Source organism: Sphingobacterium sp. (genome assembly GCF_039596235.1).
Lineage (GTDB): Bacteria > Bacteroidota > Bacteroidia > Sphingobacteriales > Sphingobacteriaceae > Sphingobacterium.
Genome location: NZ_JBCNKE010000004.1, coordinates 57,672 through 115,342, shown reverse-complemented (window position 1 = coordinate 115,342; position 57,671 = coordinate 57,672). Strand labels below are relative to the sequence as shown.

Annotated in this window: 41 protein-coding genes (2 of these 41 cut by a window edge); 19 read left to right on the top strand and 22 right to left on the bottom strand. The window is 41.6% G+C overall.

What is annotated here, in order from left to right; all coding sequences use genetic code 11:
- From ABDW32_RS10370 to ABDW32_RS10350, 5 genes are all read right to left on the bottom strand, one after another.
- Positions 1 to 525, bottom strand: partial view of an acyltransferase family protein gene (locus tag ABDW32_RS10370; protein ID WP_343562080.1) — the 5' portion only. Its footprint begins 477 nt before the window's first position; the window shows 525 of its 1,002 coding nt (coding positions 1–525); the start codon lies at positions 523 to 525; its stop codon lies beyond the left edge, outside the window.
- 15 nt (positions 526 to 540) lie between these two features.
- Entirely contained in the window at positions 541 to 1,692 is a 1,152-nt protein-coding gene (locus tag ABDW32_RS10365; RefSeq protein ID WP_343562078.1) for an MFS transporter, read from the bottom strand.
- A 232-nt stretch (positions 1,693 to 1,924) separates the two neighbouring features.
- The gene (locus ABDW32_RS10360; protein WP_343562076.1) at positions 1,925 to 2,455 is read right to left on the bottom strand and encodes a fumarate hydratase; all 531 of its coding nucleotides are present in this window, start codon (positions 2,453 to 2,455) and stop codon (positions 1,925 to 1,927) included.
- A gap of 3 nt (positions 2,456 to 2,458) precedes the next feature.
- Complete coding sequence (fumC, locus tag ABDW32_RS10355; protein ID WP_343562074.1) at positions 2,459 to 3,856, bottom strand: class II fumarate hydratase; 1,398 nt, start codon at positions 3,854 to 3,856, stop codon at positions 2,459 to 2,461.
- A gap of 184 nt (positions 3,857 to 4,040) precedes the next feature.
- Positions 4,041 to 4,610: a hypothetical protein gene (locus tag ABDW32_RS10350; protein ID WP_343562073.1), complete on the bottom strand. Its 570-nt coding sequence runs from the start codon at positions 4,608 to 4,610 to the stop codon at positions 4,041 to 4,043.
- Positions 4,611 to 4,865: 255 nt separating this feature from the next.
- On the opposite strand from ABDW32_RS10350, the gene ABDW32_RS10345 reads away from it, so the two are divergent.
- Positions 4,866 to 6,476 carry a S41 family peptidase gene (locus ABDW32_RS10345; protein ID WP_343562070.1) on the top strand — a complete coding sequence of 537 codons (1,611 nt, stop codon included), beginning with the start codon at positions 4,866 to 4,868 and terminating at the stop codon, positions 6,474 to 6,476.
- Here the strand turns inward: ABDW32_RS10345 and ABDW32_RS10340 are convergent.
- From ABDW32_RS10340 to uvrA, 5 genes are all read right to left on the bottom strand, one after another.
- On the bottom strand, positions 6,466 to 7,629 hold the full coding sequence (locus ABDW32_RS10340; protein ID WP_343562068.1) for an endonuclease/exonuclease/phosphatase family protein: 1,164 nt from the start codon (positions 7,627 to 7,629) through the stop codon (positions 6,466 to 6,468). The genes ABDW32_RS10345 and ABDW32_RS10340 overlap by 11 nt on opposite strands.
- Entirely contained in the window at positions 7,574 to 8,452 is an 879-nt protein-coding gene (locus ABDW32_RS10335; protein WP_343562066.1) for a rhomboid family intramembrane serine protease, read from the bottom strand. The genes ABDW32_RS10340 and ABDW32_RS10335 overlap by 56 nt, the downstream gene beginning before the upstream one ends.
- Positions 8,453 to 8,463: 11 nt before the next feature.
- On the bottom strand, positions 8,464 to 9,150 hold the full coding sequence (locus ABDW32_RS10330) for a rhomboid family intramembrane serine protease (protein WP_343562064.1): 687 nt from the start codon (positions 9,148 to 9,150) through the stop codon (positions 8,464 to 8,466).
- A 13-nt stretch (positions 9,151 to 9,163) separates the two neighbouring features.
- Complete coding sequence (mutL, locus tag ABDW32_RS10325; RefSeq protein WP_343562062.1) at positions 9,164 to 11,044, bottom strand: DNA mismatch repair endonuclease MutL; 1,881 nt, start codon at positions 11,042 to 11,044, stop codon at positions 9,164 to 9,166.
- 202 nt (positions 11,045 to 11,246) lie between these two features.
- Positions 11,247 to 14,087 carry an excinuclease ABC subunit UvrA gene (gene uvrA, locus ABDW32_RS10320; protein ID WP_343562060.1) on the bottom strand — a complete coding sequence of 947 codons (2,841 nt, stop codon included), beginning with the start codon at positions 14,085 to 14,087 and terminating at the stop codon, positions 11,247 to 11,249.
- A gap of 343 nt (positions 14,088 to 14,430) precedes the next feature.
- Here uvrA and ABDW32_RS10315 point away from each other — a divergent pair, with 343 nt between their 5' ends.
- Entirely contained in the window at positions 14,431 to 15,486 is a 1,056-nt protein-coding gene (locus ABDW32_RS10315; protein ID WP_343562058.1) for a DUF2157 domain-containing protein, read from the top strand.
- A 9-nt stretch (positions 15,487 to 15,495) separates the two neighbouring features.
- Here ABDW32_RS10315 and ABDW32_RS10310 read toward each other — a convergent pair whose 3' ends face one another.
- Both ABDW32_RS10310 and ABDW32_RS10305 read right to left on the bottom strand, forming a co-directional pair.
- The gene (locus tag ABDW32_RS10310) at positions 15,496 to 16,173 is read right to left on the bottom strand and encodes a response regulator transcription factor (RefSeq protein ID WP_343562056.1); all 678 of its coding nucleotides are present in this window, start codon (positions 16,171 to 16,173) and stop codon (positions 15,496 to 15,498) included.
- A 168-nt stretch (positions 16,174 to 16,341) separates the two neighbouring features.
- Positions 16,342 to 17,661 carry a HAMP domain-containing sensor histidine kinase gene (locus ABDW32_RS10305; RefSeq protein ID WP_343562054.1) on the bottom strand — a complete coding sequence of 440 codons (1,320 nt, stop codon included), beginning with the start codon at positions 17,659 to 17,661 and terminating at the stop codon, positions 16,342 to 16,344.
- A 113-nt stretch (positions 17,662 to 17,774) separates the two neighbouring features.
- Here ABDW32_RS10305 and ABDW32_RS10300 point away from each other — a divergent pair, with 113 nt between their 5' ends.
- Entirely contained in the window at positions 17,775 to 20,147 is a 2,373-nt protein-coding gene (locus ABDW32_RS10300) for an outer membrane beta-barrel family protein (protein ID WP_343562052.1), read from the top strand.
- A gap of 79 nt (positions 20,148 to 20,226) precedes the next feature.
- Here ABDW32_RS10300 and ABDW32_RS10295 read toward each other — a convergent pair whose 3' ends face one another.
- From ABDW32_RS10295 to ABDW32_RS10285, 3 genes are all read right to left on the bottom strand, one after another.
- Entirely contained in the window at positions 20,227 to 20,643 is a 417-nt protein-coding gene (locus ABDW32_RS10295) for an OsmC family protein (RefSeq protein ID WP_343562051.1), read from the bottom strand.
- Positions 20,644 to 20,758: 115 nt separating this feature from the next.
- The gene (locus tag ABDW32_RS10290) at positions 20,759 to 22,069 is read right to left on the bottom strand and encodes an SGNH/GDSL hydrolase family protein (RefSeq protein ID WP_343562049.1); all 1,311 of its coding nucleotides are present in this window, start codon (positions 22,067 to 22,069) and stop codon (positions 20,759 to 20,761) included.
- A 25-nt stretch (positions 22,070 to 22,094) separates the two neighbouring features.
- Positions 22,095 to 23,321, bottom strand: a complete 1,227-nt coding sequence (locus ABDW32_RS10285; protein ID WP_343562047.1) for an outer membrane protein transport protein — start codon at positions 23,319 to 23,321, stop codon at positions 22,095 to 22,097.
- A gap of 152 nt (positions 23,322 to 23,473) precedes the next feature.
- On the opposite strand from ABDW32_RS10285, the gene tpx reads away from it, so the two are divergent.
- On the top strand, positions 23,474 to 23,974 hold the full coding sequence (gene tpx, locus ABDW32_RS10280) for a thiol peroxidase (protein WP_343562045.1): 501 nt from the start codon (positions 23,474 to 23,476) through the stop codon (positions 23,972 to 23,974).
- Between the two features lie 89 nt (positions 23,975 to 24,063).
- Here tpx and ABDW32_RS10275 read toward each other — a convergent pair whose 3' ends face one another.
- Positions 24,064 to 25,236, bottom strand: coding sequence for an aminotransferase class I/II-fold pyridoxal phosphate-dependent enzyme (locus tag ABDW32_RS10275; protein WP_343562043.1), 1,173 nt, complete (start codon positions 25,234 to 25,236; stop codon positions 24,064 to 24,066).
- 333 nt (positions 25,237 to 25,569) lie between these two features.
- Positions 25,570 to 26,025: an META domain-containing protein gene (locus ABDW32_RS10270; protein WP_343562041.1), complete on the bottom strand. Its 456-nt coding sequence runs from the start codon at positions 26,023 to 26,025 to the stop codon at positions 25,570 to 25,572.
- A gap of 451 nt (positions 26,026 to 26,476) precedes the next feature.
- On the opposite strand from ABDW32_RS10270, the gene ABDW32_RS10265 reads away from it, so the two are divergent.
- The 6 genes from ABDW32_RS10265 to ABDW32_RS10240 all read left to right on the top strand — a co-directional run bounded on the left by ABDW32_RS10265 (position 26,477) and on the right by ABDW32_RS10240 (position 36,195).
- Positions 26,477 to 28,360 carry an alpha-L-fucosidase gene (locus ABDW32_RS10265; RefSeq protein WP_343562039.1) on the top strand — a complete coding sequence of 628 codons (1,884 nt, stop codon included), beginning with the start codon at positions 26,477 to 26,479 and terminating at the stop codon, positions 28,358 to 28,360.
- Complete coding sequence (locus ABDW32_RS10260) at positions 28,350 to 30,689, top strand: glycoside hydrolase N-terminal domain-containing protein (RefSeq protein WP_343562037.1); 2,340 nt, start codon at positions 28,350 to 28,352, stop codon at positions 30,687 to 30,689. The genes ABDW32_RS10265 and ABDW32_RS10260 overlap by 11 nt, the downstream gene beginning before the upstream one ends.
- Before the next feature lie 19 nt (positions 30,690 to 30,708).
- Entirely contained in the window at positions 30,709 to 31,875 is a 1,167-nt protein-coding gene (locus tag ABDW32_RS10255; RefSeq protein ID WP_343562035.1) for a thioredoxin-like domain-containing protein, read from the top strand.
- Positions 31,876 to 31,939: 64 nt separating this feature from the next.
- Positions 31,940 to 32,800 carry an AraC family transcriptional regulator gene (locus ABDW32_RS10250; protein WP_343562033.1) on the top strand — a complete coding sequence of 287 codons (861 nt, stop codon included), beginning with the start codon at positions 31,940 to 31,942 and terminating at the stop codon, positions 32,798 to 32,800.
- A gap of 157 nt (positions 32,801 to 32,957) precedes the next feature.
- The gene (locus ABDW32_RS10245; RefSeq protein WP_343562031.1) at positions 32,958 to 34,676 is read left to right on the top strand and encodes a M64 family metallopeptidase; all 1,719 of its coding nucleotides are present in this window, start codon (positions 32,958 to 32,960) and stop codon (positions 34,674 to 34,676) included.
- A gap of 76 nt (positions 34,677 to 34,752) precedes the next feature.
- Positions 34,753 to 36,195 (top strand): hypothetical protein, encoded by a 1,443-nt coding sequence (locus tag ABDW32_RS10240; RefSeq protein ID WP_343562029.1) that lies wholly within the window; start codon positions 34,753 to 34,755, stop codon positions 36,193 to 36,195.
- A gap of 189 nt (positions 36,196 to 36,384) precedes the next feature.
- Here the strand turns inward: ABDW32_RS10240 and ABDW32_RS10235 are convergent, their stop codons facing one another.
- The 4 genes from ABDW32_RS10235 to ABDW32_RS10220 form a co-directional block, all read right to left on the bottom strand.
- On the bottom strand, positions 36,385 to 37,854 hold the full coding sequence (locus tag ABDW32_RS10235) for a glycine--tRNA ligase (protein ID WP_077437073.1): 1,470 nt from the start codon (positions 37,852 to 37,854) through the stop codon (positions 36,385 to 36,387).
- Between the two features lie 142 nt (positions 37,855 to 37,996).
- Positions 37,997 to 38,464: a thioredoxin-dependent thiol peroxidase gene (gene bcp, locus ABDW32_RS10230; RefSeq protein ID WP_343562026.1), complete on the bottom strand. Its 468-nt coding sequence runs from the start codon at positions 38,462 to 38,464 to the stop codon at positions 37,997 to 37,999.
- 126 nt (positions 38,465 to 38,590) lie between these two features.
- Complete coding sequence (locus ABDW32_RS10225; protein ID WP_343562024.1) at positions 38,591 to 40,315, bottom strand: M23 family metallopeptidase; 1,725 nt, start codon at positions 40,313 to 40,315, stop codon at positions 38,591 to 38,593.
- Between the two features lie 9 nt (positions 40,316 to 40,324).
- Positions 40,325 to 40,936: a fumarylacetoacetate hydrolase family protein gene (locus tag ABDW32_RS10220; protein ID WP_343562022.1), complete on the bottom strand. Its 612-nt coding sequence runs from the start codon at positions 40,934 to 40,936 to the stop codon at positions 40,325 to 40,327.
- Positions 40,937 to 41,411: 475 nt separating this feature from the next.
- Between ABDW32_RS10220 and ABDW32_RS10215 the strand changes: the two genes are divergently transcribed.
- The 9 genes from ABDW32_RS10215 (at position 41,412) to ABDW32_RS10175 (ending at position 56,732) form a co-directional block, all read left to right on the top strand.
- Positions 41,412 to 42,047, top strand: coding sequence for a hypothetical protein (locus ABDW32_RS10215; protein WP_343562021.1), 636 nt, complete (start codon positions 41,412 to 41,414; stop codon positions 42,045 to 42,047).
- A gap of 36 nt (positions 42,048 to 42,083) precedes the next feature.
- Entirely contained in the window at positions 42,084 to 42,743 is a 660-nt protein-coding gene (locus ABDW32_RS10210; protein ID WP_343562019.1) for an HAD family phosphatase, read from the top strand.
- A gap of 87 nt (positions 42,744 to 42,830) precedes the next feature.
- Complete coding sequence (locus ABDW32_RS10205) at positions 42,831 to 43,319, top strand: gluconate 2-dehydrogenase subunit 3 family protein (RefSeq protein ID WP_343562017.1); 489 nt, start codon at positions 42,831 to 42,833, stop codon at positions 43,317 to 43,319.
- A gap of 7 nt (positions 43,320 to 43,326) precedes the next feature.
- The gene (locus tag ABDW32_RS10200) at positions 43,327 to 45,042 is read left to right on the top strand and encodes a GMC family oxidoreductase (RefSeq protein ID WP_343562015.1); all 1,716 of its coding nucleotides are present in this window, start codon (positions 43,327 to 43,329) and stop codon (positions 45,040 to 45,042) included.
- Positions 45,043 to 45,438: 396 nt separating this feature from the next.
- On the top strand, positions 45,439 to 48,615 hold the full coding sequence (locus ABDW32_RS10195) for a TonB-dependent receptor (protein WP_343562013.1): 3,177 nt from the start codon (positions 45,439 to 45,441) through the stop codon (positions 48,613 to 48,615).
- Positions 48,616 to 48,632: 17 nt separating this feature from the next.
- Positions 48,633 to 50,195, top strand: a complete 1,563-nt coding sequence (locus ABDW32_RS10190) for a RagB/SusD family nutrient uptake outer membrane protein (RefSeq protein ID WP_343562011.1) — start codon at positions 48,633 to 48,635, stop codon at positions 50,193 to 50,195.
- A gap of 554 nt (positions 50,196 to 50,749) precedes the next feature.
- Positions 50,750 to 53,812 carry a SusC/RagA family TonB-linked outer membrane protein gene (locus ABDW32_RS10185; RefSeq protein WP_343562009.1) on the top strand — a complete coding sequence of 1,021 codons (3,063 nt, stop codon included), beginning with the start codon at positions 50,750 to 50,752 and terminating at the stop codon, positions 53,810 to 53,812.
- Between the two features lie 12 nt (positions 53,813 to 53,824).
- On the top strand, positions 53,825 to 55,456 hold the full coding sequence (locus ABDW32_RS10180; protein WP_343562007.1) for a RagB/SusD family nutrient uptake outer membrane protein: 1,632 nt from the start codon (positions 53,825 to 53,827) through the stop codon (positions 55,454 to 55,456).
- 382 nt (positions 55,457 to 55,838) lie between these two features.
- Positions 55,839 to 56,732 carry an alkaline phosphatase gene (locus tag ABDW32_RS10175; RefSeq protein ID WP_343562004.1) on the top strand — a complete coding sequence of 298 codons (894 nt, stop codon included), beginning with the start codon at positions 55,839 to 55,841 and terminating at the stop codon, positions 56,730 to 56,732.
- Positions 56,733 to 56,939: 207 nt separating this feature from the next.
- Here ABDW32_RS10175 and nrdF read toward each other — a convergent pair whose 3' ends face one another.
- On the bottom strand, positions 56,940 to 57,671 hold the 3' portion of the coding sequence (gene nrdF / locus ABDW32_RS10170; protein ID WP_104383770.1) for a class 1b ribonucleoside-diphosphate reductase subunit beta. It continues 255 nt past the right edge of the window; the window shows 732 of its 987 coding nt (coding positions 256–987); the start codon falls outside the window, past its right edge; the stop codon is at positions 56,940 to 56,942.

Genomic DNA, 57,671 nt, shown 5'->3' with positions numbered 1-57,671 from the left:
GGCATTAAACCATTTGTTGCTGAAAAACAGCGCGGCAAACCATAGGCATAGGAAAATCTCAAGCTCTCTTTTTGAACAGTTCCGGATCATTTTTCGCAAAAAAGGGATGGCCAGATAGAGCCCAATGAGCATATATAGGTACCATAAGTGTGCATTGCTTCCTGACTTTAAGCGAATTAACACAATGTTAATAACTTGTGGAAAACCCACGTACTCAAAATCAATGTATCGGATAAAATAATAGATCAGGTAGACGAGGGTCCAAAAGACAAATGGTGGAATGATTTTAGACAAACGCTTTTTATAGAATGTATCCGTCTTTTCATCTCGCTGTAAAAGTAATGCGCCGGAAATGATGACAAAGAGTGGAACGGCAAAGCGTGAAAAGCTGTTGATCCAGTTGGCGTAATCCCAGTCAAAAGAATCAAAATCGTTACTGTTTAAATAGCCCGAAGAAGAGTGGATTAAGATAATCAAAAAAATTGCGATGATACGCAATACACTGATATAACTACTTCGGACCATTTGATTTTCTAAATATTAACTCTTATTGTCATAAACCTTGAGATACAGCAAGGTCAGCAAAGCCCCGATACTCGCCATACCTACCCCCACCAGTGAAGGCGTATTGTAAGCCAGCCCTAATGTGATGGGAATTCCTCCCAAAAATGCGCCTAGTGTGTTGCCCAGATTAAATGCGGCCTGCCCCCCTGCGGCAGCTAATGTTGCGGACTCCTTCGAGGCCCGGATTAACATCAACTGGGTTGGCGAACCGATCGTGAAGGATACTAAACCCGTAATGAACGCTAGAGGATAAGCTGTCCAGCCCAGAGGCGAAATAAAATAGACCATAACCAAACAGATTGCCATAGCTGAAAAACTCGCGATCGCCGCTTTTGTAGGTGAAATCGTATCTGCCAATTTCCCGCCGATCAGATTACCGAAAAACATACCAATACCGATTAAAATCATTATCAGCGGCACCCGGTCGGCTGGAACGCCAGAAACTTTAGTCGCCAAGGGCGCGATATAGCTGATCCAGGCAAACAATCCACCTGTACCGATGGCAATAATCGCCATTAATAACCAAGCAATCTTTTTGTTGAAAAAGCTGAGCTGATTGAATATATTATTGCCTTTAGAAGCCTCAATTTTTGGCATCCAGGCATATATTGCGGCGAAGGTAATTAGTCCCAGTATACTGATAATGCCGTAAGTCAGTCGCCAGGAATAATGATGACCAAGATAGGTTCCTAACGGAACTCCGGCAAGGTTTGCAATGGTCATGCCCGTAAACATGATCGAGATAGCCTGAGCTTCCTTTCCTTTAGGAGCAAGTTTAGCTGCAACGACAGATCCTACACCAAAAAATGCGCCGTGTGGGAGTCCGGCCATAAAACGTGAAATACTGATCAGAAATTGTCCCGGTGCGATACTGAACAGGCCGTTGAAAATAAAAAAGAGCAACATCAGAAAGAGTAAAACCTTTTTGGGAGGATATTTACCCGTAAATAAAACCAAAGTCGGAGCGCCCACAACTACGCCGAGTGCATACAGCGCAATCAGATGTGCCGCGGTAGGGATTTCGATATGCAGATCCTTCGCGATATCAGGTAGAATACCCATCATCGTAAATTCAGTCATCCCGATGGCGAGTCCCCCAAAAGCTAAGGCAATAATTCCTTTGTTCATATGGATGGTTGGAAGTTGATAGTCAAAAGTAAAAATAAAAACTGGGTTATTACATGTTGATTTATACATCGATGTAATAATTCCTTTAGTCAAGCCAATCGATCAAGAGCGGGGAGAAGTAGACCCGCCAAATGCCTGGTATAAAAAATAAAGGTGAAGGAGCAAGGATTAAAGACAGTGCTCGTAAGCCGTTGGCTTGAACAAGTAATGTTTAAATACTAATATCTCAATCCTAATATCTCTTCTTAGGTACGCAGGTGATATCTTTGATCTTTCTTAAGATGATCGGACGTTGATCTAATCGGCTCTCCAATACGACTGAGTCCGCCGAATGATAGACAACTTTAAAGCGTGGGATATATTGCCCCGAAAGGTAACAACCTGAGATTTTCTGTTTGCCATTTTCTTTGGTGTATATGCCATCTACGATAACAGAATCTCCCCGTAACACATAAATCCCTTTGGCATGTTCCGTCCAGGAGCCATTTTTATAGCAACTATCCGGAATCGTCTGTACTTTGTTGTTCACATGCATTGTCGCATAAACCGAATCACAGGTAAACTTAAATTCAGCCAAGGTATATTGCATCATCTGCTGCTGTCCCGGGATACTGTCCTGTACCCACTCCCCCTGTAAAAACGGGGCGCCTTCGCCCTGCATCTCCGAATTAAATTTGCAGGCGGTAAAAAAGAAAAACATACCTAAGGCAAGAGCCCATAGGTATGTTTTCGAGAATATATTTTTTATTGAAATTATTGCCACAGCTTATTTTAAACTTCCAACCATCTCTTCAGGTTTTACCCAAGCATCAAAATCTTCTGGGGTCACATAACCCAGACGTACGGCCTCTTCTTTAAGTGTCGTACCGTTTTTATGTGCCGTTTGTGCAATTTCAGCAGCTTTGTAATACCCGATTTTCGTATTCAGTGCAGTGACCAACATCAACGAGTTGTCAACCAATTCTTTAATGCGTTTGTAATTAGGCTCGATACCTGCCGCACAGTGTTCTTCAAAAGAAACACAGGCGTCACCCAGTAAACGTGCAGATTGCAAGAAGTTCGCTGCCATCAATGGTTTGAAGACGTTCAACTCATAATGTCCTTGTGTACCACCGATTGTAATAGCAACATCGTTACCCATCACCTGAGCCGCCACCATTGTCAACGCTTCACATTGTGTAGGATTCACTTTACCTGGCATAATAGATGATCCCGGTTCGTTTTCTGGAATAAGGATTTCACCGATACCTGAACGCGGGCCCGAAGCCAACATACGGATGTCATTCGCAATTTTATTCAACGCAACTGCCAATTGCTTCAATGCACCATGTGTTTCAACGATCGCATCATGCGCTGCCAAAGCTTCAAATTTGTTTTCAGCGGTAACAAAGGGAAGACCTGTAAATTCAGCAATGTATTTGGCAACAACAACATCATAACCCTTAGGTGTGTTTAAGCCAGTTCCTACGGCAGTACCCCCCAATGCGACCTCAGATAAATGTGAAAGGGTATTTCGTAGTGCTTTTAAACCATGGTTTAATTGGGCAACATAACCTGAAATCTCTTGGCCTAATGTCAAAGGTGTTGCATCCATCAAGTGCGTACGACCGATTTTAACAACATTCTTGAACTCTTCCGCTTTTTTAGCCAATGTATCACGTAGTTTCTCTACACCTGGGATAGTTACTTCGGCAACAGCTTTATAGGCTGCAATATGCATTCCGGTAGGAAATGTATCATTTGATGACTGTGATTTGTTTACATCATCGTTTGCCTTCAATACAGGTTCGCCTTCGCCAATCTTATGTCCAGCCAATACTTGGGCACGGTTTGCCACAACTTCATTCACATTCATGTTTGACTGTGTTCCCGAACCAGTTTGCCAAATGACCAAAGGGAATTGATCGTCTAATTTACCTGCTAGGATCTCATCGCATACAGCTGCAATAGCATCACGCTTTTCAATAGGTAATACACCCAATTCGTGGTTTGCATAAGCCGCAGCTTTTTTCAGGTAAGCAAAACCTGCAATGATCTCATGCGGCATAGAAGCTGCCGGTCCGATTTTGAAGTTGTTGCGTGAACGTTCCGTTTGCGCACCCCAGTATTTATCTGCAGGTACCTGAACTTCACCCATCGTATCTTTTTCAATTCTGAATGACATATTGTTTTGTATAAATAAAACGTAAAAATTAATCAGTAGCTGTGCATTGCACAGAATACATCGACCACAAAGTTAACGGATAATACAGTAAAAAGTAAAAATTAAAAGGTAAAAATCAAAAATTGAAACAATTAGTGAGCCGTAGGCTTGTACAACCAAAATCGATATACCCATTACTCGATACTCAAAAACCAAGGCGCTTGCCCAGGAATTCATGCACATGATGAAAGACCTGCTTTGGTTTTAATGCACGCCAGGATAGTTCATTGAGTGCACCGCCAAAATTGATGTAGTAATCAATATTCTGTTGTTGAAATTCCTGAATGACATGGTCCCGGAAGCCCACTCCAGCAATCCAGCCATCGTCGATATCCTGGAACCATTCCTCGTAATAGGAATCATCTGACGTATGGAAATTCAATACATTCTCTCCAATAAGGATAAAATACTTTATACCTTGGCTGATCATAACATCAATAAGCTCTCTCTTCAACAGCATAATATCGTTGTATATGGCGTCATTCCATTCACCGATCAATTCGATAATACAGTATTGTTTTTCATAGTCGACAAATAATACCTTTAAATATAGCGTGAGCGAGCCAAATTCATCCCATTGCGGATGTAGCAGAAAGTTATAGATCTGTTTGTCGAAATCGAATTCGCTATAGACCGTACCATAAAATGGTGATTGTTCGTCTTCGGCAGCAATGTAATAGTCGCGCCAATTGTAGTAAGGTTCGATTTCGTGCATGTTTTAAGTTCCTTTCCAAGTTCAAACTAAGATAAATTTGTGCTTATTTGCAAGTTTCATTGCTGCTATTTCCCATTTTCGATTAAATCCGATGACAGGAGCTTCAGCAGGTAAACAGCCAGCGACAATTTTTTGTTTTTAATGTAAAATTATACAGCTCTGTACGGGTTAAACCGAATAAACTTGTTACTTTTGAAGGGTAAATTGAGGGTGCGCAGGCTCGGTTTATCATTTTATAAACACTGGTTTTTTCCAATGCAAAAGAGTATCAAACGAAATATTTTTGTAGCCGCTACATATGCGGCAGTATTGCTCCTTGGCTTGTTGTTGGGCCAGAATTATGCCGAAGAACAAGGAAGCAACCAAAAAACAACGTTTTCAAGTTTGGGCTCCAATGGTAATTCGGATAAATTGCAGTACCTTATCCAGCTGATTGCCGAAAATTATGTTGACAATATTAGTGTCGATACCGTGCAGGATGAAGCCATTGAACACGTCGTTTCACGCCTCGATCCTTTCTCTACATTTTTACGTCCCAATCAGGTGCTCGCTAAACAGGAGACCCTGGAAGGTTCTTTCGATGGGATAGGGGTGGAATATTTTCGTTTGAAGGACACCTTGCTTGTCGTGGGAATGGTATCCGCTGGACCTGCGGAAAAAAGCGGCATGCGGATCGGTGACCGTATTCTAAAAATCGGCAATAAAGATCTTGCAGGAAAAAAGGTGCCTGAAGCTGAAATAGAAAAATTAATCCGTGGAAAAAAAGGAACAGCCGTACTTATTTCGATTCAACGCAATGGACAGACACTTGTTAATCCACTGAAAGTTATCCGCGATCAGGTAAATGTAAGCAGTCTGGATGCGTCCTATATGATTGCACCCAAAACCGCTTATATCAAGATCCGACGCTTTGGACATAAGACCGCGGATGAATTTAGACAATCATTGATTGATCTGCGAAAAAGCGGTGCCCAGGATCTTATCTTGGACCTCCGGAATAATGGTGGTGGATTTGTGCATACTGCCATTGATTTGGCCGGGCAGTTTTTCAAAGAAAAGAGACTGTTGATGTACACCGAGGGAGCCAATGAATTACGTCAGGACTATTATTCCGAAAAACCCGGTGACTTTAGTGATGGTCGCGTTGTGGTATTGATCAACGAAAGTACAGCATCAGCAAGTGAGATCTTGAGCGGCGCCTTACAGGACTTAGATCGGGCCACTGTCGTGGGAAGACGATCCTATGGAAAAGGTTTGGTTCAGGAACAGTTCGATTTCTCAGATGGTTCGGCAGTGAATTTGACCGTAGCGCGTTATTATACTCCCCTTGGCAGATGTATTCAACGCAAATATAGCCGGGCAAATTTTGATGCCGCGAAATATATGACCGGTTTTGACCTATGGACACTCGATACCGAATTTCGTCAAAAAGAAATGTTTACGACAAGCAAAGGCAAGCTGGTTTTTGGTGGTGGTGGGATTTTGCCGGATGTGAATATCCCAATTGATACGAACGAAACCAGTGCGAAATATCGAGAAATCTACCACTCAAATGCAATCGAAGAATTTGTATATGATCGGTTCACCAAACATCTCCCCGCATATTCCATTGAAAACTTTATCAGTGGATACCATTTGCCCGCAGCAGAGTTTGATCTTTTTATCTCATTTCTGAATACACAAAAACGGATTCCTGTAACTGCGAAAGAAGCAAAAAATCTACATGATCTGATTCAGTCGGATATCGAAGCGTTGGTCGGAAGATATTATTTTGGCCGTGAAGCCTATTATAAAATAAAAAACAGAAGGGATAAATTTATCGAAATAGGCCTCAAATCATTGGGTTATCAGCCCCCTAAGGTTTAAGCCGTAAATCTGACCATACCGGATAATGGTCGGAGAGCTTTTGTTTGACAACCTGATAATTCATAACCTCAAATTTTGGACTGGCAAAGATATAGTCAATCTGAAAAATCGGCAAAAGTGCGTGATGCGTAACGCCCCATCCATTTCCCTTTTCTTTGAAGGCATTATACATGCCATCGCCTATTAGATTCACCGAGTAACTCATTGGGGTATCATTAAAATCACCGACAGCGATATAAGGATATTGGCACTCATTCATATGCTTTTTTAGCGAATGAGCCTGTTCACTACGGAGCTCAAAAGCATTTTTTAATTTCCGGCTCAGCCGACGGGTAGCCCTATTGTCTGCCTCATTCTTGTTGGACAGATTCTGAATAAATTCCTTGTCTTCATTTTGTAGCGCAAACGATCGCAAGTGGATATTATAGATGCGTACCAAGGTATCCTGTTTTTTAATATCCACATAAGATATTCTGTTGATGCCGTAGTCATTGTCGCGAATAGTTCCCGAATCATAAATGGGAAAACGGGATAAAACAGCCATACCATAAGCCTCGTAGTCATTTTTGGAACTGGGCTCAAAGAAGAAATAATCGTAGCCCAATTTGTCCTTAAACTCCTCCGAGAAGACATGTTTCCCTTTGATTTTACTGATATACTCCTGAAAGCAGATGACATCAGGGGAGATGCTATCAATGATACGCACTACATCTGCCTTAAAGTTCTTTTTTTCATCATCAACTTTTTTGAACAGATGCGCATTGAAAGTCATGATACGTAATGTTCGTGTTTCAGGCGGAAAAGGCGGGTTTTCTTTGCGGATATTCCAGTGTTTGGTCAGAAAGGGCCAGCCCGCTAAAATAGCTATCAGGGAGTAGAGCGCTACCTTTCGTTTACGAAGCAGCCAATAGCATATAAACCCAATATTGACCAAAAGAATAGGAAGGTAGCCTAAGCCCAGAAACGCAATGGGCCAAAAAGATTTCGGGTTGATGAAGGTCGCTGAATAACTCATGAGCAACGCGATGATCGCCAGCATGTTTGCCAGGAACATGGTTTTGCTTATAAATCCCAGTTTTCTTCTTAAAAATGTCCTTCTATCCATCAACCTTGTCGCCACTATTGCTTGCCCTAAAGAGCGTTTCTTTTTCATGGTGTGTCAGACTTTCATAACCAGATACTGAAATCTTGTCCAGGATGGCATCGATTTCATCCTGATTGGGTAAGTCATAACGATGTTTCCGATTTGTCGGTATATGATTGCCTACAACAACTTTCATTTTTGCAGGTTTTTTTTGTTTCTTTTGAAAAAGTGTAGACCAGTCCATTCCTGATCGTAAGGCATAGGTAAAGGCCATTCCAAACAGAACGACAGCAAAGTAAGACACCGCAGCAGGTCGGTTGCCAATGGTGAAAAATAAGAATTCCAACGCAAAATATATGATGGCTACGATTTTTAATTTAACCGTGCCAAAAAGTAATAGTCGCAACTCATAATTCGGTACCAACACGACAATGGCAGCAAGTACAGCCGCCAATGGGTGAGCTCCACCCATTAAATGCAGATTTGTAGGGGGCGGAATCAGGGTGCCAAAACCAACATAAAGAATACTACCCAAGAGCCATGAGGTAATGTAGACAAAGAAAAATTGTCTTTTATTTAAGAAGGTAAAGAAGATTTGGCCAACCCAATACAACCAAAGACTGTCAAAAATGAGGTTCAAAAGCTGAACATAGACAAAATTGGACGAAATCACAGACCAAGGTTGCGCTAAGAAAGCCGAAAAATTACTAGGTAAGCTCAAATTCTTGACAATAGGTTGTAGGAAACTTTGAGAGATGAATTTCAGCTCAAAGAGCAGGTCCAAGAAATAAATGAGGACAAATAAGCATACCTGAATACTGATCACAACCGGAATCGGTGAACCTGTTTTATACGTTTGTCTCCAAAAATCTTTTAAACCAATGCTATTCATGACGCGCGCTATTAATAAATCCCCTTTCTAATCCTCCAAAGTTTGAGCAACAAGTAGCCAAAAAGTGCACCACCAACGTGTGCAAGATGGGCTACCGAATCCCCAGGCCTAGATAAGCTCATATAGATCTCGATCAAAATATATCCTCCGATCATATATTTTGCTTTGATTGGTACAGGAATAAACAAAAATTGAAGCGGTATGTTTGGGAAAAGGTAAGCAAAAGCGAGTAATACACCATATATGGCCCCGGAAGCACCCAACATTGGTATTACATATGTTAAAGCCTCATTACTACCTGTATTTGCTAATGAAAAAATCTCATTGCCGCTCATGCCATGCAGCGGAGCAAGTGAACCAGTGGCATTATAGAGTTGTATACCACTCACCGCTGTATATAGAAACCAAGCGCCAATTCCTGAAATCAAATAGAAATTTAGGAAACGTTTCGACCCAAGTACCTGTTCAATCATCGGACCGAATATAACAAGCGAAAACATATTGAAGAAAATATGGGCAATGTTATTTTTGTCATGCATAAACATATGTGTAATCACCTGCCAGATTTTAAAATATGGGGAGTCTGGATAATAGACTGCAAGATAATCATATGCAATAGGCACAAGTTGCGATCCAATATAAAATATGATATTTACGATCAGTAAATTCTTGATAACGGGTGTCAATTGTTGAAACATATAGTTTTATCTGCTAGTTTTTACCAAATTTTTCGGCTAATTCCTGCAAGGTAAATGTTACGATAACAGGATTGCCATAAATGGAGATATTCGGCGATTGACAGGCAAAGAGCTTGTCGACCAATTCTGCCATAGCCGTATTGTCAAGCTGTGTGCCCGGTTTGATAGCAGCATTACGGGCAAGGCTTTTGGCCAGGTTCTCTCGTTTTGCCAGCTTGTATTCGGATTGATTATTTTTATAATCTTCCAATATTTTTTCAATCATTTTGATCTCATCAAAACCTGTTCCCAAGTCAGCTGGAATTCCGTCAATAATATAGGAATTTTTTCCAAATTCACGAATCTGAAAACCCAATCCATTGATGTCATCCAATAAGTCCTTCATCAGTTCATTATCTGCAGGGTTGAGGTCTATGGTCTGTGGAAATAAACTCTGTTGGCTTAAACCTTTATGTTGATCAAGTTGTGTCAGAAACTGTTCAAACAAAATACGTTCGTGGGCAGCTTGTTGGTCAATAAGAATGAAACCAGAGTGAATCTGCGAAACAATATACTTGTTGTGTAGCTGAAAAAATAATTTAGAAGAAGTTTTATCCTCTACTTGCATCGCTTGTGGCCGATCCGTTTCCAATTCGGAATCCCTATGCAAAGGAAGCTGTACAGACTCCTCTTTTTCGACGATTTCGTACAATGAATCCCAATTGCTTGGTATTCCACCTGTTTTTTTTGCAAAGCCCTCTGCATAATTATCCGATCTGGAATAGGATGATTTGGACTTGTCTGTGTCAAAAGGGTTGAAATCAGGATTAAAGGTCACCGTCGGGGCAATGATTTCATCCAATGATTTCTTTGTAATCAGGTTGGAGAAACTTGTTTCCTGTTCAAAATCCAAAGAAGGCATGATATTATAGCGTCCCAACGACCTTTTCACTGCTGAGCGGATGATTGCATAAATTGCTTTGTCATCTTCATACTTGATCTCGGTCTTGGTGGGGTGTACGTTAATATCGATACGTGCTGGATCGATATCAATAAAGAGGACATAAAATGGAAACGTTTCCGCTTGCATAATATCCTCATACGCATTCATAACCGCATGGTGCAGATAAGGATCACGTACAAACCGTCTATTGACAAAGAAAAACTGCTCACCCCGTGTTTTCTTTGCAAATTCAGGTTTACCGACAAATCCATCCACTTTAATAATGGACGTATCCTCCTCTACAGGAACCAATCGTTGGTTATAGTTGTTTCCGAAGATATGGACAATCCGTTGTTTCAGCGTCTCAGCTGGGAGATGATAAATTTCATTCCCATCACTATGTAAGGAGAGAAAAATCTGCGGATTGGATAAGGCGATACGTTGAAATTCATCAATGATATGACGCATTTCAACAGAATTGCTTTTTAAGAAGTTCCTGCGGGCAGGAATATTATAAAAAAGATTTTTGACTAAAATATTGGTTCCAGCAGCGACCGCTTCTGGATATTGGTTGACGACTTTTGATCCTTCTATTTCGACGACAGTGCCAAGTTCATCCTCGACGCGACGTGTTTTAAGTTCGACTTGTGCTATCGCAGCAATGGAGGCCATTGCTTCCCCACGGAAACCCATCGTGCGGATCGCAAATAAATCCTCCGCTTTGCGGATTTTTGAAGTTGCATGACGTTCAAAGCAAAGACGGGCATCCGTGACACTCATGCCACAGCCATTGTCAATGACCTGGATCAACGATTTCCCTGCATCTTTAACAATAAGTTTGATTTTGTCAGCTCCAGCATCAATGGCATTCTCAATCAATTCTTTAATGGCAGACGCTGGCCGCTGCACCACTTCTCCCGCCGCAATCTGATTAGCAACATTATCTGGAAGTAATTGAATAATATCCGACATATAATACAAAGTTACGAAATATCCATATTTAGAAAGCACAAACCCAAATGAAAATCAACCGGATATTCCATATGGCCTTTAAAATCGACCGAGACGGCTGCTTTTAAATATCGTGTGATGAATAAACAATAGTCCCTACGAGCCGAAGCACCTAACTGGAACCGGTCAACAAGCAGGCGTTCCCCACAGTCGTCTGAAGGGATTACATTTCCAGTTTGAGGAAACGTGCGGTTTCGCTTTTCTTGTTTTTAATTAAATTTTCTGGAGTGCCTTCAAATAATACCTGACCACCTTCTTTTCCGCCTTCAGGACCGATATCAACCACCCAATCCGCAGATTTGACAACATCTAGGTTATGCTCGATAATCAACACCGTATTGCCACGGTCTACCAGTCGGTTAATCACACCCATTAACACATTGACGTCTTCAAAATGAAGCCCTGTTGTGGGTTCATCAAGGATGTAAAATGTGTTTCCCGTATCTTTCTTGGAAAGTTCTGTAGCAAGTTTCACCCGCTGGGCCTCCCCTCCAGATAAGGTTGTCGAAGATTGACCTAAGGTAATATACCCTAAACCTACATCCTGCAAGGTTTTGATTTTTCTATAAATGCTAGGTACATTTTCAAAGAAATCGACAGCATCATTGATGCTCATGTCAAGTACGTCTGAAATAGATTTACCCTTGTAGCGTACTTCCAAAGTTTCTCGGTTATAACGCTTTCCGTGGCATGTTTCACAGGGAACCTGCACATCAGGAAGGAAATTCATTTCAATCACTTTCAATCCCGCTCCCTGACAGGTTTCACAACGGCCACCTTTGACATTGAAAGAAAAACGACCAGGTTTATAGCCCCTGATTTTCGCTTCGGGAAGCTGCACAAAAAGTGTGCGTATATCGGAGAATACACCTGTATACGTAGAAGGATTGGAGCGTGGCGTACGGCCAATAGGACTTTGATCGATTTCAATGACTTTATCGATATGTTCCAGACCTTCAATTTTTTTGAATGGAAGCGGAGTGGCTTTCGCCCGGAAGAAATGTTTATTTAAGATCGGGTACAAGGTGCCGGTAATCAAACTCGATTTACCAGAGCCCGAAACACCTGATACCACAATCAGTTTACCGAGCGGGAAGCTTACTGTCAGGTTTTTCAGATTATGTCCCGTAGCACCATGAATGGTCAGCGTTTTGCCATTGCCTTCACGCCGTTTCTCCGGGATCTTAACCTCTTTTTTCCCGTTAAGATAAGCTGCGGTCAAGGAATCCGATTTTAAGATCGCATCGGGTTGCCCCTCAGCAACGACTGTACCTCCGTGGACACCTGCCGCCGGACCCATATCAATCACATAATCCGCATGTAAGATCATGTCCTTATCATGTTCAACAACCAAAACTGAATTGCCGATATCACGCAAGTTTTTAAGTGCGTTGATGAGACGTTCATTATCGCGCTGATGTAATCCGATGCTCGGTTCATCCAGAATATAAAGGACATTGACCAACTGTGAACCGATCTGGGTAGCCAAACGGATCCGTTGCGCTTCCCCACCAGATAAAGTTTTTGCGGTTCGATCCAATGTCAGATAATTCAAACCTACATCCAAAAGAAAGCCCAAACGAGCCCTTATTTCTTTGAGTATTTCTGTAGCAATGACCAGCTGGCGTTCATCCAGTTTGCTCTCTACCTGATCGAACCATTCTTTCAAGGCCGAAATATCTAATGTCGATAGCTCGTGGATATTCTTGTCTGCGATCTTAAAGTGAAGCGATTCTTTCTTCAATCGTGCTCCCTCGCAGGTAGGACAGGTTACTTTGGTCCTGAAATCATCCAATGAAGGGGCTTCATCCGAAGATTTTCCGGAAAACTCCTCGAGCATTTTGAAAATACCTTCAAATTCCACACGGTATTCACGGGTGCCATAACTTCCATAGGATACGGTGACAACAATAGGTTCTTCCTTATTACCAAACAAAAGTTGGTCTATCTGCTCATCGCTCAGTTTTTCCAATGGCGTGGTTACCGCAAAATCCAATTTTTTGGCTACGGCTTTCAGTACCTCAAAAGTCCAGTTCTCCCGTGTTGGCCCCAATGGTGCTAGTCCGCCTTTTTGAATACTGAGTTTCTTGTCAGGAATAACAGCGTTTTTGTCAATTTCAAAGATGTAACCTAATCCATCACATGTAGGACAGGCACCATAAGGTGAGTTGAATGAGAAGGTGTTTGGCTGCGGTTCATCATAGGAGATCCCTGATTCCGCATCCATCAGGTAACGGCTATAAAATTGTTCCTGATTATCTTTGGTAGACACTTTGATAATGCCTTTTGCTGTTTTCATGGCTTGCATTACCGAAGTCTGCAGTCGCTTTTTGTCATCGCGTTCTATTTTCAGTCGGTCCACGACAATCTCGATATCGTGAATCTTATAGCGATCGACTTGCATTTTTGGCACAAGATCCAATATTTCACCGTCTACACGTACTTTGACATAACCCTGTTTACGGATTTGCTCAAAAAGCTCCCGATAATGTCCTTTACGTCCTTTGACGACGGGAGCAAGGATATTTAATGCTTGCCCTTCAAACTCATCCAAAATACGGTCGATCACCTGGTCGTCAGACATACGTTCCATTTTTTTGCCTGTGACATAGGAAAAAGCTTCACCTGCACGGGCAAACAGAAGACGCATAAAGTCGTAAACTTCGGTAATGGTTCCTACGGTTGATCTTGGATTTTTGCTTGTTGTCTTTTGTTCGATCGAAATCACTGGACTTAGCCCCGATATCTTATCCACGTCCGGACGCTCCATGCCACCTAAAAACTGACGGCTATAAGCGCTAAAAGTTTCCATATACCGACGTTGTCCCTCTGCATAAATGGTGTCAAAAGCCAGGGAAGACTTTCCACTACCACTTAAACCCGTGATAACGACCAATTCATTTCTCGGAAATGAAACATCAATATTTTTAAGATTGTGCGCGCGCGCGCCAAATACCTGAACTTCACTCTGTTCGCCCAAATCTGGGCTTCTTTTTATCGCCATGAAAACTCCTTAAAACCCTTGTAAAGGGATAAAATGCAAAACATGCAAAATTACAGATTTTAAAGGAATTATGCGAGTCTATCTGACTTTTGGAATAAAATGTGATATACATGTGATTTGTGGATTCTGTCAGGCCTTGATGGGTACGGAAGTTACGAAGGTAATTGTTATCTTGGGGTCGGCTAAGGCGGTTATGATAACCTTGTAAGCTGTAAGTTTATACAAGAAGAGTCCCGAAAATTAAATGTTAATTTAAAAAAATAAATGAATTTGTAAATCAGCACGATGTTTCACTAAGGTCTCAATACCCAATACTCAATACCCAATACTCAATACAATAATAATGCGAAAATACGACGTCAGCAAACAGGAAAAACAGTCTATCGAAGATATTGTCCAATTTTGGAAAAAGGAGAATCTATTGGATGAACAGAAAGCCACTGAGTTGATGGATAGTCTCGATGTGAAAAGTTTTGACTGGGGCCAATTGGCCCGTTATGCTTTTTGGATCGCTCTGGCCTCACTGGTGTTCGCTGTTTTTTCGCTATTTACAGATGCCTCTTTTTTGGCCTTTGTCGATACGCTTTATGAAGCGCCCAATATTTTATTCTGTTTCTTTTTTGCTGCTGTCGCCGTATTATTCTATACGCTGGGCTTTCGCTACAAAAAACGCTATCCCTATAAAAATCTTTCCACCGAGACCATGATGTTGATCGGAGTATTTGGAACAGCAGCCTGTATAGGTTTTATGGGCAAGGTTTTGGATAAAGATACCATGCATTATTCCCTTTTGTTTTTACTCTCCGTTGCAATATACGGTATTCTTGCTGTAAAGCTCGATAGTAAACTGATCTGGACCTTTATGCTGTTGGCCCTAGGCGTCTGGTTCGCGACCGAGACAGCCTACCACAGCAACTGGGGATTTAAATTCTGGGGGATGAATTACCCTTTGCGTTTTACCATTTTTGGTGCAATGATCACAGCGGCAGCTGTTTGGCTACAGCCACGTTTCCAACGCCTGCAGATATTTCAGCCAGTCAGTTATATCATCGGATTGATTTACCTCATGGTCTCTTTATGGACGCTGTCCATTTTTGGTAACTATTCGGATTTTTATGAATGGACCACGGTACGTCAATACCACATGTTTTATTGGGGTATTTTATCTACGGCGGTGTCCGCTTTTCTTGTTATTTATGGATTAAAGGCAAAAGACAATGTCACCCGTGAAGTGGGCTTCGTATTTTTGGTGCTGAATATCTATACACGTTATGTAGAGTATCTCTGGGATAATATCAATAGAGCCGTATTTTTCCTGATCCTGGCAGTCTCCTTCTGGTTTGTCGGACGCTGGGCAGAGAAACTATGGAACAGACGAAAAGAGGAGCTTGAAAGGTAATAATAAGTTTCAAAAATGAACCGTAAATCCGACTCCGCGATTCGAACTGATACGGAGGCTAGGATCATGGCTCAGGTATTTGCGTATACGTGTGATAAACACATCCATGCTTCTGCCGGTAAAAAAATCGGCATTTCCCCAGACCTTTTCAAGAATATCTTCCCGGGTCACGAGCTGACCATTGTGCTGGCATAAAAACAGGAGCAGGCGTGCTTCGCGTTCTGTAAGTTTATATTGTTCCTGGGCATGGCTTAACAGCAGTTGATCCGGTAAAAACAGATAAGAACCGATTGGAATCGAACTTGATGGCACATGTTTTTGATGACGTTTTAAGATATTCTGTAGGCGAAGTAACAATTCTTCAGGATCACAGGGTTTGGTGATGTAATCATCAGCACCGATTTTCAGGCCTGTTAGTTTATCGATCTTCTGCTCTTTGGCTGTTAAAAAGATGAAAGGAAGTAAAGGAAAAAGCGTATTGATCTCCTTCGCTAGGGTAAAACCGCTTACCTGTGGAAGCATCACGTCCAAAATAATTAAATCATACCCTGAAAGCCTCTGAAAGTCGGTAGTAAGGTCATTCGGTTGCATAATCCAATCCACACTAAAGTCCGAAAGCTCGAGGTATTGTTTCAACATAAATCCAAAATCCGGATCATCTTCTACAAGTAATAGTTTATTCTTCATTTTAATTTTGTCTAAATGGTATCTGAGCTTTGTTCTAGATCTTCATAAAGCCTGCTCTTTTCTAGATCCTGTTCAAATTTAATGGTGGAGCACTTACTTTCCCTTCACAATGTTCGCTTTTGACATAATCCCTTATTCCTCCAGGTGGCCATTTTACCACGAAGTAAATTAACGGGGCAGTAGGACGATAAAAGTTGTCCCTTGCTGCAATTTACTGATTACCTTGATTTCCCCACCGTATTTCTTAATGACATTCTTAACAAGGAATAGACCAAGACCCAAACCTTTTGTGTCATGGATATTGTCTTTTTGTATCCGGTAAAATTTTTCAAAAATATAGGGTAATTCACTTTCTGCCATCCCTTGGCCATTGTCTTTGACCTGAATGGATAGCTGGTTTTTCTGTTCTTCAAAAAGAATACTTAATTGCGTAGCACCATATTTTATTGCATTGTTCATCAAGTTGTAAAAGAGCGTCGTTGCATCGGTGCTGTTAAGACAAATTTGCATAGTGGCATTTAGCTCCACAATAAGTTTGACGGTTGGATTGCATAGCTGAAAATCACTAAAAATAGCCTTTAACTCATCGGATGTTGTCGGTGATGAGTCTGAAGTGGTTTGATGTTCGTTTAGTGGGTTGAGTGTTTGCTCCAGGCGGCTCACCTGGCGTTCAATAACCGCAATGATATGTTTATCGGGGGATTTTAGTAGTGTGCTAGCCGCTATTTTTAAAGTCGCAACTGGTGTTTTTAGTTCATGCGAAATATTGTCTACGACATCGTGTAATACAGCAATCTGTTTGTCCTGCTTTCGGAGATTCGTGATGGTTCGATAAAATAGCCAGATAAATGCGGTCAGAATCAATAGGGTACTGATGAATAAAGAGGTAAGCTCCTTAAATAAAATCCAGTCAAGATTGACCACTTCATAGGAAGTCTTTCGTGGAACCGAAAATACATATAGTATTTCTTGGCTCTCAATACGACCTTCGAGCTTATTTGTTTCAGTTTTTTCTGTGACCCATTTGCTTGTGGATAATTCCATGGGATGCTGGAAGGTTCCTTGTGTGGTATAAACAGTGATCGGTCCGCTGACCAATGGTTTTAGGGCATCTTTATAATAAATGCCCAAAATTTCCTGTCTAAGCATGACATGCATACCGAGAGGTTGAAATATACTGTCGACATATTTAGTTAGCTCGTTGGAAGTTTTCTGTGCATGTGTTTGATACAGGTGTTTTAGACCATCTTCGGTGATTTCTTTCTTGACCAGTTTGATGTAATAATCTCTGGCGATATCCTTACTTAATAAGTTGTGGTCAAAAATAAGATTTGCGTCATCGATATTGTCTAGCTTTTTTTTGACCAACGCAAGTATCTCGCGTTGTTTGAGCCGGTAGGTATTGTATAATTGATAACCTTGAATACCGATAAGGACGGCAAAAAATAAGATGAAGAGGATAATATAATTTTTAGGTTTCAATTCCATATACAAATATAACTGCTAAGGGAGAAGATTATAGACCTTAACACAGCATTAACTCTTCATTAACCGTATTTAGTAGCAATAATGAACAATTTTGGAATATGAAATGCCGAAATATGAAAGGATTATTGTTATTGTTCTTAGCTTCATTGTGCGCTACTGCCCAAACCAAACAGGTAGAGGGGCAAATTCAAAATCAGAACCGTGAAGGACTTGCTGATGCATCCATTGTTGTGATGGATAGTACCTACCAGCGGGTTCTTGAAATGAAGGCGGATTTGGAAGGTAAGTTTGAATTATCATTAACAGCACATACCAAATACTATCTTTCAGCATCCCATTTGAATTTTGGTGCCAAGGAATTATTTTTTTACAGCGATACCCTAAAGAGTCCCCTGATATTGACACTGTTGCCTAAGGCAAAGGAACTTGCGGAAGTGAATGTTGTGGGCCGGCAACCCAGATTGATCCGCAAGTTGGATCGCCTTGAATTCAACGTACAGCATAGTAACCTCTCTGCGCTCAATACCTGGGATATCCTTAAACGCACACCTCTGGTGATGGCAAGCGGCTCAGACTTAATGGTCAGGGGAAGCAAAAAGATTATGGTGCTGATCAATGACCGCAAGATTCTGCTCAGTGGTGAGGAGCTGAAAACCTTTCTGGAGAACACCGCTGGCAACGATGTGCAGTCCATCGAGGTAATTACCAATCCCCCCGCAAAATATGAAGCAGAGGGTAGTACCGTCATTAATATCAAGCTTACCAAATCTACTTTGTACGGGTATAGGGGTTCAGCAGTAGCTTTGGCAGAAAAAAGCACGACCTGGAAACAGCTGTTTGGACTGACGCAGTATTATAAAAACGAAAAATTCAATCTACGTGCAACATACAATTTTGGGCGTGGTACCTATGCCCGTTATGAAACGAATTATGTCTATTATCCAAAGGAACAGCATTCATGGGAAGGTAAAATGGACCGTTTCGATACCAATAATAGCCAAAATACTTATGTCCTTTCGATGGAATATACGCCGGACACAAGCTGGTCAATCAATATGGGGTTAAATGGCTATTATGGGCCGAGAACCTATGGTGTCTATGAAGTGCCTACTGTAATTTACAATAAAGACCATTTGAAGGAATCCAGCTATATGACCACCAATGACCATGAACGTTCCAATAAGACCAATAACCTTTATCTACAGGTGACAAAGAAGTTTGATCCCAAATGGAGTATCCATTGGTCTTCTTATTTCACCTCCAGTCAGGCAACTAACGATCAAGATGTCCTGACCGCATTGAATTTTAAAGGAGAAGAGCCATCCAGCACCCGTTTTATCAGCAACAATAAGAGTGAAAACCAGCTTTTTTCTACACAAATGGATATTACAGGGAAGATACAGGGGTTAGCGGTAGAGTTCGGCGGAAAGTTTAGTGCTGTAAAGACAATAAGTGACCTTATATTCTCGGATGATGAATCAGGTGCTCTTCAGCATCGGCCCGATAAAAGTAGCCTGTTTACGTATAAAGAACGCAATGCAGCCTTATACACGTCATTTAACTACGTTTGGAAGAAGTGGAGCTGGAAAGCGGGGTTAAGGGGCGAGTATACTGACTTGGAGGGATTGATTTCAGAACCTGAAGATATCAACAAGAAGGAGTATTTTGTGTTATTCCCGACCTTCTACATGCAATATACGCTCTCAGACCAACAACAATTTGGATTTTCCTATGGCAAACGCATCAGCCGTCCTGCTTACTCATGGCTTAATCCCGCAAAATCTTATTATAACCTATTTTCCTATTTTCAGGGAGATCCCCGCTTGAGAGCAACGATAGTGCATAACCTCAACCTGACTTGGACAAAGGACAGCTGGAATGTGGACCTATTTTACCGTTTCGAAAAATGGCCTAATATGGAAATCGCTTTGCAGGATAATGCCAGCCATCAATTAATATTTCAATATACCAATATTAAGAAAGGGCAGGGGGCGGGAATAGATCTGGCGAAGAGTTTACAGTTGACCTCCCGCTGGGGATTAAATCTGCAGCTGGAAGGAATGTACAATGAAAACTATTTTATGGGAGCGGATGCCCTGCTACATAAGAATGATGTTTATATTGGTAATGGAAATATAAGCTCAAACTATGTCCTGGATAAAAACGCCGGCTGGAACCTCGAACTTGGCAATACGTTTACCTCACCTACGATTCAGGGACCATTTCGGATTACGGGTTATTCCAGTACCTATCTGACGACCAATCGAAAGTTTTTTAATAAACACGTGGAAGTCAACCTGGCATTTATGGATATTTTCAGGACAGAAAAAATGAGAATCTCGTCAAAATATGCCGATCAAAACAATTATTTCGATGATTATCGGGATACAAGAAAGGTGAGTGTTACGTTGCGGTATCATTTTGGCAACCAGAAGGTCAAGAGTAGCAATCAGCCGAACAAGACCGAAGAGCAAAAAAGGCTTTAGCGATCTATAATCGCATGCTATCCCTGATGGTCACAGATTGATCAGAAACTGCGATATCAGGGATAGCTAAGCTGGAACCTTAATTTATTTTTAGTGAGTAGCTGATATTTACGCCACCTGCTGCAAGCATGTCATGTACCGAACAATATTTCTTTACCGCTAGCTCGGCTGCTTTTGCCGCTTTCACTTCATCAATGTCACCTTTGAGAAAAAAGTTGATGTGGATATCCGTAAATATCTGGGGGATCTCTTCCCGGCGTTTACCTTCTACCTCCACTTGGATGTCATCAATTTGCTGACGTTGTTTTGTCAAGATACTATGCAGGTCAAACACGCTGCAAGAACCCAATGCCATCAACACCAACTCCATGGGGCGAACACCTTTTCCTTCACCACCGATTGCTTCAGAACCATCGATATTGACTTTGACGGAAGATAATTCACTGCTGGCTTCAAAATGCACAGCCTGGTTGACACGGTTCAATTTGACTTTCATGATACTTTTGTATTTATGTAAATAAGGACCCTTTTTCAGTAGTCCAATGTAATACAAATATACGAAAAAGGCAGACGTATATTCGTCTGCCTTTTGTCAGTATGTTGATGCTGGTTTATTTTGTTGCAGGAGCAGTATCCGGCATTTTTACACCACGATATTTGGCCACATCTACTTGTGGAATCTTCGAACCATATTTGGAATTGATTGCATTAATAAAGATGTTCGCCATCAATGCATTACCAATTGGCGTAAGGTGGATACCATCCAACGAAAATGCATTTCCGGTGATATATTTAGCACTGACCGCCAAACCATTGATACGGACACCATCTTTGACATTATTTAAGAATGCGTGAACATCTGCTAATGCCAGGTTTTTCGATGCCGCTGCTGCCTTAATTGCTTCGTTATACTCATTGATCCGTTGAACAACTGTTTCCGTTTCACTGACATCCAGTACATATTTGTCCTCCACGGGATTCAAAGGATGTAGACCATAAGGAATTTGAGCTGCATTTGGCTTGCCTAGTAATCCTGTTGACGAAAATGGAAGCACAAAATAATCTTTATCGGTCGCCGCACGAGGGCCTGCTTTTGTAGCAATAAAGATATTGGTTACCGGAGTTGGTGGTTTTGTCGCATTGACTGCCGCCAATAAAGCTGTACGGGTTACCGTTGTAAAATAAGGAGTTGCTGTTACGTCCGGAATAGTCGCAATAACGCCTTTTTTGTCACCCGTAGTTAAGGCAGTTACGTAGTTGCCCAACAATGTTTTGAAGAGGGCCGTTTCGGTGAGCGTAGATGTAGGACCATCTTCTACACCGCCATTTGTCGCCCAACCAAGTGCGTCATTATTGCCCAGCGCAAAACTAAAAAAGGTGTGGTTTTGTGACGTTGAGTATGTGAAATAGGTTTTTAGGGCGTCAGCGTCGGGTAATAAACGTTCATAATACATATTTCCTGCCTGCGAACCAATACCAGCCTTAAAAGCCATATCCATACGCATTCCGGGGACACCGAGATTATTGATTGGATCAGTATATTTTGTCAATAGTTTTGGTGAGGCCGAACGATAGGCTAATTTGTCTGTTACCTGCGCGGTTACGGGTTGACCATTGACCAATCCTGTCAAAGTAATATAGCCCGATCCGTTGGCTTTCGCATCACTAAAAAACGGTGATTTAAATTCGCCACCACCGACCTGCTTCAATTGCTCTGCAATTAGGTTGGGGTAGGCAACTTTTTGTCCTTCCAGATAAAGACCGCCATCGGCATAGCCAGCGGTCAGAGAATTGCCAATAGCGACATATTTTGTGAAATTGACTGAGCCTGCCGAAGCTTGATACTCATCTAAAGTAGGTTTACATGAGGCGATAGATAAAAGTACTAACGCCGCACCTATATAAAATTTATTTGTTTTCATCTTAATCAAATTTGGCTGTTAATAATTACCATTTATAGCTTACGCCAATTCCCGGTGCAAAAATATTTGTCGAATAGGTACCTGAAAGGTGGCTATCAATGTTAGTGGATTTACGTGGCAGAATACGCTGATAGGCAAATGAACCTGTGATATCAAATTTTGGTGTTGGTTTTATCGTAAGACCGCCGGATACAAGATATCTGGTATTGTCCGGTGTCTCGGGATAAACATAGGCACTCTGTTGTACTGGAGTCGCAATATAACCACCGCCGATACGCAATTGTAATTTATCTGAAGCAATATATTCCAAACCCGCCTTGATGGAACCCGCTTTATCGTAATTTTTCGGCGAATGCGTATCTTTTAATACAGGTGTATTTTCCTTGTAATCGAAATCCAGTGCTTTATAGATATCATAGTTAATCATGGTCGCATCGATTGCCATTTTAAATTTCTCAGAGAGCGGGAAAGCCATTCCGACTGCAAAAGTAGATGGTAATGGTAACTCAGCGCTGAATGTATTGCCGGCAGGGAAATTACTGGCCACAGCTGCTGGGACTTCAAATATTGCATCACCGTCTTTAAGTTTTGTGACTACTTTCGAACGGTAGCTTACGGATATCGCAAATTCGTCTTCCAGGTTGTAGTGGATACCGACGTTATAGCCTGTACCCGTACCTGTACCTTTTAAGGTTGCTAAACCAGCACGGCCATCTGGATAGAATACCGGAACGGAATTTTCCAGATCTACTGTACCTATATTATATACAAAACCACCCCCAACACTAAAGTTTTCGGTAAGTTTGAAACTGAGTGTAGGTTGAATATAAATCGCGCGTAGCGCTAAACTCACCAAACTAAACTTGCCTACCCATTCCTTACCCCAGTCGACAGCGCCACCATAAGGGGTATAAACCCCGATACCAGCTTTCCACCAAGAATTTTTAGGTCCAATTGCCGCAAATAACGAAAAAGGAGTGGAAACCTGATTTCTGGTGTGATAAACAACTGTACTTCCGGTCTCCTGAAATGCAGATTTGTACATCACGGCATTTCCAGCCACCGAAATGGCATTATGATCCATCTTTGCTAAAGCACCCGGACTGTAGAAAATGGAAGATTCATCTATAAAGTAAGCAGATCCTGCTCCCCCCATTCCGACAGCTTTGGGGCTTTGTAGATTCACCTGTGATCCTTGTGCAAACAGGAGTGATGGACTTGCACAAAGTATTGAGAATAATAATTTCTTCATACTAGTGTTTATTGTTGGTTAACGTTCCTCTTTAATTTAAAATACAATGCTAACATAATAAATGTTTGGCTAATATTAATAAATGTTGTGTAATATTTTTTTTGCTCGTACCTTTAAAAGCAAAGAAACTAAAAATTAAACAATTATATATTATGGCTACAATCACTTTTAAGGGTAATCCAGTGAACACAAAAGGCAGTTTACCACAAGTTGGTACACAAGCGCCTGATTTTAAATTGACTGCAGGAGATCTTTCGGATAAGTCACTTGCGGATTTTAAAGGGAAAAAAATTGTGTTAAATATTTTTCCTAGTGTGGACACCGGAACCTGTGCCGCATCGGTACGTGCATTTAACAAAGAAGCATCTCAATTAGACAATACAGTGGTATTATGTATATCGAAAGATTTGCCATTTGCACAGGGCCGTTTTTGCGCAGCCGAAGGCCTGAATAATGTAGTGACATTGTCGGAATATAAAGATTCGAATTTCTCTGACGCTTATCAGTTGGCTATAGCTGATGGACCATTAGCAGGGCTGTTGAGCCGTGTTGTGATTACCTTGGATGAGAACGGTAAAGTTTTGTACGAAGAGCAAGTTGCTGAAATCGCTGACGAACCGAACTACGCAGCTGCTATCGCTTCGTTGAACTAAATCGGGGATAATTAAAATCTCCTATCTATATCCTCGATACGCTAAAGACCAAATAAGCGAAAAAAGCGTGCTTAGCACGCTTTTTTCGCTTATTTGGTCTTTTCTAAAGCCTGTAAGATATCGTTGATAATATCCTCCTGATCCTCTAAGCCAACCGACAATCGGATACTGCCGGGTTGTATACCTAAGTTCAGGCGCTCCTCTTCGGATAACTTCGAGTGTGTCGTCGACGCTGGATGTGTCGCAATAGATCTGGAGTCACCCAAATTGGAGGTATATAAAATCATCTCCAAGTGGTCAACAAAAGCTTTTGCCCGTTCAAATCCACCCTTGACAACCAATGTAACAATACCACCACCTGCTTTCATCTGTTTCTTAGCCAGCTCATATTGTGGATGGCTCGGTAGAAAAGGGTATTTTACATCTTCAATCTCCGGATGATTTTCCAATGCCTGCGCCAATGCCAGCGCATTGGAACAATGACGATCCATACGGATGCCTAAAGTGTCCAGACTTTTGGAAATAATCCAGGCATTAAATGGTGACAATGCCGGGCCTGTATGTCGGATAAAGAACATCAATTTGTCTATTAATTCCTGTTTTCCAACCACAATACCACCCAAAACGCGTCCCTGTCCATCCATGTATTTGGTCGCCGAATGAATGACCAAGTCAAATCCATACTGAATTGGTTTCTGAAGATATGGTGTCGCAAAACAATTGTCGATCGATAGAATAATATTCGGATATTTTTCCTTGAATTTACCCAGCCATTCTAAATCAACCAATTCCAATCCGGGATTGGACGGAGATTCTAAAAATATAATTTTCGTATTGGGCTGTATGGCCTTTTCCCATTCCTCGGGATTAGCCGCATCTACATAGGTTGTGGTAACACCCCAACGCGGGAAAAGTTCCGTAAATAACTGATGGGTAGAACCAAATATCGCACGCGAAGAAACGATATGGTCTCCACTTTCAATAATTGCAGCAAAGGATGCAAATACTGCAGCCATACCCGATGCGAAAGATAAGCCCGATTCAGCTCCTTCCATAATACAGACCTTGTTGATGAACTCCGACGTATTCGGATTGGCATAGCGGGAATAAATCATTGCATCTTCTTCGCCGGCAAAGACCGCCCGACCCTGTTCAGCGCTGTCGAAGATAAAACTTGATGTGAGGTATAAAGGAGTCGAATGTTCGCGAAGTGCTGAACGATCGACCTGTTCACGTATGATTTTAGATTGATCTTTTTTCATGATGCGTAAAGTTACGAGATGAAATTTTTATATTCGTATAATTACCAATGAAATGACCCATTTTATGAAAAAAATAGCCAGATTTTTTTCTCGGAGTTTCCATTCCCTTCTTTTTTCCTGCTCAACAGACGAAAAACTACTCCCTGACCTGAGATGCATGGAAGTACCTGTTGCTCGCTGATTTCTAGCCAACTGGGATTTATATCCGCCTGATAATAAGCTAAAATGGGTATATCTGTTGAAAAAAGGTGGGATGCGAAGCTTTTAATTAAGATGACCTTAAAATAAAAGAGCCGGTCAATATACCGGCTCTTTATTCCTTGGAGTATTTCCTTATTTTTTTACGAACTGCATGACGACAACATCGCCAGAAATAAATGTTAACTCGTTATCTCTAACATCGAAGTTTGTCGTAGATTTTAAGCCATTCATAAATTCGTTGTAAGCCGCATTTTCACAGTGCATCATCGTAGATACCAATTTGTCACCGATTTTAATAGCATTCCCTTTTTCACTTTCGTACGTACCACCGATACCGTTACAGCCGTTGTTACCTTCTACTTTGTGATCTTTGCTTGTGAAAGTTAATGTGGGGATTTTGTCCTTATACAATTCTTTGAGCGCTTTTCCTGCAGTCTCAGGCGTGGTAATTGATTTAAGTTCCCAAGTACCTTCCAAAGAAGCGTTATCCACTACACTTGGCTTTTGAACCGTAGTGGCTGTATCACCAGTGGCGGTTGCTTCAGATTTTTTCCCTGTTGTGTTACATGCGACAGTTGAAAATGCCATTGCAACTGCTAAAATCATCAAATTTACTTTCATAATAATTTCTAATAATATATAAACAATCCTTTTTCTGCACTACAACTTATAATTATCATGCCAATCTTGTCTCTCAGACATGCTATTACTGGCCGTGGCACAGCTAACTTCTTTATCCTCTATTAATAACAAATTTGTGTTTTTTGTTTGCGCTCCTGTGGCAAAATGAGTTCTTTTTGTCGGTAACATACTAAAAAAAGCACAGCCCATATAGCCTAAGATACCATTTTGCTGTACGAAGCAAATGTTTTAGATCAATCGATTGATATGGCTTAATAAGGCCAATTTTCTGCTTTTAAAATATATTTTGGCGTTTTTCTACCCTGTTTCTGTACGCAAATGTTACATCGATAATTTTATAAAACTTCTTATATTAGGGCTTTACAACCTAATTTTCTAGTACTTATTAATAAAGAATATGTTCACAATCTTGTTATCCTCCCTCTTACTTTCCAGTGGTACAGTAGCTAAACCAGATACGTTAAAACCATACGGTGCTTTGCCAACGGAGCGCCAGTTGAAATGGCAGGAGATGGAAACTTACTGCTTGATCCATTATACACCAACTACTTTCCAAAATAAAGAATGGGGTTACGGGGATGCGCAGCCAGCTTTATTTAATCCTTCGGCATTTAATGCAAATCAGATCGCTAAAGCAGCGGCGGATGGAGGTTTTAAAGGCTTGATCAGTGTTGCTAAACATCACGATGGATTTTGTCTATGGCCAACAAAAACGACTTCCTACAGTATTGCTTCCTCTCCCTGGAAAAATGGGAAAGGCGATATGGTGAAGGAATTTATGGCTGCAACCCATCGTAATGGAATGAAGTTTGGCGTATACCTATCGGCATGGGATCGTCACGACGAACATTATGGTACACCGGCATATGCAAATGCCTATCGGCAGCAGTTGACGGAACTGATGAGTAATTATGGTCCTTTGTTTACTTCCTGGCATGATGGGGCCAATGGCGGCGATGGCTACTACGGCGGGCATGAAGGTAAACGGATCATTGACCGAACAACTTATTACGAGTGGCATGAGAAAACCTGGCCGATTGTCCGCAAACTTCAGCCGAATGCGGTGATATTTTCAGATATTGGCCCCGATATGCGCTGGGTGGGTAACGAACACGGTTTTGCAGCTGAGACCTCATGGGCAACATTTACACCAATAGGACTCAATGGAAAAATTGCTGTACCCGGTGCAACCGAATCGCATAATGCCGAATCGGGCGACCGGAATGGGAAATATTGGATTCCCGCAGAATGTGATGTGCCTCAACGTCCGGGATGGTTTTATCACGAGGAGCAGAATAGCCGTGTAAAAACACCCAGTCAATTATTTGAAATTTATCTTAAATCTGTGGGGCGTGGAGCCTGTATGAATCTTGGCCTAGCACCAATGCCTTCAGGTACTTTACATGATAATGATGTGAAATCTTTACAAGCCTTTGGTAAAAAGATCAAGGAAACTTTCCGTACCAACCTGGCAAAAGGTGCGCGCATTACAGCTTCAAATACGCGCAACGGCGATTCCAAAACCTATGCAACCGCACTGATTACCGATAACGACCGCTACAGTTACTGGGCTACCGATGATGCGCAAACCTCGGCTACACTCGAGATTAAGCTCAAGTCGACAGAAACATTCGATCTTATCCAATTGCGTGAAAATATCAAACTTGGCCAAAGGATTGACAGTGTTGTCGTCGAACAATGGAGCGACAATACCTGGAAGCCATTGGCCAAAGCAACCAGTATCGGTGCGAATCGCTTGATCAAGCTGGAGCAGCCAGTGACTACGTCAGGCTTACGCTTACATATCTATGCTCCTGTAGCAATTACGTTAAGTGACTTTGGATTATTCAAAGAATTTGATGAACCCTTTGCCTTCGATACTAAAGAACTTAAAAAGCAAACTGGCTTTAAATTAAAAACGGGAGCATCGAATAATACAGCGTATATGACCGATGGCAATCCAAATACCTTTGCAACGGTAGCTGATCAAGGCGTTTTGGTGATTGAAACAAATGGGACGGTCTCTGGTATTGGTTTCCTGCCACGCCAAGATAAAAAGACAGGCGGTATTCCGACGAAATACACGATCTCGACTAGTGTAGATGGTAAAAAATGGACAAGCGCAAAAGAAGGCGAGTTCTCCAATATCAAAGCAAATCCAATTTTACAACAGGTGTTTTTTGAAACGAATAAAAATATCAAGTTCATCAAATTTGAACCGAAGCAATTTATTGAAGGGAATGAGCTGACTATCGCCGAGCTTGAACTATATGAGAAATAGAATTTTAATGCTTTGCGTGGTCTGTATCTGTCAGACCACGTTTTTGTTTGCGCAGCAAAATCCGCTCAGTCTTTGGTATAATAAACCTGCCCAAATCTGGGAGGAAACCTTACCGTTGGGTAATGGGCTGATCGGTATGATGCCTGATGGAAACGCGACTCGGGAAAAAATTGTACTGAATGAGATCAGTATGTGGTCCGGAAGTCCGGAAGACCCCAATAATTATGAGGCGCATAAAAATGTCGATGCCATACAGGCTTTATTGAAAGCAGGGAAAAATGATGAAGCCGAAAAATTGGTCAATGAAACATTTGTGACCAAAGGCAAAGGTTCAGGCTTTGGAAATGGCGCCAATGTTCCTTTTGGCTGTTATCAGGTACTGGGAGATCTGCTCTTGCAATATCAATTACCATCTTCTTCCATTACAGACTATACCAGGTCATTGGATTTGGCTACGGCGACAGCTCAGACTTCTTTTCGTGCCGGAACCACAAAAATTAACCGAATCTACTACACCTCTTTTGACAGAAATGTCGGTGTAATTCAACTCAATCAAAACAAGGATGCTAGACAGACCGTTGGTATTTCTTTCGAGCGAAAAGAGAACATAGACCAGTATCGCCTGCTGGACGACGGTATTTTGGTAGAAGGATCATTGCCAGACGGAAAAGGCGGCAAGAACCTAAGATTTGTCGCTTTGTTAAAAGTACAGGGCAAAAATCTCCGTGTGGACAAAAAAGATCAGGTGCTGGAAGTTTCAGCTACAGGAAATCTGTCGATTTATCTGACAGCCACTACATCCTATTATGGCTCCGATCCGCTGACAACGGCCAAAGCGGCTATTGCTGGCGTACAAGGCTCCAGTTCAGCTCAAATGTTCCGTAAACATGTCAGCGCTTATCAAAATATTTTTAATCGGGTTGAGCTCAATCTTTTTGGGAATCCTGCGAATACCGGTATTCCGACGAATGAACGGATAGCTAATTTTTATAAAAATCCAACACAGGATCCCGATTTGGCTACCCTTTATTATCAGTATGGCCGTTATTTGAATATTTCAAGTTCGGCGCCGAAAAATGCAAAAGCACTTCCGCCCAACTTACAGGGATTATGGGCCAATCAGATCCAGACTCCCTGGAATGGGGATTATCATCTCAATATCAATGCGCAGATGAATCACTGGGGTGTAGAGGTAAACAACCTAAGTGAATACCATCGACCTTTTATTGAGCTGATAAAGCGGGTCGCAAAAACTGGTGAGCAAACTGCAAAAGCATATTACAATGCGCCAGGATGGGTTGTTTATATGATGACCAATATCTGGGGCTATTCCGCTCCGGGTGAACAGGCTTCCTGGGGATCCAGTACAGCCTCGGGTTGGTTATGTAACCACCTGTGGGAGCATTATCTTTTTACTGCTGATCGGGGATATCTGAAAGAAATCTATCCGATACTTAAAGGTGCCGCAGAATTTTATGACCATACCTTGGTGCAAGATCCAAAAACGGGCTGGTGGGTAACTTCCCCCTCTGTTTCACCGGAAAATTCTTTTCGGATGTCCAATGGAAAGGTAGCATCGGTGGTCATGGGGCCCACGATTGACAATCAGATTGTACGTGAATTATATCAGGCCCTGATTCAGGCAGATTCTATTTTGGCCGTCAGAGATCGTTTTGTGGCTAGCTTGAAAGGAAAATTAAAGGAGATTCCACCCCCGGTAGTGGTCAGTAAATCTGGACGTGTAATGGAATGGCTTGAAGATTATCAGGAGACTGATCCTCAACATCGTCATGTATCCCATTTATATGGTCTATATCCTGCGGCATTTATCTCTCCACAAACTACGCCGGACTGGGCCGAAGCTGCTCGGAAAACATTGGCTGTAAGAGGAGATGAAGGGACAGGATGGTCGAGAGGCTGGAAAATATTGTTTTGGGCAAGGTTGCAGGATGGTGATCATGCGTTGGAAATCCTTCGCCAGTTGCTCAAACCAGCCTTTACCAGTGAAACAACCTATCAGGGCGTAGGCGCTGGTACCTATCCCAACTTATTCTGTGCACATCCGCCATTTCAGATTGACGGTAACTTTGGTGGTGCTGCTGGCATTGCGGAGATGTTGATCCAAAGTCACAACGGGTATATTCACCTGCTGCCGGCTTTGCCTAAAGCTTGGTCTAAAGGCCAGGTCAAAGGCTTGAAGGCCAGAGGAAATTATACGGTTGATATGAGCTGGGAAAATGGGAAAATTGTCAGGCTTAAAATAAAAGGAGAAAAAGGGAATGTTCGCATATTTGAAAATGGAGCTTATAAGGACTATCAGGTCCGTTAGTTATTTTTGTTTACTATCGATGCTGTTGGGAGCAACTGCCTGTTCCCAGAAGACAGACAAAGCGAAAAAAGAGGAGCTGTTGAAAACCTTCGTTTACAAAATAACCGGACAGACAAGTGCCGCTGATGGAAGTGTGGTGGCACTTATCGATCCAGAGAACAAAATGCAGCAGTTTACGAAAACAAGTGTTACCAACGGTCAGTTTACCCTCGAAGGGGAGTTGGCAATGACTGGCTTTTATGCGGTTCAGATCAATGGCGGAGAACCTTATAACTTGTTTTTGGAAGGCGGAAGTGACTATGCGCTCAAAGAAAATAAAGGACTTTTTACCTTGACAACAAGCTCCGGAAATGCAAGGGATTTTGTTCAGTTTACCGAACGGTATCATCAGCGTGAAAAAGAAGAAAAATCAAAGGAGGAAAAGAGATTGGGGAGAATTGCAGCATTAAACGGTCAGCTTTCAGCGATGGCTTTACGTAACGATGGATCTTATGAGAAATCTGTTGACGAACTACAGCGTTTGTCGGCCATTAAACCATATAACCTCCGGAATTTATATGCTGATTTTATTCTGGACAGCACACATCAGTCCTCTTTGGTACTTCCTTACTTTTTTAAATATGTTACCGTCGATCAGGACAATTTTAAAAAATTTGATCTGGCCCTGCAGCGTTTCGATGCGACCCTACAAAAACATCCCTATTATAAATTTGCGCGTGGTAAAGTAGACCGGGTGAAAGATTTTTATGAGAACATGCCGGTTTTTCCTGCGATTACACCAATGAATGTGCAACGGGATTCCCTAAAACTCAGTGAATTTTCAGATGCTAAGATGTTGATCTTTGCATTTTGGAAATCAACAAGTACCTACAGTGTATCCGATGTGACTGAATTGCACAAAAAAGAGCCGCAGTTAAAAGCAATGGGCGTTCGCGTGATTTACTTTTCCCTGGACAGTGATCAGGATGCCTGGATCAAAACCAGTAGGGCACTAAACCTTGGGCCGTATAACTATTATTTGAATACAAACGATCGGGCGGCAATGGAAAATGATTTTGGTATAGACCGTTCTCCAAGCTATTTATGGGTCAGCCCACAGACCTTCAATATCTTGTCGCTCACAGGTGAAGATCCCACTTTACCCCAGTTTATTGCCAAAGTCAAGGCGTTTTTAGTGAAAAATTAACGATTATTGTCTTAAAAAATGGTATATTTGAATTAACGGTTTAATATTTGTTATTTCAAAAACGATGAAAGTTGTTCAGTTTACAGTTCCGGTGGTGTATCAGGGATCTATTTGCGTGCAAGAGGATGTCTTGCCGTCCTTCTATAGTAATTACCATCGGCATAAGGAGATCCAATTAACCTATATCTTAAAAGGTCGCGGGACTTTTATGATCGGCAACTTTACCCATAGTTTTGAAGAAGATGAAATCTATATTGTCGATGCAGATGAGCCGCATATGTTTAAAACCGCCGAAGATATTAAGGACGGCATTCATGCCATTCATATTTTCTTTGACTATGCGCATTTTAAATCTTTTCTGGACTTTCCCGAATTTGATGATGTCAAATACTTTCTGGAACATATCAATGTCAGTAAAAAGCTGGATGCCGAACATGCGGTTGCGCTCAAGGATAAATTTGTACAGATCAACACAAGTGCAGGAATAGACCGGCTCTTGTCCTTTGTAAAACTGATTAATTTTTTGAGTAAAAAGGTCGATCAATGGACTTCGCTATATACAGGTATACCCCAAAAGAAATTTTCGGATGCTGAAGGATTGCGTATCAACGAAATATTTCAATACACCTTTCAGCATTTTGGAGATAAAATATCACTTGAGGATATCGCTGCGGTCGCTCATATGACTCCCCATGCATTTTGCAAGTATTTTAAAAAACACACCCGCAAGACCTATGTCACCTTCCTGAATGAAATCAGAATCGAGCGTGCCTGCAAAATGCTGATAGATGAATCCTCCGAAAGCGTATCCAATATCGCGTTTAAAACCGGATTTAACAATGTGGTCAATTTCAACCGGGTGTTTAAGAAAATCACAAAGCATTCTCCAAGCGAATACGTGCAGGAGCATCGCATGCGTGATTAAGCCCAGTAACTGGTATACCGGTCAGCATGCGGCGAGGAAGATTGTGCAGCGTTAATGATCCCAGCTCAGTGGACAAAATCGGAGAAGCACTCAGCAATAAAATGTAACGATTAGGATTGCGAAAACCTTATTTTTGGAATCTAACGATTGTTACTCGATGAATAAAAATTTAATTTGTGTCCTGCTTGCACTACTTGGCTATCTGATGCCGGCAGCAGCCCAATCTCAAAATTTCAAGATTGATACCTTACAGTATCAAGGAACAGCGCACAATATGGTGAACCTGGTTATTTTGGGTGATGGCTATACAAAAGATCAGCTAGACGATTATGCGGAAGATTCCAAGCAGTTTACAAACTATTTCTTCTCGATAGAGCCTTTCAAACAATATAGTGCTTTCTTCAATGTGTTTGCTATTCGCACCATATCTGAGGAGTCCGGTGCTACCCATGACTGCAAAGCAAGCGACTGTGTGCATGGTGATACGGATCTTGGCAAATATCCAAAGCGCTATAATAAATTCACCAGAGACCATGCGGTACCCGTAAGCCATCCAAATACTATTTTTGGAAGTAGCTTTGACAATGGTGGACTGCATCGTTTGGTGGTCCCCCAAAAGAATGATCGTATTGAAGCGGTGTTAAAAACGCATATCCCTAATTATACACAGGTGGTTGTACTGGTCAATTCGCCATTTTATGGCGGATCAGGTGGAAAATGGGCGACTTCAACGGTCAACTTTAAAAGCAACGATATCGCTGTGCACGAGATTGGACATTCTTTTGCCCAGTTGGCTGATGAGTATTGGGCTGGAAATCAATATGCCATTGAATCTGTCAACCGTTCACAGTCGGCTGATGTGAATGCCGTTCCCTGGAAATACTGGCTTGGAAAAGATGGTGTGGGTATCTATTCCTATGGCGGAAAAGGATCCCCTTCAACTTGGTTCCGACCACATGAATATTGCAAAATGCAATACCTTGTTGCGCCTTTTTGTCCTGTCTGTCAGGAGCAGTTTGTAGCAGCAATAAAGCAAAAATCTACACCCTTTATTGCCGTTAAGCCAGTACTCAACAATGTGCTGCAATTGGATAGTGTTCAGAAATTCACGCTGCGTTTGGCAAAGCCATCGCCCAATACATTCAAGCTGATATGGTCGCTCAATAATGAGCTTATTGCCCATGATATCGATTCGATTTATCTGGATCCAGGAATGTTGCAGGTCGGAGTAAATGAGCTGAAAGTGCTTATTCAGGATACTACAGACCTGCTCCGTAATCCGGCTTATGTGAACCATAAGGATTCCATTGTATGGAAAATTAATCAGCTTACATCCAGTGTACTTGCCAAGCCGATAAATACCTGGGGTGATACGCTTGAAACCTGCTATGGCGGGGATCAGGTGATGAGCGTCAAAAGGCCTATTGCTGGACTGGAATACCAATGGTATGAGACAGCTACTGGTACAGCTATTGGCGCCGGAACGAACGTCTTTATCCGAAACCTTTCCCAGCCTAAAAAATACCATGTCATTGCACGTTGGAAAAATAAGCAATCCCCGCAATCGGAGATCTTGTTGAAAACATTGCCAAAGGTGGAGAAACCAGGGAATATCCGCGTCAAGATTGACAAAAAGAAAAATAAGCTTGAGCTGATCATACAGGATAAAGCAGATGCTCGTTACAATTACATTTGGTCAGATGCGGAAGGTAAACCAATTTATGAATGGGACGAATTCAATGGGGAATATGTACGTCCGACGGACGCCAATAATCGACTTGTTCTTGACCGATCCGTTACTGTCCGAAAGCTGTATGTTCAAAAAGTAGATAAAGAAACGACCTGTAAGAGTGAACCTACAGAGGTAACTTTTTAGTTACATCGTTGATACGTAGTGATTTATAGGTTAATTTTAATCTGCCGGTTAGTTAACTTATAAATCATTTGTAATTATGAAAAAGCGATCCCATTTTACGCTGGGAAATTTTTCGTGCTTATTCATTGTGATTTTAACTGCCGTATCTTCCTGTAAGAAAAATGCAAAACTTCCTGATGAAAGCAATGAAAAAACGCATGCAGTAACTTTCAAAATCAAAGATTTTGAAGCGATTGTCAGTCCCCTGAAAGCGCAGTCGTCCAAATCTAAAAGGGCTTCTACCAGCGGGAGCAACGCAGAAACTCAACTCCTTTACCATTGGAATTTTGATATCGGTAACGCAGATCCTAGCATGGCGCTTGAGGATGCGGCAGCGATTGATTACAATAACGGTAAAACCGACTATGGTTTTGTTGCCGGTTGGCCGAGCTCCGGTAAGGCCATTAGCTTTAAAGGAGCTAAAGAAATTCTGATCAAGATCCCTGTTTCGGGAATCGGCAGCTTGGGAGATCTGACTTTTGATGCGAATAGCTCCGGAACCGGTCCCCGTGCCTTGCTCTTGAGTTATTCGACTGATAAAGGGGTTACATTCAAAAATCTGACGGACACCGTATATTATCCGCCGAACCTCAGTACTTCGGCTAAATTGACATTGGAACAGCCGCTGACCTCGATTAACCTGACGGCTGCCCAAGGTTGTTGGTTAAAGATAGCGTTATTTGCCGGAAATAGGGATGGTGGAAGCAACTACAACGAAAGTACCGGAACTTTTAAAATGGACAATATTAATATTCGTGGAACTGCGGACCAATCTGTTCTGCCCGATAAATTGTATTACCATATCTTCGATGCAAATACGAAGCTGTTGGTAAAGTCCGGTACACTCAGTGCAAAAGAAAAATTTAATGTCGCTTTGCCAATGGGAACTTACTACCTGAGCCTACTTTCTAAAAATTCGGGGGCGCCACTATTGATTCCAGCATCGGTCACGGATCTGAGGAGTCTTTCGGTTTCCAATGCGTTCCATGAGCGGGCTGCTGTGATATTTGCGGTACGGGATACATTTGAGGTAAAGGAGCCCATCGAAAGGGTATTGACGATGTCCCGTATCTATAGCGAAGTGAAATTTGAATGTACGGATACCGAGGGCCTACAGCTCGTTGACAGTATACAGATCACACAGAAACATCAGGCCTTCCACTATTATCCCTTCGCAACCGTATCGGATCAAAAATCGGATAATACCATCCTCCGCATTGTGCCCAATTGGACTACCGGTTTAAAAACCTTTGAATTTAATCAATTTATGGGGGATGTCCCGGAGAATAAGACGGTCAGTTATGAGCTGCGCGTTTTCAGAAAAGGGGAACTTGCACGTACTTTTGAACTGGGCAGCGAAATCCGAAATAATGTACAGCTATTATTTAAAGGTAAACTGCTCACTGGAATAAGTGATGATCAGGGCTTTCAGGTGATTAAAAATGAAAAATGGCGTGATAAAGTAGTGGTGGAATACTGATGTGAAGAATTCAAACCAACAGGGCAATCCGAAAAAATAGAATAAAAATAGGTGTGTCCATAAGGGTCGGACACACCTATTTTCTTTTATGCTGCTCATCCCATTAGGCCTCTTTTTAGGTATTCAGCCACTGGGAATTCACTTTTTGCCTATTGAACAGCGCAGAAGCTGTTCAATAGGCAAATTAAATTATAGCAATTTTTTTAGCAAAGTATTCCAACCTGCTAGATCATTTAAGATCCGTTCAAGGTCAGCGATCGCTACACGTTCTTGTTCCATGGTATCACGGTGGCGGATGGTAACCGTGTTATCTTGCAGTGAATCGTAATCAACAGTAATACAGATCGGCGTACCGATTGCATCCTGACGACGGTAGCGTTTTCCGATTGCATCTTTTTCATCGTATTGAACATTGTAGTCCAATTTCAATGTATTGAGGATCTCACGCGCTTTTTCAGGTAAACCATCTTTTTTGGTCAATGGTAATATCGCTGCTTTCACCGGAGCCAATGCAGCCGGGAACTTCAATACGACACGGGAATCTTGTTTCTCCGGCGTAGAAAGATCTTCGGTTACCAATGAATTACATAAAACAGTCAAGAAAAGACGATCCAATCCGATTGAGGTCTCGATGACATAAGGAATGTAATTTTGATTGATCTCCGGATCAAAATATTGCATTTTCTTTTTCGAATATTCCTGATGCTGTTTCAGGTCAAAATCTGTGCGTGAGTGAATACCTTCCACTTCTTTGAATCCGAATGGGAAATTAAATTCGATGTCCACGGCTGCATTGGCATAATGTGCCAATTTATCGTGGTCATGGTAACGGTAGTTGGATGGGTCGAAACCTAATGCCAAATGCCATTTCAAACGTGTTTCTTTCCATTTATTATACCATTCCAGTTCGGTGCCCGGACGGCAGAAGAATTGCATTTCCATCTGTTCAAATTCACGCATACGCATGATAAACTGGCGTGCGATAACTTCATTACGGAACGCTTTTCCGATCTGGGCAATACCAAAAGGAATTTTCATACGACCTGTCTTCTGAACGTTCAGGAAGTTAACAAAGATTCCCTGTGCAGTTTCTGGACGAAGGTAAACCTGATCAGCTCCATCTGCCATGGCACCCATCTGTGTGGCAAACATCAGGTTGAATTGACGTACTTCAGTCCAGTTCTTAGTGCCTGAAACCGGACAAACGATATTATGTTCTTCAATGATGGTTTTCAGTCCTGCAAGATCATCAGCGTTCAAAGCCGTATTTAAAGCTTCCAACAGTGCAGCTGCTTCTGCAGCTTTTCCGTCTGCTTCATAACGTGCAATTTTGTCTTCGATCAATTGGTCAGCACGGTAACGCTTTTTGGAATCTTTATTATCGATCATCGGGTCATTGAACCCATCCACGTGACCGGATGCTTTCCAGGTTGTCGGATGCATGAAAATAGCGGCATCAATACCGACAATGTTTTCATGCAATTGAACCATAGATTTCCACCAATACGTCTTTAGGTTGTTTTTAAGTTCAGAACCTAATTGACCATAATCGTAGACGGCACTTAATCCGTCATATATTTCGCTCGATTGGAATACAAAACCGTATTCCTTCGCGTGTGATACTACACTTTTGAAAAAATCGTCTGTCTGTTTGCTCATAAGTGGCAAATATAGATATTAGTATTTAGATTTTAGTATTGAGTATTTAGACTTTAGATAGGAGACTCCCGTTGTTCAAGCCTACCGGTTACGAATATTGTCTCTAATCCTCGCTTCTTACGCTATTATTCAAGCCTGAGGCTTATTTAGTTATCCCTAGATCACGAATCTGCTGTGAAGCATTTTTATTGTCCACTTTTCTGATGATGTGCTGAATGACGCCCTGTTCATCGATTACAAAGGTGGTGCGTGCTGTACCCATATATTTTTTGCCGTACATGTTTTTTTCCACCCATACGCCGTACGCCTCAACCAGGTTTTTATCTTCGTCGACAAGTAGCTGAAATGGAAGTTCATGTTTGCTGATAAACTTTTTATGTGATGCCTCATTGTCCACGCTAACACCAATAATTTCAAAACCATCTTTTTTCAAAGACTGATAATTGTCCCTGAAGTTGCAGGCCTCTGTTGTACAGCCTGGCGTATTATCTTTTGGGTAAAAGTATAGAATCACCTTTTTCCCTTTAAAATCCGAGAGATGGACGGTTTCACCATGTTGATTTTTTGCACTGAAATCCGGTGCTTGTTGTCCTATTTCTAGTGTTGCCATATGTATTTCTATTTAGCCAATTAAGATACGATATTATCCGATGAAAATCCAGCATGCGCTTTAGACTTGTTTTCAAATGATCCAAGCATAAAAGCCCCTGAAGGATCTACCCTATACGGGAATAAGCTATCTGCTGAAAGATGCCTCGTATGTTTTTAAATTTCCTTTGTTGTCTTTGACTTCTAATCTGAAGCTGTGGGTACCGCTGCTTAGATCGGATTCAAAGTCGTGCCACAGGTGTCTGGTTTTGGGATCATATTTCATCAAAGCCCATTTGCCGTCAATATACGCATCGAAGGTATCTATTCCTGAAAGGTTGTCACTGATGGTAAAATCTATGGAGCGTTGATTGGATACATTCTTTCCATCGCTCAGGTTACGTGCACTGATGGTTGGGGCAATGGTATCAACAGCCACATAAAAGCCGCCAAATTCGCGCACATTGGCGACAACCCAGCCATTTTCGTACTTCCCGCCCTGTGCTCCACCATCTGTGGAGACAATCAGCGCCTTGCTATACAGGCTTTCTGGCAGGCTGTAGTCCGGTTTGATCATCAGTTTGTAATAGCCGAATACAGGTGTATAGGAGTTGTGGATGTAATGCGCCGCTGAATAGCCTTTCGCTGGTTTGGCCCCTTGGGAATAGTTGAAATAAAGGTCGTTATAGAGTATATTTTTACCCATATAAACGCGCGCATTTTCAGCCTCATATTTGTTTTCATCTGCGTAATGAAACATTTTGAGCCCTTCGGCCGGTTTTCGGCTGATCGTTAAAGAGGGGTTGTTCTGGACTTTAAAGTTCAGTTCGCTCTTATTGCCCTGAACATCCTTGACGACATATTTTACTTCGTGTACATCGTTATCCATTAATTCGATCATTCCCAGGTTATCCAGATGTTTATAGATATTGATCGGATTGTTGGGGTCTTTAAAACTCTTCTGTACCCGAACACCAGATTTCTTTAGATAAGGGTAGTCTATATACGACTGAATTGCACGGGTCTGGTCAAAAGGAATCGACTCGAAAAGGATGGTACTGATATTTTTGTTGTCCAGAAATAGTTCGATGGAATAAACACCATAGGTAAATGAAATGCCACCGCGCCTATCTACTGTATTGATGCCGAGACCAAAATTACCATTGACCGGGATAGGGGCATTAGATGCCAAACTATAATTTCCATCACCTAAAGCTCGGATTGTCTGATGCCTGCGTGGGGTGTTTTCGTCAAAGATTTCACGACCGAGATCATACACAGTGATACCTCTGATCAACGGTTTGACACCATCGGGAAATAACAGCCCAAATAATTGCGGATTTAAGGGTAACTGGGCTTTTGTATCACGGATTTCAAAATGCAGGTGTGGTCCGGCGGAACCGCCTGTATTTCCGGAATTGGCAATAAACTCACCCTTTTTGACGGGTACCTGATTTGGTTTGAGAAAGACATCGACATCAAAGCGCTTTTGTTTGTACTGCTCGGCTTTAATAATTTTTGCCAGATCAGCATTGAAGCTCTCCAGATGCATATAAACGGAAGTATATCCATTCGGATGGTCAATATAAACATAATTGCCACCACCACCGATCTGGACACGGACACGGGACACAAAGCCTTCCGCAGCCGCATGTACCGGAATATTAATGCGCTGTTGGGTACGATAATCATCGCCGCCATGGAAATGTGTTGCCCGCAGTTCGCCAAATGAGCCCGAGGCTTGGGGTGCAATGTCCATCGGTCGGACAAAATAATTCTGCGGATAATTGCGGCTTTTGATAATATCTTGCGCCTGACCGAAGCTCAGTGCCAACGACAATACAGCCAGTAAACTTGCCTTTTTTTTCATCATATCCTTCCCCTATTTGACCTTACAGTGAAACATTTTTTGTTCTCCAATAAATCCTTCCAATAGATCGCCGATTGCGACAGACCCAACACCAACCGGGGTACCTGTATAGATCAAATCACCTTTGCGTAAGGTGATAAATTTGGAGGTATAGACGATTAGGTCTTCAAAAGAGAAAATCATATCCTTGGTATTGCCCCGTTGTACGGTTTGTCCATTTTGTTTCAGGGAGAAATCTATCGCATATACATCGCTTATTTCTTCTTTGGGAATTAAATTGCTGACAACGGCGGAGTGATCAAAGGCTTTGGCCAATTCCCAGGGAAGACTTTTAGCTTTCAATTCCTGTTGTACATCTCTTGCCGTGAAGTCGATCCCCAAACCTACAGCGTCGTAGTAAGTTGATGCGAATTTTGGGGTAACATGTTTACCTTCTTTGCATATGCGAAGAACTACTTCGGTTTCAAATTGGATATTTTGAGAGAATTCGGGGTAATAGAAATCTTTATTGTCCTTTAAAACCGCGGTATCAGGCTTCAAAAATATGATGGGATTTTCAGGGACTGGATTATTGAGTTCTTTAGCGTGGTCGATGTAATTGCGACCAATTGCAATTATTTTCATTGTATAAGTCTTTTAAGGCGATGAAGCTTTCAGATTTTTTCGCACGATGTGATCAGGACGACTATTCATCATTTTACTTTCAGTGACTGATGAATTTGTTCTGCGCGCCGAATAAATCATGATGATCTCATGTGTGTATACTTTTTGAACGATATCGAAATATTGCTCAAGAGAACGAAGAATTTTGGGTTTATATACCCGTTCGCTGCTTGAACAAACAAACTTAACAAATGTCGTAAGCTTATCCAAAAATCATTCGAAGCAACTCTGGTTACGGTATGGTAAAATTAAGTATTTATATAGGGTTTAGTTAGGGTTAGTTTAGGTATTGCTTAGGGTTAGTATAGGTAATAGCTAATTAAAACCTAACCTAGACCTAAATTAATTCTAATTTAAATCTAAGCTAAATCAAACTTTGGTCATACTTATTTGTTAAGCAGGTAAAAAGAATTTACAATTTAACTGAGGATTTAAGATGGCAATATTGGAAGATGGCCCCAATGGCGGTTTTCGGGGCAAAGTAGGATCTGTATATGGGTATAAACTCAATGGAGAATGGGTTATACGGAGTGCACGAACACCGAGCACCAAACCACCAACTGCAGCGCAATTGCTACATCGACAGAAAATGAAATTAAATGGCGAGTTCTGTCAACGGATTAAGCCGATATTGACTTTTGGTTATCAATTTGAAGCGGCGAAAGATTTGAGGAGAGGAGCATTTCAGCTCGGCCAAAAGCATGTGTTCAATAGTGTCATTGAACTGGATGCCGCAAGTAAACCATATCTCAATATGGAGAAGCTTCAGGTATTTGTGGGCGAACTTATGCCGCCCACGGGGATCGAGGTGCGCTTGGAAAACGACATACTTAAATTGTCCTGGATACCCAATCCGAAATATTATGATAGTATCTATAAGCTAAATTTGGCCTTGATTAATCCGAATAAACCCATGGATTTCAAGATAGGAGTCGCAGATGCAGCACAGGGCGAATGCAGCATCGAAATACCGGTATTCAAGCGGGAGAAATTTGATTATCATGTTTACATCGGCTTTTGGGACATGTATAAAGGAACACTTTCCAATTCGGTGTATTGTGGTATCATTTAATAGGATTTTTCAGCCTACTTGTGTATCTTTAACACTATGAATAAACTACAAGCCGTATTGTTTGATTTGGATGGTACCTTAATTGATTCTGAATATTTCTATTTTAAAAATTGGGCACCGATCTTAAAACAGGAATTTGATCTGGAGATAAATTATGAAGATTGGATCCGGGATTTTGCAGGACACACCCTGGCGCATAATGTCAAACGCCTGGTGGAAGACTATGGATACGATACGACCGAAGAATACATGTGGAAACGGACGCGTGCGGCCTATGCGGATTCTAACATGAGTGATATTGAATTGATGCCTTTTGCACAGGATATTTTGGTCTATCTGAAAGAAAATAACATCCGCATCGCACTAGTGACTTCAAGCTACCGAAGTACAGTAGATACTGTTTTAGGAAAACATGGACTGTTGGATTATTTTGAGTTCTTCGTAACAAGAGAATGTGTAGAATTTCCGAAACCAAATCCGGAGCCCTATCGGTTGGCGCTGTCCAAATTGGATTTGCCCGGAGACAGTTGTGTAGCGATCGAAGACACGATTACCGGTAGTAGAGCTGCTTTAGATGCTGGATTACAGTTGATTGCTGTAACAAAACAGGAGGTGGAACGCGCCAGACTAACAGCTGTGGATAACATTGTGGAAAACTTAGCAGAGGCAAAACAGTTACTATCCGCTCGGATTTAAGAATAATCATATAATTTAATCGTTTTAGCATTTGTAATTTTATTCGGATATATGTAATATTACCGAATTGTAAAGGGAATTCAGATTATGAACCGTAGAACCGCAATAAGGCAACTTTTCATTATCGCAGGCGGACTGACAATTTTGTCATCCTGTCTGAATGATGGTGGAGCATCGATTGTATTGAATAAGCTGAAATTATCAGCAGAGGATGAGAAATTTTTAGGGGAGCTTGTGGATGTGCTTATTCCAAAATCGGATACTCCGGGCGGGAAGGAGCTGAACCTGCACCTGTTTGTGATTAAGATGGTGGATGACTGTGAGTCGCCAGAAAACCAGGAGAAATTTGTCTCCGGCTTTAATAAACTAAGAAAGCAGCTGAATCTGACCAATGGCAAGGAAACAGAAAAGACCTTGGCCAATCTGGCAGATAAAACGGATGAAAAGACTTTTTTTGAGATCTTTAAATCACGTGCGATCCAGGGCTATCTAAATTCAGAATATGTGATGAAGAATAAGGTGATCTATCAGCTTATTCCGGGACCGTACAATGGTGCGGTAAAAATTAATGGATAAATCCAATATGGCAAATCTAAATATTGACAGTGAAAAAAATAGGACCTACGATGCGATCGTGATAGGTTCAGGAATTAGTGGTGGTTGGTCTGCAAAAGAATTGTGTGAGAAAGGACTGAAGACTTTGGTCTTGGAGCGTGGACGTGATGTACAGCATATTAAGGATTATCCTACCACCAACATGATGCCTTGGGAGTTTGAACATCGGAATGAAATGCCTTATAAAGTGAAGGAAGAGAATCCGATTGTCAGCAAATGTTATGCTTTTCATGAAGATGCTGCACATTTTTTTGTGAAGGACAATGAGCATCCCTATATACAGGAAAAACCCTTTGACTGGATCCGGGGATATCAGGTCGGTGGAAAATCCTTGCTATGGGCAAGACAGACACAACGCTGGTCTGATTTCGACTTTGAAGGGCCTGCACGTGATGGATTTGCGGTAGACTGGCCGATTCGTTATGCCGATTTAGCCCCTTGGTATGCTTATGTCGAGAAGTTTGCTGGTATTGCCGGGGATCATGATGGGCTTCCGGAGCTGCCAGATGGTGAATTTTTGCCGGGTTATCCCTTAAATATCGTCGAGAAGTATTTTAAAGAAAGAGTTCAGAAGAAATTTCCGGAACGTAAGGTGATTTCCGCACGCTGTGCCCACCTTTCCAAACCCAATCAGATCCACATCGACCAAGGCCGTGTACAATGCCAAAATCGTGTGCTCTGTCAAAGAGGATGTCCTTTTGGTGGGTATTTCAGTTCCAATGCAACAACAATTCCCTGGGCAGCTAAGACTGGAAATATGACCCTACGTCCGCATTCGGTGGTTCATTCCATCCTTTACGATGAACAGAAAGGAAAAGCAGTAGGTGTCCGTGTAATTGATACGAATACCAAAGCGGAAATTGATTTTTATGCTAAACTGATTTTTGTCAATGCAGCAGCCATCAATACCAACCTGATCTTATTGAATTCCAAATCAAACCGTTTTCCAAATGGTTTAGGTAATGATAGTGGCGTGCTGGGGAAATATGTTGCTTTCCATAATTATAGCGCACGTATTTATGCCGAATACGAAGGCCTGCTAGATTACACCGCCGAGGGAAGAAATCCTGCCGGTGGTGGATACATTCCTCGTTTCCGCAATTTACACAAACAGGAAACCGATTTCTTACGCGGCTATGCAGCAGGTTTTGGTGCTTCACGCAGCAAAGAATCGGATCGTTCGGGTTTGGGATTAGGGCTTAAGGAGAATCTGCTAAATCCGAAACTGGGGATCTGGCAGGTCGGTTCACATATGATGGGCGAGACCATCCCAAAGGAATCAGGGATGGTGTCTCTAGACAGTAGTAAAACAGATGATTGGGGGATCCCTTTATTGAAGATTGCCGTTGACTATGATGACAACGACGAAAAAATGAAAAAAGATTACATAGCGGTCATGACCGAAATGTTTACCGATGCCGGTTTTACGAATATCCGGCCAGATACACATTGGCAGGCTCCAGGGCTGGACATCCACGAGATGGGCGGCGTACGTATGGGGCACGATCCAAAAACATCGGTATTGAACAAATGGAATCAGATGCACGCTGTAAAAAATGTTTTTGTTACAGATGGCGCCTGCATGACCTCGACATCAACACAAAATCCTTCATTGACTTACATGGCCTTCTCAGCGCGATCAGTTGATTATGCCATCAGCGAAATGAAAAAAGGAAATATATAGTTTATCGGAGAAAGATTTTGAAAATAAATCTTTCTCCTTTTGAATTTAAAATCCTAAATTACAGCCTTAATTAAGGTATTAAGACCAGAAAAACATAACCATATAGGAAAAGAAAAAAACAGAAATTAAGCAGTATAAACCAAACGAACAAACCAAAATTTTTTACAAAAAAAGCAAAAGCGATTTAGCATTTTTTTCTATACTTCTAACGATCAACCCACTGAGATAAAATTGATGTTTTGAAGGTGACGAATGTTAAATCTGAAAAATTATAATTGAAAGGTTGATGCGCAAATGCCTTTTATTTATAATCGATTATAAGGGAAAACTAAATTAAACTAAGCGTTTCTAGCATCTTTTTGCTAAAACGTTTTTATAAACCAAATCACTATTAATATGAGCACAGTTGACGTAAAATCATTTGTGCAGCTTGGGAAAAAATCAAAATTATTTTTCTCATTGGCTGTCATTGCCGGTACATTTCAACAGGTCAATGCCGCTGTAGCAACTTCAGCACATTACGAAGGTAACTCCTTTGTAAAAGAAGTACGCAATTTACAGCAGGAATTGAAAGGGAAAGTACTGGATGCTACCGGAAAGCCTCTTGTAGGAGCTTCTGTAGCAGTTAAGGGGACTTCAAATGGTACCCAATCGGATGCACAGGGGAATTTCTCTGTGCAGGCAAAGTCTGGCGATGTACTGGTGGTTACTTCTGTCGGGTATAAATCGAAAGAGGTGACTGTTGCCGGAGCTACCATCACCATTCAATTGGAAGAAGATCAAGGCCAATTGGATGAAGTCGTTGTTGTCGGTTACGGTACGATGCGCAAATCGGATGTAACTGGCTCCATTGCGATGGTCAAGGGAGCAGATATCATCAAAGATCAAAGCTTTAGCCCGTTGGATGCCTTGAGAGGTAAAGCATCGGGTGTAAATATATTCTCCAATTCGAGCCAGCCTGGCGCTTATGCGAACCGGGTGGTGATCCGTGGTGTAGCGACCATCAATTCATCTTCAAACCCATTATATGTGGTGGATGGGGTCGTGATGGAAGATTTCCATTTGCTCAATCCGAATGACATTGAAAACATCGAAGTATTAAAGGATGCATCTTCAGCAGCAATCTATGGTGCCCGCGGTGCAAACGGTGTCATCTTAGTGACCACAAAACGTGGTAGTAAAGATGGTACACGTACGATCAGTTATCAAGGATCGGCAGGTGTAAGTTCGGTACAGCGTTATATGGATGTCCTAAATGCGCAAGAATGGGTTGATGCCTTTATGATCGGTCTGGAGAACGAAAATAAATACGCAGCAAAATTTCTAAAAGATCGCGATAAGAACTGGAAGCCATGGTCCTTAAATAAAAAAGACTGGTTCAATGATCCGAATTATTTTGATGCAAACGGAAATCCTTTGTACGATACCGACTGGCAGAGAGAAGCGACCAGAACGGCCATTTCCCATAATCATCAATTGAATATACAACAAGGGGATGAGAAATCATCTGTGGGGGCGTTCCTAAACTACACGGATCAGCAGGGTGTGATGAACAATACCTGGAACAAACGTGTTAACGGAAAGTTGTCCTATGATGCCAAACCGACTTCTTGGTTGTCTACAGCCATTAATATGACGGTTAATCATACCTGGGGTAGGTATACACCGGAAGATGGTGGTGGTCAGGAAGCGCGTCGGACCATGATCGAAATGCTGCCTTGGTACCCTGTTTATGATCAGAATGGTAAGTATACCAGTTCTTCATCTTCCACAGTATCTGAAAAACTAGGCTTTGAGGGAATGGCCAATCCGGTGTCCATCCTGGACCTGCAAAAACGCATGCGTTATAATACGCAGATCTTCGGAAATGCGGCATTGACATTTCACCTTGCAGATGGCTTGGATCTAAAGACACAATTGGGGATTGATAGCCATCGAAAAAATTATAAGGGATACTCTTCCATAACGTTGAACAATATCTCGCAACCGAATGGCTGGGCTGAAATCAATAATACCAATACGCTTTATTGGCAGGAAGAGACCTACTTAACCTATAATAAACAATTCGACAAACATCGGATCAATGTCATGGGCGGTCTTTCATGGCAAGCAAGAACCTATGATAATGACCGTTCACGGACAACAGGTTTCTTTGATGATTTCTATGAGTATAATAACCTAGGTATTGGTGTGACGCCGGATCCTCCTGCATCAGGCTGGAATAGATGGGCAATGAACTCTTATTTCTTACGGGCGGCTTATTCCTATGATGACCGGTACTCAGCGACGGTTACCGGACGTTATGACGGTTCGTCCAAGTTTGGAAAAAACAACAAGTATGCTTTTTTCCCATCCGTAGGTTTTGCATGGAATGCGTCGAATGAAGATTTCCTAAAAGGCAATGAATCCATTAGCAACTTGAAATTCCATACCAGCTTTGGTATGACGGGTAACTCGGAGATCGACCCTTACAAGTCCCTGGCGATCGTGGACGCCGGAACGATATTGCTGAACAATGTCAGAGCGCCTTATTCGTTTGTCAATACCATTGCCAATCCTGATCTAAAATGGGAAAAGACTGCACAGTTCGATGTCGGTGTAGAATTGGGACTATTTCAAAACCGCTTGAATTTTGATGTCTCGTATTACCGTAAGAAAACGACTGATCTATTACTGGACGCGCCTTTACCAACTGCTTCAGGATTCAGCACCGTGATGAAAAATATCGGATCCGTACAAAATCAGGGTATCGATCTGATGATCAATGGAACGATTGTAAATAATGAGGACTTTAATTGGAAGGCTTCTTTAAACGCCAACTATAATAAGAATAAAGTATTGCAATTGGGTGAAAACAATGCGGATATCCTGATGAATGGCTGGGTAGGTGGAGCCAATAGTATTATTCGGGTTGGTGAGAACTTAAATAGCTTTTACGGCTATAGAAGACTAGGTGTTTATACACAGGCGGATGTGGATGCGGGAAATGCGAAACTGGAAGATATTGGCCGGGCAAAACGTACCACTACCAAAGAAATCATTGGTAAAGGTTTGCCTGACTGGACAGGAAGTTTTGTTAATAACCTGCGCTACAAGAATTTTGATTTTACCCTCGATCTTCAGTTTGTGAAGGGAGTGGAGATTATGCAACAGTTCTTCCACTCTACCTATGACCGTTTTGGTATTACCAATGGCCTGAAGGAGATTTTAACGGAGGCCTATAATGGATCAAATCCAAACACCATGGAACAGGCGATCTACCTGACCAATGGTGGGCACCGAGGACAGGATTCCAATGTGGATGACGCTTGGATTGCAGACGGATCGTACCTGCGTGTCAATTTAATTCAATTGGGTTACACCTTTAAACCAGAAGTATTGGAACGCATTGGTATGAAAAGATTACGGATCTATGCGAATGCAAACAATCCGTTCTTATTTACTTCAAGTGATTTCAAAGGGTATGATCCAGAAAGTACTTCACAAGGGGAGGGTAAATTTGGACAGAATATGACCTTTTTCTCCTATCCAAGAGCGAAAACTTTCTCATTGGGTGTAAATGTTACATTTTAATCTAGAACTTATCAAAAATGAAAAATAAATTATTTCTGTTGTTGCTAGCCGGCATGGCTTTGACAACATCTTGCAATAAATTTTTGGAGGAGGAGCCGAGATCCAATTTATCATTGGAACAGTATTATGCCAATGATGGACAGGCAACTGCTACGGTGAATTCACTTTATCGTCGTGGGGCACCTCAACGCTATTCGGTAGCTGCCAGTGCCTATGTGGGGCCCACAGCTTCGATCAATACCATGCTTACCGGGTATTTTATCAATACCTATGAAGGGCAAGAGCAAATCTGCCTGTTTGCAAGGCAGCTGACCAGACAGCAAAATACGAGTGTTGTCTCGAGCACCATGAATACCATTTGGGACGAGAGCTATAAAGCCATTAATATTGCCAACGCAGGTATTAAATACATCCCTGGAATCACCATGGATGAGGCGAAGAAAAAGTCTTTACTGGCTGAGACAAAATTCTTTAGAGCCTACAATTATTTTTATCTGGTCAAAACATTCGGCGCAGTCCCACTGTCAGTGAAACCGAATGAGACACTCGCGGATGAGCTTTATTTGGATAGAACGGATGTTGCGAAAGTATATGAGTTGATTGAAGCGGATCTTAAAGATGCTGTTGCTAATTTACCTGCGCTTACCTTTGCGAAAAATCAACACCGTGTTACTAAGTATGCTGCGGCAATGACTTTGGCTAATGTATATTTACAACAAGGTAAGTATGCTGATGCAGCTGCAGCGGCGAAGATTGTTATTAGTTCACCGCATAAGATGACAGAGAATACAGACTTAAAGCTGAATAGTGCGTACAATAAGCTGCGGACAACAGACGATCTGGAGGAGGTTATTTATGCGCAAGAATACGATGCAGCAATAAATACAAGTGGATGGTGGACAACCTATGCGTTTAGTTCTTCAGCAACTTCTGTTTTTGACAAATACTCCATTTTTGAGCGCATCTATGGACCAACTGATCAATTTTTGAATGTCTATAATGAGAAAGACTTACGTATTCAGCCAAATCAATTTTTTCATTGGAAGTATACCAACCCGGTTAACGGCAAAACCTGGACCTCAGATGTACCGGGCATTTGGTATTACTTTGATGAGCAGGCCGCTACGGTTACAGGTCGAGGAACTAAAGACTGGAATTTTTACCGTTTTCCTGAGGCCTTGTTGATCGCGGCAGAAGGAATTGCGAAATCCACTGGTGTCAGCACAGAGGCTGCCGGTTATTTGGCACAGGTTAAAGCTCGCGCAAATACGGAAGGAAAAACTGTTGCCGACCTGACAACAGAACTGCAAGCATTATCCGCTGATAATTTTGTCAAGGAGTGTTGGAAAGAACGTCTGCGTGAATTCCCGTTGGAATTCAAAATGTGGGATGATATCTTACGGACGAAAATGTTTCCTGTAATCTCTACGACTGAAGCCGGTAAAATAGATTTTGTTCCTTTAGTAGGTGCAAAAAATGGATCCGGAGCGACGTTTAAAGAATCCGATTTATTATGGCCAATTTCTCCTGATGAGATTCAGCGCAACAATAAATTGACTCAGAATCCAGGATATCAATAGACAATACCTACCCTAAGAAATGGCCGTCCTTAAGAGATGGCCATTTTTTTTGATGAAAACCACAGGGCTTGAAACTGCTTTACCTCCATAGCAGCTATATGCCCAGCAATTTTGCGCTAACTGAACATAGTCACATACATAGACTAAAGCTGGATAAAGGAGCTATTACGCATGCTGATCCTCTATTTTTACAAAAAATCCTTTCTCTTTTAAAATTAAAACATTATCTTGAGTCTACAATCAAACACTTAAACTAAAAAACAATAACCAAAAAGGAGTAAAATCAGCATTGCATAGCTTAAGCAAAATCTATATTTCGTTTTTTTTATTTAAATAGCAAAACCGATTTTGCTTTATTTTTTATGCTTTTGTACGTGGTTGTTCACACTGAGGTCTATTTTTTTCGTTTTTTTTTGAATTTAAATTGAGAACATATTGCTCAGTAAGTTCAGCACCATGTCATGTTCTCCAATCAGTTTAATAAACTAATATCAACAATAGCGTTTTGGTTACCAAATAGCTAAAACGTTTTATAAACCCAAATCACTAGTTATATGAGCAAGATTGATTTTAAAACAATTGCACAGCTACCGAAGAACACGAGGTTGTTTTTTTCGCTGGCTGTTATTGCAGGGACTATACAGCAGGCAGATGCTGCTGTTGTGCCTGGTAATGTACTGGAGAAAAGTTACCCCAGTAGTGGAATTCATGTCCAGGAGCTGATTAAAGGAAAGGTACAAGATGCAAAGACAGGTACCGCAATTGCCGGTGTCTCAGTAAGTGTCAAAGGTTCAGATAAAGGAACCACTTCGGATGGACAGGGTACTTTTGCTATTCAGGCAAAGGCCGGAGACATTCTGGTTTTTTCTTCTATCGGTTACCGTTCCAATGAAATCAAAGTAGCTGGTAACGGACCGTTGACTATTCAGTTGACTGCAGCGGAGGATCAACTGGAAGAAGTGATTGTTGTCGGATATGGCACACAGAAAAAAAGTGAAGTCACTTCGGCAGTCGCATCGGTAAAAGAAAAAGATTTCAACCAAGGTGGTATGCGTAATCCAATGGATTTGGTGCAGGGTAAAGTAGCAGGTCTAAATGTGACGAGGACACAGGGAAGTAATCCAAATTCGGGAACTAGCATTCAGTTGCGCGGAATGGCTTCAATCAAAGGTGGTAACGTTCCTTTGGTGGTCATCGATGGTATTCCAGGCGGAAACCTAGATCTGGTAAAACAAGGGGATATAGAATCCATTGATGTTTTGAAAGACGGTTCTGCTGCTGCAATTTATGGTACTCGGGGTAACGGCGGCGTTATCTTGGTGACAACGAAGAAAGGCAAGTCTGGCGAACCTCGTTTTGAGTATTATACCTATGGGCAGCATGAATCGGTCGCAAGAAGGCCGCCCATGCTCAGTGCACAGGAATTTCGCGACTATGTCGTTAAGGGGCAGAACAAACCGGATCTGGACCTGGGGGCTTCAACAGACCTCTATAATGAATTGATCAACAAAAAGAACTTTTCTAATTTTCATAATTTCGTTGCTAGCGGTGGTGGAGATAAATCTAATTATCGCGCGTCTATTAACTATGAGAATGCAGAAGGTATTGCGAAAGAAAATGGAAGGCAGCAATTCGGCGGGCGCATTAATTTTTCGCAGACAGGACTGAAAGACCGCCTGACCTTCAGCGGAAATATAGCGGCAAATTTTAACAAAGCAAACCTGCTCGGTGGAAAAAAAGATGCTAATAGTGAAAGCGTGCCGGATTTTGAACAAGCTGTACAGCGCAATCCAACGGCACCCTTGTACAATGCGGATGGAAGTTTCTATCAGACCCAGGGCTATAATAATTTCAATCCATTGGGCCGCTTAGCGAATCGGGTGGATGAACGTAATCAGCAGACTTTTTCTGGAGACGCCCGTTTAAAATTAAAAATCATTGATCCTTTGAGCATCTCTGCTTTTGGATCCTATGTCAGGGACAATTGGAATGACAGGCAGTTCCGTTCAAGCTTAGATTGGGATCAGCGTCAGGATTCCGAATACCAAGGTATGGGCTATGCTTGGAAACGTAATGAATTGAACTGGTCAAAAACGTTTGAAACAACCATGGATTACAATCAGACCTTTAATGAAAAACATACAATTACCGGGCTACTGGGGTACAGTTTTCAATATACAGGCTATGAGCGTTTCGAAATGGCAAATAATGGATTCACGACAAATGCAACTGAGGATTGGGATATGGGATCTGGAACGGCGCTAAAAAATGATAAACTTCCACGACCGTCTATGGGATCGTTTAAAGAAGATAACAAGCTGATTGCATTTTTTGGTCGGGTAAACTATAATTATGCGGACAAATATTTTGTGAGCGCTATTCTGCGACGTGAAGGATCATCAAGGTTTGGCAAGAACCATAAGTGGGGAAATTTTCCGGCAATTTCAGCGGGTTGGACAGTGACCAATGAGGACTTTTTTTCCAATAAGGAAGTCATTAATAATCTGAAGGTACGCTTGGGGTATGGGGTGACGGGCAATCAAGGCTTCCCGAACTATAAATCGCTATACCTGCTGGGCGGAGGTGGTGCCTATCCGATATTCGGATCATACTACGAGACCTATGGGCCGAACTCCAACTATAATCCTGATTTAAGATGGGAGCAAAAAGCGGAAGTCAATTTTGGAGTTGATTTTGGGTTGTGGAATAACCGACTCACGGGAGCCATTGACCTGTATAATCGAAAAACAAAAGATCTGCTGTATGAATATCAAGCCCAACAACCTTCTTATACCCAATCCAAGATATGGTATAATGTCGGTGAGGTGTCCAACAAAGGTGTAGAATTGCAGCTTACGGGTGTTCCGATACAAAAAGAGGATTTTAAATGGACCGTAGATTTCACGGGGAATTATCAAAAGAATAAATTGGTTAAGATGTCAAGCGATGTATTTAAAAGTGATTACCTGGAATATGGCGGCTTGCCCTCCCCCGGAAACCTTGGAAATGCAATCCGTTTGGAAGAGGGGGGAGAAATCGGCTCTTTCTATGGTAAACGTTTTGCCGGGTTTACAGATGAGGGCAAATGGCTGTTTTATAAAGCTGATGGCAGTAAGGGTACAGCCGCTGATATGACTAATGATGATCTCACCTATATTGGTAATGGTGTGCCTAAATTTCAAGCGTCATTGGGAAACCGTTTTGCTTATAAAGGTTTTGACCTAACGGTATTTTTCAGGGGGAAATTCAAATATGATATCCTCAATACTGCCGACATGTTTTTTGGTAATCAAAAGTGGCTTCCGAACAATGTATTCGAAAGTGCGTTTACCAAACATGCCAATATTAAAGATGATCCGCAGTATTCAGATTATTATTTGGAAAATGGCAGTTTCGTTAAACTCGACAATATCACTTTGGGATATAACTTCAAATTGAAGACTGACTATATCAGAAATCTGTATGTCTATATGACCGGAAGAAACATTGCTACGATAACCAAATATTCGGGATTGGATCCTGAACTTAAGGACACCGGTTTTGATGCCGGTATCGACAGCCGTGGATTCTATCCAAGGACAAGGTCATGGACAATAGGTTTAAATGTTGGATTTTAAAAAATTATACAGATGAAAAAGATCAATCATTATATATTTCCTGTCTTGATGGCAGCGGTTTGCGTAAATGGGTTGCAATCCTGTACAAAACTGGATGAAAATGTCTACAGCTCAATACCCAAGGAGGATTTCTACAAAGACAAAAGAGAAGTGATGCAGGCGGCATTACGTCCATTTACACATATGCAATCCTGGCTTGCGCCAACGGGTGGTAGTGGCTATTATTATCATTCGGAACTGAGTGCTGATCAGGTTGCCTGGCCACAAAAAGGGAGGCATGGTTACGATAGCGGTGACCATATCCGTCAACATTACCACACCTGGACAAGTACAGAAAGCCGAACCAGAAGTGCCTGGGAAGGTATGTGGACAGGCTTGGGATTTGTGAACAACGCAATTCATGATATAGAGGCAACAGATATAACGAAGGTTGGTATGACCCAAGCTGAGAAAGATATTGTTATCACACAGCTTAAAGTGATGCGAGCTTTTCATTACATCAGGATTATGGATCTGTGGGGGAATGTTCCTATTTCAACTGAAATCGTTGACAAACCATTGAACCCGGAGACGAAACCTCGGGCTGAGGTTTTCGCTTTTATCCAATCCGAGCTCGAACAAAATGTTCCTAAATTGCCAAAAACGGCTAAAGAAAATGTAGGCGAAATATCGATGGCTGCGGGTTATGCCATGTTAGCCGAGCTTTATTTAAATGCGGAGAAATGGAGCGGCAAGAAAATGTATGACCAATGTATTCAAGCCTGTGATAAAATTATGTCTGGTGAAGCAGGTGGAGTAGGAGGCGTACCAGCTCTTTCTAGTGATTTAATCTCGCTTTATAGCAATAATAACAGTGCAAACCCGGAATCTCTCTTCCAATTTCAATATAGCCGTAAAGCCGGTTTGACCTTCGACTGGGGGGGCTTTTATATGGGGTATGACTATATGAAAGAGGTCTTGAAAGTTGGCTACGGCGGTTGGAATGCATTTGTCGTAATTCCAAGTGCTTTTAATGCTTATGCCGAAAATGACCTCAGAAAGAAGGAGTGGTTTTTATTTGGTCCACAGTATAGGTATGGGACGACCACCCCGGTCTTAGGAACGGAAGAATACAACGGAAAACCTTTAGTATTTGTCAACTCCATTCGCCGGGAAAGCGAGGGGGATAAAACTTCTGAAGGAGGAATGACAAAGGGAGAAGAAAATTCTGGCGCACGTTTTAATAAATATAAGTCAGGCACGCTGGAAGATCCAAACTACTGGGAGAATGACTATATTATTTACCGCCTGACCGAAATCTATTTTGATAAAGCAGAAGCACTTATCCGAAAAAATGGCGGTGTAGCTCCACAAGAAGCGGTTGACTTAATTAATGCCTCGCGAAAAAGAGCGTTTAAAGATGCTGATTGGCCGGCGAATAAATATACAACAGCTACCTTGACTTTAGATGAGCTGCTTGCAGAACGTGGACGGGAATTTATTTTTGAAGGTAAAAGAAGAACGGATTTAATACGTTTTGGTAAGTATACCACGGCAAGCTGGTGGGACCATAAACCTTCCAATGATCCGAATAAGGAACTTTTTCCAATCCCTTCGAATCAATTGTCGATCAATCCGAATTTAAAACAGAATCCGGGCTATTAGTATTCAAGTAGAATAATAAATGATGGATATCAGCCTGGTATTGGCTGTTATGTCCCTAAGAAAGCCGCTAGAAATTTTCCTCTAGCGGTTTTTTTAGGACCTTGGATTCTTATGTAACATGTTGGTTAGGTATATTAAATAATGTTTACTTAACATAATAGATAGAATAAAGTTTTTATTTTTGATGTATCAAGTCTTTGAAAGTTCAATAATTATGAATTCATCATGATTTATTCAAACCGAGTTCATGCATATCATTAAATAATAAATTAGGAATGAATCTGATAGTTTCATCACAATTGAAACCGCCGAAGGCAGCATGAACGGAATGAACCGAACTCATGTATACCGATGATACCAACACTTATAAAAATTTATACAGATGAAAATTAGGAATTTATTATTGCCATTTCTTTTGATAGGTCTATCTACCTATGGTGCGATGGCACAAAGCAAAAAAATCAAACATGTCGTTTTAGTGGGATTCGATGGTTTCGGTGCTTATGCATTACCTAAAGCCGAAATGCCAAATCTCAAAAGGATGATGCAGGACGGAACTTATAGCACACATGTGCGTACTGTTTTGCCTTCTTCGAGCGCAGTGAACTGGGCTTCCATGCTGATGGGGGCCGGGCCTACAACACATGGCTATACGGAATGGGATAGTAAGACTCCTGAAATTCCGTCAACGGCTAAAACCGAAAATGGCATGTTTCCTTCTTTGTTTAATGCGGTCGCTCAGAAAAATCCTAAAGCCCAATTTGCAGTGGTACATAGCTGGCCTGGAATAGGATATTTGATAGATAATAAGGTGGTTCAGAAAATCATTAATACCCAGGATGATGATGAAGCCGCATTGAATACAACTGTAGATATCATCAAAAAGGAGAAACCTACAGTTACTTTTGTGCATTTCGATCAACCTGATGGTGTCGGTCATAATATTGGCCACAATACGCCAGAATACTATGCCGAACTAAAAAATGTTGACCGGAGGATCGGAACGTTACAACAAGCGGTTAAGGATGCGGGCATTGCTGATGAAACGATCTTTGTTGTCGCTGCGGATCATGGTGGGACGGGTAAAGGTCATGGTGGCAAATCCTTAGCAGAAGTGGAGATTCCTTGGCTGATGACTGGACCGGGTGTGCCAAAGGGAAAAGAGATCAAAGGAACGGTAATGATTTATGATATTGCTCCGACTTTGACCTGGTTGCTTGGAGCCCCACTTGATGCGGCTTGGCGCGGGCAGGCAATTAAGGCTTTTCAGCAATAATATAGATGACCATGAAAACCTTTATGTTTTCACAAGCACTAAAGAGCTATGAAAATCAATTCAAATCGCTTTCTGATCGGTAAACCGAACTTTGCAAGCTCATTGACTTGGTGAAAAAATACGTATCGATGAAAAACAGACGATTCAGAAATAAAAAATCCCCAGAAGCTTTAGCTCTTGGGGATTTTTGTGGCTTATTGACATTCATTATATATCAACAACAACATCCATTTTAAAGTCATCATCTTTTAGATGGACAATCTCTGTCGCTTTTTCGTAGTTTGTTGATTTTTTGGAGAAAAAGTCGTGTTGTGTCGTCTCTGTATTCAAGCCATTCAATACTATTGGGTTGACTTGTTTTACTTCAAAGATCGGATCAAAACCTAAGTTCATTAATGCTTTGTTGGCATTGTAACGAACATATTCTTTCACCTCTGCAGTCAAACCTACTTCAGTGTAGATCTCCTCGGTATATTTCAACTCGTTTTCATACAAGTTATAAAGTAAAGCCAAGAAACGTGCTTTTACCTGATCCTGATTTTTTAATTTTTTGAATTGATCCTGTGCCATCAATCCTACGAATACACCGTGAATGGATTCATCAGCGATGATTTTCTTGATGATATCGGCAGAAGCAACCATTTCACCCTGACCACACAACCACAATGGGAGGAAGAATCCGGAATAGAACAGGAAGGATTCCAACAATACGGAAGCAGCCATAGCCATGTAGATCTCCTCGTCAGAAGCGTCTTCTTTGTCGATGGCGCGGTAATAACCGTCGATCATTTGTGCTTTGTATTGTAGGTATTTGTTTTGTTGAACCCATTCAAAGATATCATTGATTTCAGCTGTCGTTGAAACCGTTGTGAAAATAGTGGAATAGGATTTTGCGTGAATGGCTTCCATCATACACATATAGGACAATACGGCTTTATT

Excerpts from the sequence above, each read along its gene's own strand:
- ABDW32_RS10215 (WP_343562021.1), top strand. The coding sequence starts at position 41,412 with ATGGCAATATTGGAAGATGGCCCCAATGGCGGTTTTCGGGGCAAAGTA.
- ABDW32_RS10365 (WP_343562078.1), bottom strand. The coding sequence starts at position 1,692 with ATGAACAAAGGAATTATTGCCTTAGCTTTTGGGGGACTCGCCATCGGG.
- ABDW32_RS10305 (WP_343562054.1), bottom strand. The coding sequence starts at position 17,661 with ATGGAATTGAAACCTAAAAATTATATTATCCTCTTCATCTTATTTTTT.
- ABDW32_RS10270 (WP_343562041.1), bottom strand. The coding sequence starts at position 26,025 with ATGGCATTTTCAACTGTCGCATGTAACACAACAGGGAAAAAATCTGAA.
- tpx (WP_343562045.1), top strand. The coding sequence starts at position 23,474 with ATGGCTACAATCACTTTTAAGGGTAATCCAGTGAACACAAAAGGCAGT.
- ABDW32_RS10205 (WP_343562017.1), top strand. The coding sequence starts at position 42,831 with ATGAACCGTAGAACCGCAATAAGGCAACTTTTCATTATCGCAGGCGGA.
- ABDW32_RS10275 (WP_343562043.1), bottom strand. The coding sequence starts at position 25,236 with ATGAAAAAAGATCAATCTAAAATCATACGTGAACAGGTCGATCGTTCA.
- ABDW32_RS10255 (WP_343562035.1), top strand. The coding sequence starts at position 30,709 with ATGCTGTTGGGAGCAACTGCCTGTTCCCAGAAGACAGACAAAGCGAAA.
- ABDW32_RS10330 (WP_343562064.1), bottom strand. The coding sequence starts at position 9,150 with ATGTTTCAACAATTGACACCCGTTATCAAGAATTTACTGATCGTAAAT.
- ABDW32_RS10185 (WP_343562009.1), top strand. The coding sequence starts at position 50,750 with ATGAGCAAGATTGATTTTAAAACAATTGCACAGCTACCGAAGAACACG.
- ABDW32_RS10200 (WP_343562015.1), top strand. The coding sequence starts at position 43,327 with ATGGCAAATCTAAATATTGACAGTGAAAAAAATAGGACCTACGATGCG.
- ABDW32_RS10265 (WP_343562039.1), top strand. The coding sequence starts at position 26,477 with ATGTTCACAATCTTGTTATCCTCCCTCTTACTTTCCAGTGGTACAGTA.
- ABDW32_RS10340 (WP_343562068.1), bottom strand. The coding sequence starts at position 7,629 with ATGAAAAAGAAACGCTCTTTAGGGCAAGCAATAGTGGCGACAAGGTTG.
- ABDW32_RS10210 (WP_343562019.1), top strand. The coding sequence starts at position 42,084 with ATGAATAAACTACAAGCCGTATTGTTTGATTTGGATGGTACCTTAATT.
- ABDW32_RS10220 (WP_343562022.1), bottom strand. The coding sequence starts at position 40,936 with ATGAAAATAATTGCAATTGGTCGCAATTACATCGACCACGCTAAAGAA.
- ABDW32_RS10250 (WP_343562033.1), top strand. The coding sequence starts at position 31,940 with ATGAAAGTTGTTCAGTTTACAGTTCCGGTGGTGTATCAGGGATCTATT.
- ABDW32_RS10285 (WP_343562047.1), bottom strand. The coding sequence starts at position 23,321 with ATGAAGAAATTATTATTCTCAATACTTTGTGCAAGTCCATCACTCCTG.
- ABDW32_RS10295 (WP_343562051.1), bottom strand. The coding sequence starts at position 20,643 with ATGAAAGTCAAATTGAACCGTGTCAACCAGGCTGTGCATTTTGAAGCC.
- ABDW32_RS10225 (WP_343562024.1), bottom strand. The coding sequence starts at position 40,315 with ATGATGAAAAAAAAGGCAAGTTTACTGGCTGTATTGTCGTTGGCACTG.
- uvrA (WP_343562060.1), bottom strand. The coding sequence starts at position 14,087 with ATGGCGATAAAAAGAAGCCCAGATTTGGGCGAACAGAGTGAAGTTCAG.
- ABDW32_RS10310 (WP_343562056.1), bottom strand. The coding sequence starts at position 16,173 with ATGAAGAATAAACTATTACTTGTAGAAGATGATCCGGATTTTGGATTT.
- ABDW32_RS10235 (WP_077437073.1), bottom strand. The coding sequence starts at position 37,854 with ATGAGCAAACAGACAGACGATTTTTTCAAAAGTGTAGTATCACACGCG.
- ABDW32_RS10180 (WP_343562007.1), top strand. The coding sequence starts at position 53,825 with ATGAAAAAGATCAATCATTATATATTTCCTGTCTTGATGGCAGCGGTT.
- mutL (WP_343562062.1), bottom strand. The coding sequence starts at position 11,044 with ATGTCGGATATTATTCAATTACTTCCAGATAATGTTGCTAATCAGATT.
- ABDW32_RS10240 (WP_343562029.1), top strand. The coding sequence starts at position 34,753 with ATGAAAAAGCGATCCCATTTTACGCTGGGAAATTTTTCGTGCTTATTC.
- bcp (WP_343562026.1), bottom strand. The coding sequence starts at position 38,464 with ATGGCAACACTAGAAATAGGACAACAAGCACCGGATTTCAGTGCAAAA.
- ABDW32_RS10260 (WP_343562037.1), top strand. The coding sequence starts at position 28,350 with ATGAGAAATAGAATTTTAATGCTTTGCGTGGTCTGTATCTGTCAGACC.
- ABDW32_RS10335 (WP_343562066.1), bottom strand. The coding sequence starts at position 8,452 with ATGAATAGCATTGGTTTAAAAGATTTTTGGAGACAAACGTATAAAACA.
- ABDW32_RS10345 (WP_343562070.1), top strand. The coding sequence starts at position 4,866 with ATGCAAAAGAGTATCAAACGAAATATTTTTGTAGCCGCTACATATGCG.
- ABDW32_RS10175 (WP_343562004.1), top strand. The coding sequence starts at position 55,839 with ATGAAAATTAGGAATTTATTATTGCCATTTCTTTTGATAGGTCTATCT.
- fumC (WP_343562074.1), bottom strand. The coding sequence starts at position 3,856 with ATGTCATTCAGAATTGAAAAAGATACGATGGGTGAAGTTCAGGTACCT.
- ABDW32_RS10350 (WP_343562073.1), bottom strand. The coding sequence starts at position 4,610 with ATGCACGAAATCGAACCTTACTACAATTGGCGCGACTATTACATTGCT.
- ABDW32_RS10190 (WP_343562011.1), top strand. The coding sequence starts at position 48,633 with ATGAAAAATAAATTATTTCTGTTGTTGCTAGCCGGCATGGCTTTGACA.
- ABDW32_RS10300 (WP_343562052.1), top strand. The coding sequence starts at position 17,775 with ATGAAAGGATTATTGTTATTGTTCTTAGCTTCATTGTGCGCTACTGCC.
- ABDW32_RS10315 (WP_343562058.1), top strand. The coding sequence starts at position 14,431 with ATGCGAAAATACGACGTCAGCAAACAGGAAAAACAGTCTATCGAAGAT.
- ABDW32_RS10290 (WP_343562049.1), bottom strand. The coding sequence starts at position 22,069 with ATGAAAACAAATAAATTTTATATAGGTGCGGCGTTAGTACTTTTATCT.
- ABDW32_RS10245 (WP_343562031.1), top strand. The coding sequence starts at position 32,958 with ATGAATAAAAATTTAATTTGTGTCCTGCTTGCACTACTTGGCTATCTG.
- ABDW32_RS10195 (WP_343562013.1), top strand. The coding sequence starts at position 45,439 with ATGAGCACAGTTGACGTAAAATCATTTGTGCAGCTTGGGAAAAAATCA.